The organism is Burkholderia mycopellens, from assembly GCF_964265025.1.
GTDB lineage: Bacteria > Pseudomonadota > Gammaproteobacteria > Burkholderiales > Burkholderiaceae > Burkholderia.
Genome location: NZ_OZ183802.1, coordinates 565,125 through 622,795 on the forward strand (window position 1 = coordinate 565,125; position 57,671 = coordinate 622,795).

Below are 57,671 nucleotides of genomic sequence, written 5' to 3' on the forward strand. Positions count from 1 at the left end.
TTCACGACAAGTCTGGCACCCGATGCTCCGCAATTAGACGGGAGCTACGTTATCCGAGGCGGCGGGGCCTACTTCTGGCCTTGGCAGGACGAGGAGTGGGTGTGGTGTGTTTCGGCGATGCGTTCACCGTCATCCGGGCTTGAGGAAGGGGCGGCCTGTCTCCGGCTGGTGCTCAACGTGCGGGCGAGCCAGTTGCATGCTGAGATCCGCGTTGCTGGATTTGATTTGCCTGCTGATAGTCGCGAGGACAATGGTAGCCGTGACGAATTGAATGGCGAGTCGAATTGATACCAGCGCGTTTATGTTCAGTTGGTTGGTGCGCTGCGTGCACGGTCGTTTATATAGCTACCCAACAGGCAAATGCGCGCCGTGAGTAAGGTCGAGCTCAATGCGCTGGTTATGGTGAGGGAGATTGGGTGAGGAAAAATGATATGAACGCCTCCCACCCGTGAGTGGCGTAGCTTGCAGGAAGGCTGAGCTTACGGGCCAATGGCATCAAAGTGCCCAGATGGAAGACCATAGGGGTTTTCCTGGCAAACCGGAGGCTCCGAAATGAAGCACACGACAGTGGGTGTGGACATTGCAAAGAACGTGATGCAGCTCCATTACATCGACGCAGAGACGGGCGAGATCGTAAATAAGCCGGTAAAGCGAGCCGCGTTTCTGGAGCATTTCGCAAATTTGACTCCCCGCCTCATCGGCATGGAAGCCTGCGGTGGTTCCCAACACTGGGTGTCAGCGTCGGATAGATACTCCCCACTTTCGTCGAAGTAATTTTCCCCAGTTTTTTATCTGATGGCGCCGCGGTAGCGGCGCCGTCCTGTCGATCGCCGACCATATCGCCCTGGAGATCCGTCGTGGGGGTGTCGGTGGTCGAGCTGGAGGAAGTGATGACGATTCTGGAATTGCATCGGCAAGGGCTGAGTATTTCGGCCATCGCTACTCGACTGGGTATGGACCGCAAGACCGTTCGTAAATACATCAGGAATGGCGTTCAGGCGCCGCGTTACGGTCCGCGCGCACCGCGACCGTGCGTGGTCGATCCGTTCGTCCACTACGTCACCGAACGTGTGCGCGAGTTTCCCGACCTGAGCGTCGAGCGACTGCTGCGCGAGATTCGGGCCATGGGGTACACCGGTGGCCGCACGGCACTGGGCGACCTGGTTCGGGAGGTCCGGCCGCCCCGCCAACGTGGCTTCGAGGTGCGCTTCGAGACGCCTGCCGGGCATCAAGCGCAGGTGGATTTCGCCCACTTCAATGTCGAGTTCGGCGACGCGCCTGGCCAGCGACGCTCGATCTGGCTATTCTCGATCGTGCTTGGGCACAGCCGCTATCTCTGGGGACGTTTCGTCGAGCATCAGGACCTGCAGACCGTCCTGCGCTGCCACATGGATGCGTTCGAGCACCTCGGCGGCGCTCCGCGCGAGATTCTGTACGACCGGATGAAGGCGGCCGTGCTGGGCGAAGTCGAGAAGCACATCGTCTACAACGCGAAGCTGGTCGCGTTTGCGCAGCACTACGGCTTCGCGCCGCGCGCCTGCAAGGCATATCGCGCCAAGACCAAGGGCAAGGTCGAGCGGCCGTACCGCTATATCCGGCAGGACTTCTTCCTGGCGCGTCGTTTCCAGAATCTCGCCGACTTGAACCGACAGTTGCGCGAGTGGCTCGACACGGTGGCCAATGTGCGCGTGCACGGCACGACGCACCGCGTCGTCGCCCAGCACTTCGGTGAGGAGCGTCCCGCACTGCAGGCGTTGCCGGCCGGCACCTTCAACGGCGTGATCCGGCTCGAGCGTCGCGTGAGTCACGAAGGCCTCGTCTCGGTCGGCGGCAACTACTACAGCGTGCCCGATCGAACACGCAAGCGCACGCTCGACGTCCACAGTCTGGCCCACGAGATCCGCATCTACGAAGACGGTGAACTGCTGGCGGTTCATCCCGTGCTCGAAGGCCGGCGACGAACCTCGCTGTTGCCCGGCCATCGGCGCGCAAATCAGCGCAAGCAGCCAGCACGACACCCATCACCATCGGTAACGGTAGCCGTAGCTCGCCGGCCTCTGTCGTTCTATGACCAGGTCGCAAGACGCCTCGCAGATGCTGGGAGGACCGCATGAGCGGCATGCCTGCCTCGACACTGGAACGCATCCGGCGCTATCTCGTCGGCTTGCGCATGCCGCGCGCGCTCGAAACGCTGGACGCCACCCTGAATCGCTTCGAGCAAGGCGACAGCTCGATGCTGGAAGTGTTGGAAACGCTGCTGGGCGAGGAGTTCACGACGCGCGAGACCCGCCGCATCCGGATGGCGCTGCAGACCGCGCGGCTCGGCACGATCAAGACGCTGGCCGGTTACGACTTCAGCTTCCAGCCGAGCCTCGACCGAGATCGCATCATGACGCTTGCGCAACTTGAGTTCATCGAACGACGGCAGACCGTGCACTTCCTTGGGCCGCCCGGCACGGGCAAATCGCACCTGTCCATTGCGCTGGGCGTGGAAGCCGTGCGCGCCGGCAAGAGCGTCTACTTCGGCTCGCTGGCCGAGATCGTGAACTCGATGGCCAAGGCCGAGCGGGAGGGCAACCTGGCGCAGCGCGTGCGCTTCCTTGCACGCAACAGCCTGCTCATCGTCGACGAGATCGGTTACCTGCCGATCGGCTCCAACGGCGGCAATCTGTTCTTCCAGCTCGTCAACGCCTGCTACGAGCGCTGCGCGATCATCCTGACGTCCAATCGCAGCTTCGGCGAATGGGGCGAAGTGTTCGGCGACAGCGTGGTCGCCGCGGCGCTGCTCGACCGGCTGCTGCACCACGCGATCGTCGTGCAGATTGAAGGCACATCGTACCGCCTACGAGAACACGCCGATCTGCTGCCCGACCATCTGCGCAACCGACCATCTTCCCTGAATCACCCGTCCGCTGAACCGGTTCGTCGGCGCCCGGGCCGTCCGCGAAGGAGCTCATCCGATCACATCGCCGGCTGATCACCGTCCGAACAGGGTGGGGAATTTTACTTCGACACTTCTGGGGAAATTACGTCCGACGTTGACACTGGGCCCGTAAGCTGATCGCGATGGGCCATCAGGTGAAGTTGATGCCGGGCAAGTTCGTCAAGGCGTTCGCAATGGGTAACAAGAACGATGCGACTGATGCGCGAGCCATCTGGCTTGCCGTACAGCATGCAGGCAAGGCCGTCGCGGTGAAGACTGAAACGCAGCAGGCCGTGCTGGGGCTGCACCGGATGCGAGAGCAACTGGTGAAGTTCCGCACGATGCAGGTCAATAGTCTGCGCGGCTTGCTAACCGAATACGGTGAAGTGATGGCCAAGGGACGGGCTGCGCTCGACAAGGCAATTCCAAGTGTCCTGGAGCGGCTGGTTGATCGTCTGCCCTCGATCCTGATCGACACACTGCGAGAGCAGTGGAGTGGATTGTCGGAACTGGACAGACAGATTGCCGAAATTGAGCGGCGTCTGCAGGCGTGGCAGAGAGAGGACAAGGCATGCAAGGCGATTGTTGCCATACCGGGCGTTGGTCTGCTGACGGCGACAGCGGCAGTAGCCACTATGGGCGATGCGAAGACGTTCCGGTCCGGGCGCGAGTTCGCAGCCTGGATCGGACTGGTGCCACGGCAGACCGGTACGGGTGGCAAGGTCCAGTTACTGGGGATCAGCAAACGAGGAGATACCTATCTGCGCAAGCTGTTGATCCACGGGGCCCGAAGCGTGCTGTGTCTCGCAAAGGAACCCGGATTATGGGCCGAAGGCATCAAGAAGCGGCGACCGTTGAATGTAGCAGTCGTGGCACAAGCGAACAGGATGGCTCGCACGATCTGGGCGATCTTGGCGCACGACAGGCAGTACGACAAGGACTATGTGAGCGTGAAACCGGTCTGACCGGCGCACGTCGCGTAGAAGGTAGATCAATTTTTACAGGATGACACGTCGAAAGGTTGCGCTGGCAATCGTATGTAATGACAAAACAGGTCGGACCGGGACTCGCCAAACCTGAATCGCTGAGTGAGCTTCTAGCTCGTCGGAAAAATGAGGCGCGGGTCAGCGGATTTCATGGTGGGCCGCAGCAAGTCAGGCTGCAACAAGCCCGGATATAAAGCTGCAACCCATCCTGTCGTAGTCAGCACACACGAAAAACCTTCGCAAACGGGAGGCGTTCATATAATCTGCGATGAGCAGAGGTAGTCGACCTGCATTGACGAAAGAGATGTTGTTGCCACTTTCGACTGAAAAAGTGCGGTCCCTTTCGCTTGAAAATCACATGGCGTTGGCAGTGGTTCGTTCGGGGAAGGGCGAGTGTGATCAGGTCATTTGCCTGTTACGCGTTGTCTACTTGGCGTTCTTCATGCGAAGTGAGACGGCTTCGGGCTCTGATGTTGATTTGTATCGGCGCGCGGAGGCGGTGCTAGATGCATGCATAGCACGTGCTGAACGTGGCGAGATGTGGGCGCTGGTCGACGATGAGGCAGCCGATGTCGAGCGCGTTTTGGTTGTACATGACGAGCAATTGGCTGTGATCCCAAGACACCGCTATCTGGTGTCTTGGGATCGATTGCAACGCTTTGTGAACGGGACCGGACGATCACCGATTCCGGTAAAAGGAGATCGCATAGCGGACGAGACGGATCGATCGCAAATCGATACCTTCAGCGAGGAGTGACTGACAGAGCGCTCCGGCTTGCCGGTGCGCACATCGTCAACTGCGACTTGGTGCTGCGGACGTATCAACCGTTGTTCTTCAACCGGGGGCTTCACGGTGACGACGCGCAAGCTGCGCGGCCGCTGCCCAAGACCGAAAGCATCTGCGGCGTTCGTGTGCTCGACCAGCCTGAAGGCCGGCTTTGACCGGTACGCGGCGGTGCGCGCGGACCTACGGCGAGGCAGTGGATGTGGAGGCATTGATTCCACGGATGTTGGAAGCGTTCATTGCCGGGGATCGGAGTTTTCGAGGAGGCAGGGGGAAGAGGGATTTTCCTAGCGCGAATATCCCGTCAGGTTAACGGGCAGCGTAAGTTTCGCGTCAGTACCGCCGGGGTTTGGGGCGTCACACTGTTATGCTTGGAAATTGGTAGGCAACCAGATCGGATAAGTGCCACCAATTACTTAGGGGATAACGCGCTTTCATGGCTCAGCCCATTGTAATCCAGCTCCAAGAGCTGGCATCGAATAGTGATCACGACATTAGTGACTCGCTCCGCAAGGCGTTGATGGTTGCAACTAAACTTGATCTTGCAGCATTTCGCGGATGGATTCTCGCTGAACTCAATGGTTACGCAGGCGCCAGCCGAGAGATGTTACCCGACTACCGTACTATCCACGGGGAGTTGCGGGTTCAAAATCCTTTCCATGGATTGCAGCCTTTCTTGGTGCCGCAGAATCTACATGACGCGGTCACGCAAGTTCATGTGACTGAATCAGTGGCATCCATCCAGCAGTTGATTGAAGGCTCGCAAACGGGGCATTTGGTTTTCTATTTTTCGCCTGAGCAAGAGCGCATCTTGATGTCAATGCAGGATGGCTTCGCGCCGCTACGACCATTGCGTGTGATCGGCGCCAACAAGCTGATGGCTATCCTCAATACTGTTCGCACACGTATTTTGGAGTGGTCGCTCTCGCTAGAGAGAGAGAATATCCTTGGTCACGGGCTTTCATTTTCCGCAAGCGAAAAGCAGGCAGCTATGCACAGTCAGAACATCCGTATTGAGAACTTTCAGGGCATCTTGGGCAATGTGGAGGGCAGTTCGGTAACCCAGACCAACTCGCAACACATCGCAGCTTCAGATTTTTCTTCGCTTGCGCGTTACCTCACCGAGCAAGGTGTTGGGGATGCAGAAATTCGTGAGCTGGAGCGGGCGGTGCGTGAAGATCCGGAACCCCGTTCGAGTAACGAATTCGGGCCGCGGGTCAGCGCTTGGGTCGGCAAGATGGTGGCGCATGCGGCATCTGGAGGTTGGGAAATTAGCGTAGCGACAGCCGGCGGCGTATTGGCTGCAGCATTGAGTAAGTTCTACGGGCTGAGCTAAACGCTGGCGCCTTGAACTGCTTGGTCAATCCGACTGAAATGGTGGATTGCACAAACGAAAAAAGCCGCTTCTACGAATAGAGGCGGCTTTCCGAGTTGGTGCTGAGGTCGGACTCGGGTCGACAAACCTTGCGGCGGAGGATTTTCTTCCCACTTCAGCTGTCGCTGGCGTCCTGTGCGGGGCAGGGCGCTTGTGGTCTGGAGCGCGCCTTCACCATGGCCTCGTGGCCGCAGGGTGCCCGCCGCCTATGCTACTAATCCGAGGTGAGAGAGGTAATCGGCGTAATGCTGCATCATTTCGCGCCTCTGTTTCAGGTACGCTGCTTTGTTATACGTTCCCGCCACCTTATTTTTCTGCACATGGGCAAGTTGTCGTTCGACGTGCTTCTCATGAAAGTCTTCCTCGTGAAGATAGGTTGAAGCAGTGCCGCGAGCACCGTGCGCGGTAAAACCAATACCGTTCGCTCCAGCGAAGCCCATGTATTCCAGCGCGCGATTGATTGTCGTTGCGCTCATGCAGCGCGTCTCATCTCGGCGGTTCGGAAACAACCACGTCGCGTTTCCCGTCAGCAGCCCTAGTTCCTTGAGCAACTTGACAGCCTGTGACGAGAGCGGAACGACATGGGGCAAGCGGCGCTTCATCCGCTCTGGCGGAATTGTCCAAACGGCGCTTTCCAAGTCGAACTCGCTCCATGCCGCTGCACGAAGCTCAATTGTTCGCACGAACGTCAGCAAGAGCAGACTGACGGCGATAACGGTGGTTCGGTTACCACGGTATCGATTGAGTTCTGACACAAGCCGACGAATTTCTTCCTCGTCGAGTACGCGATTGTTTTTCACCGGAGGTTTAGCAACGGCATCAGACAGTTTGAATCCCGCGGCCGGGTTACTGTCGCATCGGCCGCTGGCGATGCCAAGACGGAAGACTGCCGAACACCACTGCTTGAGAAGTACGGCGACCGATGGTGCGCCGCTGACTTTCCGCTCATTGTCGGACCTCTTGGTTCTCGATCCGACACCCCTAACCAAGGCGAAGATGTCCGCGCTCGTGATCGAACGAAGCGGGCGCTTACCGAGCTCTGCATCCCGGATATAGCGACCGGTAAATCGCTCGATTTGGTCGAGGTAGTACGGAGACCACTTGGAGCGGTTCAATGCGATCCATTCGGATGTGACGCCCCAAAACGTGGTCGCCTGCTCGACCTTAGTCTGCATGACTTGCTGTTCGTCGTGTGCCTTCGGATGAATCCCTGCTTTTACGAGCCTCTCGGCCATGGCTCTGCGTTCGCGTGCTTCCGCGAGCCCGATGTCCGGCCAACGGCCGATTTGGTAAGTGCAGTCTTTGTCATCGAGACGGTAGGCCCAAGACCAACTCTTGGTCCCTACCTTGCTGACGTTCAGCGAAAGACGATTCAGATCGGACAACTTGTACGGTCTGTCTTTGGGCTTCGCGCCATTGATCATCGAGGCCGTCAGAGCCTTTGAGGTTTTCATGGGGTGAACCGGGAAGAATTTCACCCCATTTTACCGGACATCGCTGGATGGCAACAGACTGCCTCAGCCACGAAAGCCTTGATGAATAAAGGTGCTGGACTTCCGTAGACTTCTTGAGATGCGAATGTTAGTTATCGATCATGAGCAGCATGGTCAGTCTCCGGTCAGAAGTCGCTATCGAGGCCGTCCTGGACCTGTTCGGCCGCGCGCAGCACCGCGCGCGCCTTGTTTTCGGTCTCTTGCCATTCGGATTCGGGCACCGAATCCGCGACGACGCCCGCCGCCGCTTGCACATACAGGTTGCCGTTGTGGATCAGGCCCGTGCGGATCGCGATCGCGAGATCCATCTCGCCCGAGAACGACAGGTAGCCGACCGCGCCGCCGTACAACCCGCGCTTGACCGGCTCGAGTTCGTCGATCAGTTCCATCGCACGTACCTTCGGCGCGCCGGACAGCGTGCCGGCCGGGAAGGTCGCGCGCAGCACGTCGTAGTTCGTCATGCCGGGCTTCAGCTTGCCTTCGACCGAGCTGACGATGTGCTGCACGTGCGAGTATTTCTCGATGACCATCTGGTCGGTCACGTTCACCGAGCCGATTTCCGCGATGCGGCCGACGTCGTTGCGCGCGAGGTCGATCAGCATCACGTGCTCGGCGATCTCCTTCGGATCGTTGAGCAGTTCGGTCGCGAGTTCCGCGTCGCGCTCGGGCGTGTTGCCGCGCGGGCGCGTGCCGGCGAGCGGGCGGATCGTGACGATCTGGTCGTCGCCGCGCTTTTCCTGGCGCACGAGGATTTCCGGCGATGCGCCGACCACGTGGAAATCACCGAAGTTGTAGTAGTACATGTACGGCGACGGGTTCAGCGAACGCAGCGCGCGATACAGCGACAGCGGATTGTCGCGGTACGGCTTCGTCAGACGCTGGCCGACCTGAATCTGCATCAGCTCGCCGGCCGCGATGTATTCCTTCGCCTGGCGCACGGCGGCCAGATAGTCGTCCTTCTTGAACTCGCGGAACGTCTCGGTACGCACGCTCGCCGACGTGACGGGCGGCTGCACGGTCGTGCGCAGGCGCTGCTTCAGCTCGCGCAGGCGGTGTTTCGCCTTCGCATACGCTTCGGGCTGGCCCGGATCCGCGTAGATGATCAGGTACAGCTTGCCGGCGAGGTTGTCGATCACCGCGACTTCCTCGGTCAGCAGCAACTGGATGTCGGGCAGGCCGAGATCGTCGCGCGGCGCCGTGTTCGCGAGCTTCTTCTCGATGTAGCGCACCGCGTCGTAGCCGAAATAGCCGGCGAGACCGCCGCAGAAGCGCGGCAGGCCCGGGCGCTGCGCCACCTTGAAGCGCGCCTGGAACGATTCGATGAACTGGAACGGGTCGCCGTCATGCGTTTCGACGACCTGGCCGTCGCGCACGACTTCCGACACGCCGTTGCGGGTACGCACGAGCGTACGGGCGGGCAGGCCGATGAACGAATAGCGGCCGAAGCGTTCGCCGCCGACCACCGATTCGAGCAGGAACGAGTTGGCGCCCGAGCGTTCGGGCTGGGCCAGCTTCAGGTAGAGGGACAGCGGCGTTTCGAGATCGGCGAGGGCTTCCGCGATCAGCGGAATGCGGTTGTAGCCTTCGTTCGCGAGCGATTGAAATTCGAGTTCGGTCATGTTCCGGTCCTGTTCGGGACGAGCGGCGCGGGCGCCAGGGATCACTTGACGCTGCGCGGGGTGCCGTCGGCGAAAGGGCGGTCGATCGAGAAGTGCCTGTTGCCGGCCGGCACTCCGGGCGTGAACGTCGCGAGCCTGCGGCCGGGCCTGAACGCAAGCGTTCGGACACGGTAGAACTCGAGGTGGTGCGACGATCGGCGCGCGGATGCGCAGCGAGATAAAAAACGGCGCTGAAGACGTACTTCAGCGTACCTCATCGAAGAGGTTAGCGCGACCAGCGACGCCAGGGCCAGGCTCCCCGGTCGATGCTGCTCAGACTCCGTTTTTTATTCAGAAACATGCAGATGGAAGAAATAATCAGAGGGTTGGCCGGCCGGCGTTGTGCGCGGAGATCGCGCGAGCTGCGACCAGCAACGAATCGACTATACCATCCGAATTTATCGTTTGTATAGCTTTGCCATGGTTGTAGCCGTACGGCACCGTCAGCGTCGCCATCCCGGCCGCGCGGCCTGCCAGCGCATCGTTTTCCGAGTCGCCGATCGCGACTGCCGCATCCGGTGCGACGCCGAGCGCGTTGCAGGCCGTCAGCATCGGCAGCGGATCGGGCTTCTTGCGCGCGACGCTGTCGCCGCCGAGCACGATGCCGAAGCGATCGGCCAGCCCGTACTGCTCGAGCAGCTCGACCGCGAAGCGGTGCGGCTTGTTCGTCACGCACGCGAGCCGCATGCCGGCTGCGCGCATCGCGTCGAGACCGGCGGCCACGTCCGGATAGAGACGCGTGTGGCGGCCGTTGATCTTCGCGTATTCGGTCTGGTAGATCGCCAGTGCGTCGTCGAAGCGCGCGTGCGCTTCGTCGGCCGGGAAGCGCGGCTTCAGCACGCTCTGGATCAGGTGTTCGGAGCCCTTGCCGACGTAGCCGATCACCTCGTCGCGCGACGTGGCCGGTGCGCCGAGCCGCGCGAGCATCCCGTTCAGGCCGGCCGTGAAATCGTCGGCCGTATCGACCATGGTGCCGTCGAGATCGATCAGCGCCGCATCGATGCGCGGCGTGGCGAAGCGGATCGGGGCGGGTTCCGTTGCGGCCCGGGCCGGCGCATGGCCGGCGAGCGACGATTCGGCCACGGCGTCAGCTCCGCTCGACGGTAGCGAGCGCGGCGCGCATCTCGTCGATCACCTTGCGGTAGTCCGGCTTGCCGAAGATCGCCGAACCCGCGACGAAGGTGTCGGCACCGGCCGCCGCGATTTCCGCGATGTTGTCGGTCTTCACGCCGCCGTCGACCTCGAGCAGGATCTCGCGGCCGGTGCGCTCGGTGTACGCGTCGATGCGCGCGCGTGCTTCGCGCAGCTTGTTCAGCGTTTCAGGAATGAACGACTGGCCGCCGAAGCCCGGGTTGACCGACATCAGCAGCACGAAGTCGAGGCGATCCATCACGTGGTCGAGGTAATTCAGCGGCGTGGCCGGGTTGAACACGAGGCCGGCCTTGCAGCCGTGGTCGCGGATCAGCGACAGCGTGCGGTCGATGTGATCGGAGCCTTCCGGGTGGAAGCTGATCAGGTTTGCACCGGCTTTCGCAAAATCGGGCACGATCCGGTCGACCGGGCGCACCATCAGGTGCACGTCGATCGGCACCTGCACGTGCGGGCGGATCGCTTCGCACACGAGCGGGCCGATGGTCAGGTTCGGCACGTAATGGTTGTCCATCACGTCGAAGTGGATCCAGTCGGCGCCGGCGGCGACCACGTTGCGGACTTCTTCGCCGAGCCGTGCGAAATCGGCCGACAGGATGCTGGGAGCGATGCGGAATTGGGTCATGGCAGGGGAGCGGGGACGTTGCGGCGCAAAACCGTCATTCTACCGTCCGGCGACCCGGTGCGCGGAGGCGGGCCGTGCGGCCGAGGCCCGATTGCGCATAGAATGCCGAACCAACGCGGCGCGCCCGCGGCCCCGTTGCCCATGCCGGCGCGGGCAGTCATCTTCCAGCGGAAACACCATGAGTCAGTATCAGTTCACCGTTTCGGTGAAAACCAGCTACTTGCCGGAACAATCCGACCCCGATCGCCGTCAATACGCATTCGCGTACACGCTGACGATCCGCAACACGGGGCAGGTCGCGGCGCAGTTGATCGCGCGTCACTGGATCATCACGGACAGCGAGAGCCACGTGCAGGAGGTGAAGGGGCTTGGTGTCGTCGGGCACCAGCCGCTGCTGCAGCCGGGCGAGCACTTCGAGTACACGAGCTGGGCCGTGATCGCGACGCCGGTCGGCAAGATGCGGGGCGCGTACTTCTGCGTGGCGGAGGACGGCGAGCGTTTCGAGGCGCCGGTCGACGAGTTTGCCCTGCACATGCCGCGCACGCTGCATTGAGCGTGCCGGGCGCGTCAGTGCGTTCGCGCGTTAGCGCGGCTGGCGGTCGTTGTTGCGGGCGTGCTTCTTTCTGCCCGACGACGTCCACACGACGATGAAGATCAGCAGGGCAAGCGCTACGAAGGCTTCGAGCGCGAAGATGAGCATCGGATATTGGTCGAGAAAATCTGACATGGCGGTTTCCATCAAGAACGGACATTGTATTGGGTTTGGGCCTCGGGTGGCCGGGTGGGTGGCGGCTGCGGCTGCGGCGGCGCTGCTTGCGGCGTGCGGTGGCGCGCCGACGCGGACATCGTCGCTGAAGCCACCGACCGGCGCGGCGGTCGTGCCGGGTCAGGTCGCCGCGAAGCGGCTCACGCCGGTCGCGTGGCAGCAGGTGCCGGGCTGGGAGGACGATTCGCTGATCGGCGCGACGGCCGCGCTGCGGCAGAACTGCGTGCGGCTCGCGCGCCAGCCGGCCTGGCAGCGTGCTTGCGCGGCTGCCGACCGGCTCGACGAGCTTGACGTCAGCAGTGCACGTACGTTCTTCGAAACGTATTTCACGCCGTTCCAGCTTGCGAATACCGACGGGACGCTCGACGGGCTCGTGACCGGCTACTACGAGCCGCTGCTGCACGGTTCGCGTGTGCGTCGCGGCCCGTATCAGTACGCGCTCTATCGCTGGCCGGCTGGTTATCGCGCGGGCGCCGCGCTGCCGGCACGTGCGCAACTCGAACGCGCAGGCATCCTGAACGGCAACGAACTCGTGTGGGTCGACGACCCGATCGAAGCGTTCTTCTTGCAGGTGCAGGGCTCGGGGCGCGTGCTGCTCGACGACGGTTCGGTGATGCGGGTCGGCTTCGGCGGCACCAACAACCAGCCGTACCGCTCGATCGGCAAGTGGCTGCTCGATCGCGGCGAGCTGACGCCCGCTCAGGCGACGATGCAGGGCATCAAGGCGTGGGCGAAGGCGAATCCGAACCGCGTTGACGCGTTGCTCGACACGAATCCGCGGTTCGTGTTCTTCCGCGACATGCCGACCAAGGAAGATGCACCGCACGGCGGCGCGGACGGCCCGATCGGCGCGCTGGGCGTGCCGCTGACGCCGGAGCGCTCGATCGCCGTCGATCCGTCGTCGATCCCGCTCGGCACACCGGTGTTCCTGCAGACCACGCGCCCGCTGACGAATACGCCGATGAACCGGCTCGTGTTTGCGCAGGATACGGGCTCAGCGATCAAGGGGGGCGTGCGGGCCGACTATTTCTGGGGGCTCGGTGACGACGCAGGCGATCAGGCCGGGCGGATGAAGCAGGTCGGCCGGATGTGGCTGCTGTTCCCGAATTCGTGATGTGAGGCGGCGCGGGGGGTGCCCCTATGTCTTTCGTCAAGCGTTAGGGGCTGACTTGGGTTGGTAAATGGTGCCGTCGCGCAGCATGGCGAACAGGACGTCGCAGCGTCGCCGTGCCAGCGCGATGAGTGCCTGGTTGTGGCGCTTACCTTGCTGGACCTTGCGCGAGTAGTAGGCCCGTGAGACTGGGTCTCGTAAGGCGGCGAAGGCGGAGAGGAACAAGGCGCGCTTGAGCACCTTGTTGCCGCGTCTGGATGGATGTTCGCCACGGATCGACGAGCCTGAGCGCCGGGTGACCGGCGCGAGGCCAGCATAGGCCGCCAGATGAGCAGCCGAAGCGAAGGCTTTATGGGCGACTTCGGTCAGGAGTCTGGCGGCGGTCCTGACGCCGACTCCCGGCATGCTGGTCAGGACCGGCCAAAGAGGGTGAGCATGCACCAGCCGCTCAACTTCGGCGGCGATTTCGCCACGCTGCTTGCGCAAGGCGGCGAGTTGCTGGGCCAAGCGGGGCATGACGATGGTGGCAGCCTGCGTGCCGGGTACGATCACGGCTTGCTCGCTCAGCGCTTGAACGATTTCGGCCGCTAAGTTCTTGCCCATGCGGGGCGCGAGCTTGGTCAGACGGTTGGCGAGCGTCTTCTCGCTGGTTGCGGCAAGCGCGGCGGGCGACGGATAGCGCTCAAGCAGATCGAGCACCGCCGGATGGTCGAGGCGCGGTCCGAGAACGCGCTCGAGCGCCGGATGAATCTGGGTAAGCAGGCCGCGAATGCGGTTGCTGGTCTGAGTGACCTGAGCGGCGAGATCATCGTCGAAGCCGCATAGCATGGTGAGCTCGGCGAGCTGCTCGTCGGCCAATCGAAGCGAGCGCAGCGTATGCGGCATCGAGCGGGCCGCTTCGGCAATGATCGCGGCGTCGCGGGCATCGGTCTTGGCTTCGCCGGCGTGCAGGTCAGCGATGCGGCGCATAGCCAGTCCCGGCAGATAGGCGACGAGTACACCTTCAGCGCGGGCGACGGCCACTGGGAGTGCGCCAATGGTGGAAGGCTGGTCGACGACGAACAGAAGTCGACCGTGAGTCTTGAGTTCAGCGATGAGGGCACGCAGCTTGGCCTCGTCGTTGGGTAGCGCTTTGTTGTACAGACGCTTGCCGTTTCGATCGAGTGCGACGGCGTGATGCTGGCCTTTACCGACATCGACGCCGACGAAGACATCGACGGCATCACGTTGTTGTGTGTCTTGCATCGCAGTTTGTGCAGAGTGAACGGATTGGCCCGCAACAACGGTGGCAAGTCTCGGCATCCACGTTACGGACGGCGTCGGGATATCCCGGCCAAACCCCTATCAGCGATCACCAGCCACCCACCAGGCCCGGTGACAACACCCCCCGGATCATGACTGCGACTGGGGGCGGGAATCATGCCGGGCCCGGCTGGCCAAAACCCCGATTATCGGGGCGTGAAGATAGTAACGGGGGCTGGGTGCGCTCGGGTCGCCGCCGATACATTGGACGCGGTATTCGTGGGCGCGGCGGTGTGCGAGGGGGCGTCGCCCTGATCGTGGGGGTGCCCGTGCGGTGTCAGCATTCGTGACGCGCGTGTTGCGTCGGCGGGTGTCCAACGGTGTCCCGGAATGAAACAGCCCGATCGGCGTTGGCCGATCGGGCTGTTTCATTTGCAGCTACGGATTCACCGCACGTAAATAACGCACTGCGATTGCCGTCAGCCCTTGCGCTTGTCGACGACGCGTCGTGCCTTGCCGACCGACCGCTCGATCCCGTTCACGGGCAGCACGTTTATCACGGCCGTCACGCCGATCAGCGACTTGATATCGTATGCGAGCGCCTGCTTTGCCGAATGGATCGCCGCCGTATCGGGTGCTGTCTCGGGGCAAGGCTCGACATTGAGCGTCAGCACGTCGAGCGGTCCTTCCTTCGTCAGCACGATCTGATAGTGCGGTGCGAGCGCGCGCTGCTTGAGCAACTGTTCCTCGATCTGCGTTGGGAACACGTTGACGCCGCGCACGATCATCATGTCGTCCGAGCGCCCCGTGATCTTCTCCATCCGGCGCATCGTGCGGGCAGTGCCGGGCAACAGCCGCGTGAGGTCGCGGGTCCGGTAGCGGACGATCGGTAGCGCCTCCTTCGTCAGCGACGTGAACACGAGTTCGCCGAGTTCGCCGTCCGGAAGCACTTCGCCGGTTTCAGGGTCGATGATTTCCGGATAGAAGTGGTCTTCCCAGATGGTCGGGCCGTCCTTGGTCTCGACGCATTCGGACGCGACGCCGGGGCCCATCACTTCGGACAGCCCATAAATGTCGACTGCATCGATGCCCATCCGCTGCTCGATCGCGACACGCATGTCATTGGTCCAGGGTTCCGCTCCGAAGATGCCGATGCGCAGCGAACTCTGCACGGGATCGAGACCCTGGCGCTCGATTTCGTCGGCGATCGACAGCATGTAGCTCGGCGTCACCATGATGATGTCGGGCCGGAAATCCTGGATCAGCTGCACCTGCTTCTCGGTCTGGCCGCCACCGAACGGGATTACGGTCAGCCCTGCGCGTTCGGCGCCGTAGTGCGCGCCGAGCCCGCCCGTGAACAAGCCGTAGCCGTAGCTGACGTGCACCTTGTCGCCGCGGCGCGCGCCGGCGGCGCGGATCGAGCGGGCGACGAGATTCGCCCATGTGTCGATGTCGCCTGCCGTATAGCCGACGACCGTCGGCTTGCCGGTCGTACCCGACGACGCATGAATGCGAGATATCCGGTCCTGCGGCACCGCGAACATCCCGAACGGGTAACTGTCGCGCAGATCGCTCTTCGTCGTGAATGGGAAGCGCGACAGGTCGGCGAGCGTCTTCAGGTCGTCCGGATGGACCCCCGCGTCGTCGAACTTGCGACGATAGACGGGGGAGTGGTCATACGCATGCCGGAGCGACCACTTGAGGCGTTCGAGCTGCAGCGCGGTCAGCTCGTCGCGTGAGGCGGTCTCGATCGGCTCGAGCGGTAGCGGGGTAGTCATGCATGTCTCCAGTGTTTGTTATGTGCGAGCCGTCGACGTCAGCGGTCTTCCGGGATGACCGTGCCCTTGATCTGGGCGGATTTGCCGCGAAACATCGCGACGGTTTCGCCGGCCTGGTTCGTGACGCGGATGTCGTAGATGCCTTGGCGGCCGGCGCGCGCCTGCTCGATCGCCTCGGCCGTCAGCACGTCATCGCCGTGCACGGGGCGCAGGAATTCGATCGAGCAGCCGGCCGCAACCGTATTCACGTTGTACGAGTTGCACGCGAATGCGAACGTCGAATCGGCCAGCGTGAAGATGATCCCGCCATGGCAGGTCTGATGCCCGTTCAGGAATTCGGGCCGCACGCGCATCTGTAGGCGCGCGTAGCCGGCGCGTACTTCGGCGATTTCCATCCCGAACGCGCGGCTGCATGCGTCGGCGTCGTACATGGCCCGCGCGGCGGCGCGGGCGAGCGAATCGGGGTCGAGCGTGGCAGTGGTGGTCGTCATGTCAACGCCCCTCGAAGCGCGGCGCGCGCTTCTCGATGAATGCCTTCACGCCTTCCGCATAGTCGTGCGATCCGCCGAGCATGCGCTGCAGGTCGCGTTCCATGTCGAGTTGCTGGTCGAGCGTGTTCGTGACGCTGGCACGCATCGATTGCTTGATCGATGCGATCGCGAGCGTCGGCTGCTGCGCGAGCTGGGTGGCAAGCTGGCGGGCTGATGCAGCGAGCGTGTCGTCGTCGACCGCGCGCCAGATCAAGCCCCATTGCTCGGCCTGCTCGGCCCCGAGCTTGTCGCCGGTCAGCGCGAGCCCCAGCGCGCGTGCCATGCCGACGCGTTGCGGCAGGAACCACGTACCGCCTGAATCGGGTACGAGCCCGATCTTGACGAAGGCCTGGATGAAACTGCTCGAGCGGGCGGCGAACACGAGATCGCATGCGAGCGCGAGATTCGCCCCGGCGCCGGCCGCCGTGCCGTTGACGGCAGCGATTACCGGAATCGGCAGACGCTGCAGGCGGCGGATCAGTGGATTGAAGTGCTCGTCGATCAGCGTGCCGAGGTCGGTAGACGCGCCCGGCGTGAAGTCGAGATCGGCCAGATCCTGGCCCGCGCAGAAGCCGCGCCCCGCACCAGTCAGGATCAGCGCGCGCGCGCCGGCCGCCTCGACGTCATCGAGTGCCGACTGCAGCTCGCGATGCATCGCCCGCGTAAAGCTGTTCAGCTTGTCGGGGCGGTTGAGGGTAATCGTCGCTACGTTCGAGGCCTGATCGATATCCAGCTGAATCGCCTGATAGGACATGCAGTGTCTCCTTCATGACTTCGTTATAGGCGCGCGATGCGTGGGTTACACGCGTTCGATCGCGAGTGCGATGCCCTGGCCGACGCCGATGCACATCGTACAGAGCGCAAAGCGGCCGCCCGTACGCTCGAGCTGGTGGAGCGCCGTGGTCACGAGCCGGGCGCCCGATGCGCCGAGCGGATGCCCCAGTGCGATGGCGCCACCGTTCGGGTTCACGCGCGGATCGTCATCGGCGATGCCGAGCATGCGCAGCACCGCGAGACCTTGGGACGCGAATGCCTCGTTCAACTCGATGACGTCGAACTGATCGATGGTCATGCCGAGTTGGCGCAGCAGTTTTTGCGTCGCCGGCGCGGGCCCGATGCCCATCACGCGCGGCGCGACGCCGGCTGTCGCCATGCCGATGACGCGTGCGCGGCGGCGCAGGCCGTACTGGTCGGCTGCCTGCGCATTGGCGAGCAGCAGCGCGCACGCACCGTCGTTGACGCCCGATGCGTTGCCGGCCGTCACCGAGCCGTCCGGGCGCACGACACCCTTCAGCTTCGCGAGTGCTTCGAGCGACGTCTCGCGCGGATGCTCGTCGCGCGAGACGACCACCGGATCGCCTTTCTTCTGCGGAATCGTGACAGCGACGATTTCGTCGGCGAGCGTGCCGTCCTGCTGCGCACGCGCGGCCTTTTGCTGGCTGCGCAGCGCGAACAGGTCCTGGTCGGCGCGGCTGATGTTGTAGTCGACCGCGACGTTCTCGGCCGTCTCGGGCATCGAATCGACGCCATACAGCTGTTTCATCAGCGGATTGATGAAGCGCCAGCCGATCGTCGTGTCGAAGATGTCGGCCTGGCGTGCGAACGCGCTCGCGGCCTTGCCCATCACGAACGGCGCGCGCGTCATGCTCTCGACGCCGCCTGCGATCATCAGGCGCGCCTCGCCCGCCTTGATCGCGCGCGCGGCTGTGCCGACCGCATCCATCCCGGAGCCGCACAGCCGGTTCAGCGTCGTGCCGGGCACGTCGGTCGGCAGCCCCGCGAGCAGCGCCGACATGCGCGCGACGTTGCGGTTGTCCTCGCCGGCCTGGTTAGCGCAGCCGTAGATCACGTCGTCGATCGCCGCCCAGTCGACGTCACGGTTGCGCTCGATGAGCGCCTTGAGCGGCACCGCACCGAGGTCGTCGGCGCGGACTTCTTTCAGGGCGCCGCCGTAGCGGCCGATGGGGGTGCGAATCGCGTCGCAGATATAGGCGTCTGTCATGGGCGTATCGATGAGCAACGAACCCGCCAGGCGGCGGATTCGTTCATGGTAGAGAACGTGGCGGCGTTTGCACGTCGGCCATTCGGGTTATGCCGGTTGGCCGGCTTCCGCGGGTGCCGCCTTCGGCGCAACATGGACGCGGCTTTGCACCACGCGGAACCGGTTGGCGACGAACGCCGGGTCGGCCAGCGCCGCATTGGCTGCCGGGTTCGCGCCCGTGCCGTGGAAATCCGAGAAAGCTGCTGACTGGTTCACGAACACACCGCCCGTCAGGTTGATCGACAGCGCGACGCCACCGCGCACCGCCGCGTCGTGGGCGGCGTCGACGATCGCGTCGTCGGTGCTGTAGACGGAGAGGGTCAGCGCGCCATGTTCCGCCGCGATTTCCCCGGCGAGGTCGAGCGACTGCGCGGTCGAGTCGGTCGCGATCACGAACGAGATCGGGCCGAACCATTCCTGCGTGAATTTCTCGCGATCGGCCACGTCGAGTTGCAACACGAGCGGCGTGCGCACGCGGGCATCGGGGAACGCAGGGTGCTGGAGGGTCAGGCTGTCGGCGAGCACGCGGCCGAGCTGGCGGGCGTCGTCGATGCGTGCGGTCACGCCTTCGTTCTGGATTGCGCCGATCAGTTCGACCGAGCGTGCCGGGTCGCCGGTGAGTTTTTGCACGGCAATGGCGATTGCCTGTGCGACCTCGTCAAAGCTTGCATGACCGTCCGCCGTCCGGATGCCGTCGCGCGGCACATAGATGTTCTGCGGTGCCGTGCACATCTGGCCGGAGTACAGCGCCAGCGAAAACGCGATGTTCTTGGCAACTGCCTTCAGGTCGTCGGTCGAGTCGATCACGATCTGGTTGACGCCAGCCTTCTCTGTATAGACCTGCGCCTGATGGGCGTGGCGTTCGAGCCACGTGCCGTTTTGCGTGCTGCCGGTGAAGTCGATCAGCTTGATCTCGGGGCGCAGCGCGAGCGCCTGAACGAGTGCGCCGTCGTTGGGTTCGGTCGCGAGGAGCGTGACGACGTTCGGATCGAAACCGGCTTCGCGCAGCACGTCGCGAGCGATCCGGACGGTGATGGCGAGCGGCAGGATCGCACCCGGATGCGGCTTGACGATCACGGTGTTGCCGGTTGCGAGATCGGCGAACAGGCCGGGATAGCCGTTCCAGGTCGGGAACGTGCAGCAGCCGAGCACGAGCCCGGTGCCGCGCGGGACGATCGTGTAGCGCTTGTGCATCGCGAGCGGCGGGTTCTTGCCTTGCGGCTTTTCCCAGTGCGCATCGGCCGGGATGCGGCGCAGTTCGTCCCATGCATAGGCGACTGCCTCGAGCGCGCGATCTTGCGCGTGCGGGCCGCCGGCCTGGAACGCCATCATGAATGCCTGCCCCGTGGTGTGCATCACGCTGTAGGCGATTTCGAAGCTGGCGCGATTCAGGCGCGCGAGGATTTCGAGGCTGACGCCGATCCATGCACTCGGGCCGGCTTCGCGCCACGAACGTTGCGCGGCCGCAGCGGCGGCGATCAGTTCGTCGGGCGTCGATTTCGGGTACCGGATGCCCAGTGAAATACCGTACGGCGACCGCTCTGAGCCGACCGTTTCTCCGGACGCCGGCTGGTCGAGCGCAAACGTCTTGTCGAGGTGCGACTTGAACGCGGCTTCGCCATCTGCGTTCGCGCTTTCCCCGTACACTTTGGGGCTCGGCATTTCGGCGAACGGGCTCCAGTACCCGCGGCTCTCGATGGCGGCGAGTGCGTGTTTCAGCGTGTCTTCGTGCTTCGTGAACAGTGCATGGGTCATGGCGGCAGCCTGATGGACATTGAGAGGGGTTGGATCGATTAATTAACCGACCGGTTGGTCGGAGAATGGTAGCATCAAACTATTCGCATGTGCGAGGCGTTTCTCATTTCATTGATCGAGGAGAAATAGATGGCTTACGAGAACATCCTGGTGGAGACCCGGGGGCGTGTCGGGTTGGTTACGCTGAACCGTCCGAAGGCCTTGAATGCGCTGAACGATGCCCTGATGGATGAATTGGGTGCCGCGCTGAAGGCGTTCGATGCGGACGATGGCATCGGCGCGATCGTCGTGACCGGGAGCGAGAAGGCGTTCGCGGCCGGCGCGGACATCGGCATGATGGCGACCTACTCCTATATGGATGTCTACCGGGGCGACTACATCACGCGCAACTGGGAGACGGTCCGCGAGATCCGCAAGCCGATCATTGCCGCGGTTTCGGGCTTTGCGCTGGGCGGTGGCTGTGAACTGGCCATGATGTGCGACATCGTCTTCGCGGCAGACACGGCCAAGTTCGGCCAGCCGGAAATCAAGCTGGGCGTCATGCCGGGTGCGGGCGGCACGCAGCGCCTGCCGCGCGCGGTGTCGAAAGCGAAGGCGATGGATATGTGCCTGACGGCCCGGTTCATGGATGCTGCCGAAGCGGAGCGCGCGGGGCTCGTCTCGCGCGTGCTGCCGGCCGCCACGCTGCTCGACGAGGCGCTTGCCGCCGCGGCGACGATCGCCGAGTTTTCGCTGCCGGCAGTCATGATGGTCAAGGAGTCGGTGAACCGCGCGTACGAGACGACGCTGGCTGAAGGCGTCCACTTCGAGCGTCGGCTGTTCCATTCGCTGTTCGCGACCGAAGACCAGAAGGAAGGGATGGCGGCATTCGTCGAAAAACGGAAGCCGGTGTTCAAGCACCGCTGATGGGGCTGCTTGGGTAGTTGGCCGGCGACAGGGCCGGTATCTGTCGCCGGCGTTCCGCGCCCGTCGAGCCCCCAGCCCCCGTGCGCGATAGCGCACGGGGGCTTTTTCAAAATATTTTCACAAAGGGGCTTGCGTGGTTGGGGGCGGGTGCTTAGAATCACGCCTCTTTCGCGCTAACGGAAACGCGGCGCGGAAGAGGGAAGCAGGGTCGGTGGTGTGCGGCAGTCTGGCGCGTACAACTGGCCTGGAAGTTGAGCCCCGCAGTCGCAACGATGTGTTAAAAAGTTGTTGACGAACTGCGAAACACGGTTCATAATCTCGCTTCTCTGCTGCTGAAAACGCAGCGCTGCCGGGAAACACGAAGTTCCTCGCAGAATGCTCTTTAAAAATTAACAGCCGATAAGTGTGGGCGCTTGATGGAAGCGAGCTGATCCTCGGATCAGATAGCAAAAGTATCAAGAGTCTCACACTAAAGTAAGTCAGGTTTATGAAGCAATTCATATTCCTGTCAGCTTTGAGTGAGCGACCGGTTCGAAAGAACCGAAAACAGTAACAGGTTTAAACTGAAGAGTTTGATCCTGGCTCAGATTGAACGCTGGCGGCATGCCTTACACATGCAAGTCGAACGGCAGCACGGGTGCTTGCACCTGGTGGCGAGTGGCGAACGGGTGAGTAATACATCGGAACATGTCCTGTAGTGGGGGATAGCCCGGCGAAAGCCGGATTAATACCGCATACGATCTACGGATGAAAGCGGGGGACCTTCGGGCCTCGCGCTATAGGGTTGGCCGATGGCTGATTAGCTAGTTGGTGGGGTAAAGGCCTACCAAGGCGACGATCAGTAGCTGGTCTGAGAGGACGACCAGCCACACTGGGACTGAGACACGGCCCAGACTCCTACGGGAGGCAGCAGTGGGGAATTTTGGACAATGGGCGAAAGCCTGATCCAGCAATGCCGCGTGTGTGAAGAAGGCCTTCGGGTTGTAAAGCACTTTTGTCCGGAAAGAAATCCTTGGCTCTAATACAGTCGGGGGATGACGGTACCGGAAGAATAAGCACCGGCTAACTACGTGCCAGCAGCCGCGGTAATACGTAGGGTGCAAGCGTTAATCGGAATTACTGGGCGTAAAGCGTGCGCAGGCGGTTTGCTAAGACCGATGTGAAATCCCCGGGCTCAACCTGGGAACTGCATTGGTGACTGGCAGGCTAGAGTATGGCAGAGGGGGGTAGAATTCCACGTGTAGCAGTGAAATGCGTAGAGATGTGGAGGAATACCGATGGCGAAGGCAGCCCCCTGGGCCAATACTGACGCTCATGCACGAAAGCGTGGGGAGCAAACAGGATTAGATACCCTGGTAGTCCACGCCCTAAACGATGTCAACTAGTTGTTGGGGATTCATTTCCTTAGTAACGTAGCTAACGCGTGAAGTTGACCGCCTGGGGAGTACGGTCGCAAGATTAAAACTCAAAGGAATTGACGGGGACCCGCACAAGCGGTGGATGATGTGGATTAATTCGATGCAACGCGAAAAACCTTACCTACCCTTGACATGGTCGGAATCCCGCTGAGAGGTGGGAGTGCTCGAAAGAGAACCGGCGCACAGGTGCTGCATGGCTGTCGTCAGCTCGTGTCGTGAGATGTTGGGTTAAGTCCCGCAACGAGCGCAACCCTTGTCCTTAGTTGCTACGCAAGAGCACTCTAAGGAGACTGCCGGTGACAAACCGGAGGAAGGTGGGGATGACGTCAAGTCCTCATGGCCCTTATGGGTAGGGCTTCACACGTCATACAATGGTCGGAACAGAGGGTTGCCAACCCGCGAGGGGGAGCTAATCCCAGAAAACCGATCGTAGTCCGGATTGCACTCTGCAACTCGAGTGCATGAAGCTGGAATCGCTAGTAATCGCGGATCAGCATGCCGCGGTGAATACGTTCCCGGGTCTTGTACACACCGCCCGTCACACCATGGGAGTGGGTTTTACCAGAAGTGGCTAGTCTAACCGCAAGGAGGACGGTCACCACGGTAGGATTCATGACTGGGGTGAAGTCGTAACAAGGTAGCCGTATCGGAAGGTGCGGCTGGATCACCTCCTTTCCAGAGCTATCTCGCGAAGTTGAGCGCTCACGCTTATCGGCTGTAAATTTAAAGACAGACTCAGGGGTCTGTAGCTCAGTCGGTTAGAGCACCGTCTTGATAAGGCGGGGGTCGTTGGTTCGAATCCAACCAGACCCACCATTGTCTGGCGGTAACACCTGAGGCAATCTGTACTCATGGGGGCATAGCTCAGCTGGGAGAGCACCTGCTTTGCAAGCAGGGGGTCGTCGGTTCGATCCCGTCTGCCTCCACCAATCTTCAATGGGAAGCGTTTGGATCACACGAAAGTGACGTGTGAGACGAGCATTTGCCATTGGCGATTGAGCCAGTCAGAGTGATATGAGTAAAACCATATCGGCTGTCGTTCTTTAACAATCTGGAAGAAGTAAGTAATTTGGATAGCGGAAGCGTCTTGAGATGGACGTGGAAGTTATCCGGGTTGTGATTGTATCGATGTATCTCAAGATGATTCGAACTCTATGTTTGACTCAATTGGAATACGGCACAACGCGAGAACTCAACCTGTAACGAGACAGACTCGTTATAGGGTCAAGCGAACAAGTGCATGTGGTGGATGCCTTGGCGATCACAGGCGATGAAGGACGCGGTAGCCTGCGAAAAGCTACGGGGAGCTGGCAAACGAGCTTTGATCCGTAGATGTCCGAATGGGGAAACCCGGCCCTTTTGGGTCATCCTAGACTGAATACATAGGTCTAGTGAAGCGAACGCGGTGAACTGAAACATCTAAGTAACCGCAGGAAAAGAAATCAACCGAGATTCCCAAAGTAGTGGCGAGCGAAATGGGATGAGCCTTGCACTCTTTATTTGTATTGTTAGCCGAACGCTCTGGAAAGTGCGGCCATAGCAGGTGATAGCCCTGTAGGCGAAAACAGTATGAAAGAACTAGGTGTGCGACAAGTAGGGCGGGACACGTGAAATCCTGTCTGAAGATGGGGGGACCATCCTCCAAGGCTAAATACTCGTGATCGACCGATAGTGAACCAGTACCGTGAGGGAAAGGCGAAAAGAACCCCGGGAGGGGAGTGAAATAGATCCTGAAACCGCATGCATACAAACAGTCGGAGCCTCGAAAGGGGTGACGGCGTACCTTTTGTATAATGGGTCAGCGACTTACGTTCAGTAGCAAGCTTAACCGTATAGGGCAGGCGTAGCGAAAGCGAGTCCGAATAGGGCGTTCAGTTGCTGGGCGTAGACCCGAAACCAAGTGATCTATCCATGGCCAGGATGAAGGTGCGGTAACACGTACTGGAGGTCCGAACCCACTAACGTTGAAAAGTTAGGGGATGAGCTGTGGATAGGGGTGAAAGGCTAAACAAACTTGGAAATAGCTGGTTCTCTCCGAAAACTATTTAGGTAGTGCCTCGTGTCTCACCTTCGGGGGTAGAGCACTGTCATGGTTGGGGGGTCTATTGCAGATTACCCCGCCATAGCAAACTCCGAATACCGAAGAGTGCAATCACGGGAGACAGACATCGGGTGCTAACGTCCGGTGTCAAGAGGGAAACAACCCAGACCGCCAGCTAAGGTCCCCAAATATAGCTAAGTGGGAAACGAAGTGGGAAGGCTAAAACAGTCAGGAGGTTGGCTTAGAAGCAGCCACCCTTTAAAGAAAGCGTAATAGCTCACTGATCGAGTCGTCCTGCGCGGAAGATGTAACGGGGCTAAGCTATATACCGAAGCTGCGGATGCGTGCTTAGCACGCATGGTAGGAGAGCGTTCCGTAAGCCTGCGAAGGTGCGTTGAAAAGCGTGCTGGAGGTATCGGAAGTGCGAATGCTGACATGAGTAGCGATAAAGGGGGTGAAAGGCCCCCTCGCCGTAAGCCCAAGGTTTCCTACGCAACGTTCATCGGCGTAGGGTGAGTCGGCCCCTAAGGCGAGGCAGAAATGCGTAGCTGATGGGAAGCAGGTCAATATTCCTGCACCATTGTTAGATGCGATGGGGGGACGGATCGCGGAAGGTTGTCCGGGTGTTGGAAGTCCCGGTCGCTGCATTGGAGAAGGCGCTTAGGCAAATCCGGGCGCGTAATTCAAGGGTGTGGCGCGAGCTCCTTAGGGAGCGAAGCAATTGGAAGTGGTTCCAAGAAAAGCCTCTAAGCTTCAGTCTAACGATGACCGTACCGCAAACCGACACAGGTGGGCGAGATGAGTATTCTAAGGCGCTTGAGAGAACTCGGGAGAAGGAACTCGGCAAATTGGTACCGTAACTTCGGGATAAGGTACGCCCTTGTAGCTTGATGCGCCTGCGCGCAAAGGGTGAAGGGGTTGCAATAAACTGGTGGCTGCGACTGTTTAATAAAAACACAGCACTCTGCAAACACGAAAGTGGACGTATAGGGTGTGACGCCTGCCCGGTGCCGGAAGATTAAATGATGGGGTGCAAGCTCTTGATTGAAGTCCCGGTAAACGGCGGCCGTAACTATAACGGTCCTAAGGTAGCGAAATTCCTTGTCGGGTAAGTTCCGACCTGCACGAATGGCGTAACGATGGCCACACTGTCTCCTCCCGAGACTCAGCGAAGTTGAAGTGTTTGTGATGATGCAATCTACCCGCGGCTAGACGGAAAGACCCCATGAACCTTTACTGTAGCTTTGCATTGGACTTTGAACCGATCTGTGTAGGATAGGTGGGAGGCTATGAAACCGGAACGCTAGTTTCGGTGGAGCCGTCCTTGAAATACCACCCTGGTTTGTTTGAGGTTCTAACCTTGGCCCGTGATCCGGGTCGGGGACAGTGCATGGTAGGCAGTTTGACTGGGGCGGTCTCCTCCCAAAGCGTAACGGAGGAGTACGAAGGTACGCTAGGTACGGTCGGAAATCGTGCTGATAGTGCAATGGCATAAGCGTGCTTAACTGCGAGACCGACAAGTCGAGCAGGTGCGAAAGCAGGTCATAGTGATCCGGTGGTTCTGTATGGAAGGGCCATCGCTCAACGGATAAAAGGTACTCTGGGGATAACAGGCTGATACCGCCCAAGAGTTCATATCGACGGCGGTGTTTGGCACCTCGATGTCGGCTCATCTCATCCTGGGGCTGTAGCCGGTCCCAAGGGTATGGCTGTTCGCCATTTAAAGAGGTACGTGAGCTGGGTTTAAAACGTCGTGAGACAGTTTGGTCCCTATCTGCCGTGGGCGTTGGATATTTGAAGGGGGCTGCTCCTAGTACGAGAGGACCGGAGTGGACGAACCTCTGGTGTACCGGTTGTCACGCCAGTGGCATCGCCGGGTAGCTATGTTCGGAAGAGATAACCGCTGAAAGCATCTAAGCGGGAAACTCGCCTTAAGATGAGATATCCCTGGGGACTAGATCCCCTTGAAGGGTCGTTCGAGACCAGGACGTTGATAGGTCAGGTGTGTAAGCGCAGTAATGCGTTCAGCTAACTGATACTAATTGCCCGTAAGGCTTGATCCTATAACAAGTCTGTTTCGCGCTGATTACAGCGCGTCGGACTGGTTGGATTCTCGTGTGTGATACACACAACCTCAATTACTGCTTCTTCCCAGATTGGTTGTGCTGCGAAGCCAGCACAACAACCCCCTTTGCCTGATGACCATAGCGAGTCGGTCCCACCCCTTCCCATCCCGAACAGGACCGTGAAACGACTCTACGCCGATGATAGTGCGGATTCCCGTGTGAAAGTAGGTAATCGTCAGGCTCCCTTAGCCAGAAACCCCCGCCCGAAAGGCGGGGGTTTTTGCATTTCAGCGGCGGAAATGCACGGCGATCGGGATAGACGGCCTGGCTGGAGCTGGGGCGACGAATGCGCTGATTGAGGCCCCCGCCGTTCTCGAGCAATCCGCAGCGCTGCGCGCCCGGATCCCGGTTCGCTAAATGGCCCGTATCATTCGCGTTCATGTGGTTTATTGATCGTATCTCCGATCAAAAGCTTCCATTTCCCTCCCCAAGGTGTCGATTGCCGCGCGTCGCGCGAGATCCGCTTTCCATCGCCGACAATGAATGTCCGGTCGGCCATGCAAGTCCCTGCAGGCGACGCACCGAACCACCGCCCCCCAATTCCTCCCATCGCCTTTCAGCCAAATACCTCAGAACCCGTACGAAATGAACGCTTTATTCGGCGTGTCCACGTAAAATTTGCGAATCCCCATCTCGGCACTTAAAACGATGAACGCCGCCATTCAGGTAGCCCGGGCCGTTTGCCCGCACGATTGTCCGGACACGTGCGCAATGCGCGTGACTGTCGAAAACGGCAAGGCGATCAAGGTCACGGGCGATCCCGACCATCCGCCGACACAAGGCGTGTTGTGCACGAAAGTCAGCCGATACGCCGATCGCGTTCATCACCCCGACCGCCTCACCGTCCCGCTCAAGCGCATCGGCGCGAAAGGGGAAGGGCATTTCGTACCGATCAGCTGGGACGAGGCATTCGACGAGATCGGCCTTCGTCTCGGTGAAATCGCTGCGCGCGCACCCGAAGCGATCGTGCCGTACAGCTATGCGGGGACGATGGGGCTTGTGCAGGGGGAGGGCATCGCCCAGCGGTTCTTTCACAAGCTCGGCGCCTCGCGGCTCGAGCGCACGATTTGTGCAGCGGCCGGTGCAGCGGGGTTGCGTTACACCTATGGCGGTAGTCTCGGCATGCACCTCGAGTATTTCGAGGAAAGCGAGCTGATTCTGATTTGGGGAGCAAACCCGATCGCATCGAGCCTGCACTTCTGGACGCGCGCGCAGGAAGCGAAGCGCCGAGGCGCACGCCTTGTCGCCATCGACCCGTACCGTTCGCTGACAGCGGAGAAGTGTCACCAACACATCGCGTTGAAACCAGGCACCGACGGCGCATTCGCACTCGGCATGATGCATGTGCTGATTACCGAAGACCTGCTCGATCACGAGTACATCGCCAGCCATACGCTCGGCTTCGACGCGCTCAAGGAACGGGCGATGTCCTATCCGCCGGCACGCGTTGCGCAGATCTGCGGCATCGACGTGTCGGAACTGATCGACCTTGCGCGTCGCTACGGTGCTACCCGCAAGGCATCGATCCGCCTCAACTACGGCATGCAGCGCGTCCGCGGCGGCGGCAACGCCGTCCGCGCGATCGCAAGCCTGCCGGCGTTGACGGGCGCGTGGCGGGATCGGGCCGGCGGGCTGCTGCTGTCGTCGTCGGAATTCGCACCGGTCAACCAGGCGGCGCTGCTGCGTCCGGATTTGATGCCGGGTTGGCCTCACAAGCTGCCGCGCATCATCAACATGAACGCAATCGGCGACGCGCTTTTGCACCCGGGCGATGCAACCTTCGGGCCGAAAGTCGAAGCGGTGATCGTGTACAACTCGAACCCGGTGGCGGTTGCGCCGGACTCCTCGAAGGTCGCGGCGGGGTTCGCGCGTGACGATCTGTTCACGGTCGTTCTTGAGCATTTCAAGACGGATACCGTCGATTTCGCCGACATTGTGTTGCCGGCAACCACGCAGCTCGAGCATCTGGACATCCACAAGTCGTACGGCCACACCTACGTGATGGCGAACCTGCCGTCGATTCCTCCGGTGGGAGAGGCGCGGCCGAATACGGAGATCTTCCGAGGCATCGCGCGCAGCATCGGGCTGGAAGAACCCGCGCTTTATCACAGCGACGAAGAGGTCGCGCGTGCGGCGCTCCGCTGGGACGATCCGGTGCTCGACAGCGACTGGGACACGCTGAAGCGCGCCGGCTGGCTGAAGCTCAAGCTGCCGGAGGCGCCGTTCGCGAACGGCGGTTTCCGTACGCCGTCCGGCAAGTGTGAGTTCGACAGCCCGCGGCTCGAGCAGATGGGCGTGGATCCCGTGCCCGACTACCTGCCGCCGTTCGAATCGGCCGAGGCCGCACCCGAGCTCGCCGCACGCTATCCGCTCGCGATGATTTCTCCGCCGGCGCGCCACTTCCTGAACAGTACGTTCGTGAACGTCGACAGCTTGCGGCATACCGAAGGTGAGCCGCATCTCGACATCCACCCGTCTGACGCCGATGCGCGCGGCATCGCTGAAGGTGACGTCGTTCGCATCTTCAACGACCGCGGATCGATGCAGGCGCGCGCGAGAATTACCGATCGCGCACGCGCAGGGCTCGTCGTCGGGCTATCGATCTGGTGGAAGAAGCTGTCACCGGACGGCAGAAACGCGAATGAAGTGACGAGCCAGGCGCTCACCGATCTTGGCAATTCGGCGACGTTCTACGATTGCCTTGTGGAAGTTGAACGCACTTGATCGGATATCGCCGTATGATCGGACGATTTTCCACGGAAGTTCGAAGTGGACATCTAACCCTGTTGTCTCGGGGCGAGCGAGCCGTTACGATGCGTTTTAGCACGACCATTCGAAAATCTGTGAGGAGACGGGCAGTATGGATAAAATTTGGCTGAAATCGTACCCGCCCGGCGTTCCAGCCGAAATTGACGCGTCTCCTTATCCCTCTGTCCCGGACCTGCTCGACGAAAGCTTCCGGCAGTACCGCGACCGCACGGCGTTCGTCTGCATGGGCAAGGGCATCACATACGGCGAACTCGACACGCTGTCGCGCCAGTTCGGTGCGTGGCTGCAATCGCGCGGGCTCGCGCGCGGGGCGCGCGTCGCGATCATGATGCCGAACGTGCTGCAATACCCCGTGGCGATCGCCGCGGTACTGCGCGCGGGCTACACCGTCGTCAACGTCAACCCGCTCTATACGCCGCGCGAGCTCGAGCATCAGCTGAAGGACAGCGGTGCGGAGGCGATCGTCATCCTCGAGAATTTCGCGTCGACGCTGCAGGCCGTCATCGCGAATACGGGTGTCAAGCACGTCGTCGTCGCATCGATGGGCGATCTGCTGGGCATCAAGGGATGGCTCGTCAACTACGTCGTGCGCAACGTCAAGAAGATGGTGCCTGCCTGGCAGCTGCCGTCGTTCACGCGCTTCAAGGCCGCGCTGTCGGAAGGTGCACGCCAGGCATTCAAGGCGCAGAAGATCGGCCCCGATGACGTCGCGTTCCTGCAGTACACGGGCGGTACGACCGGCGTGGCCAAGGGGGCGACGCTGCTGCACCGGAACATCGTGTCGAACGTGTTGCAGGCGGGTGCCTGGCATCATCCGGCTCACGAGAAGTTTCCGGAGGTGAAACAGTTCGTGACCGTTGTCGCGCTGCCGCTGTATCACGTGTTCGCGCTGACCGTCTGCGGTTTCCTGACGCTGCGTACCGGCGGCATGGGCATCCTGATCCCGAATCCGCGCGACATCACCGGCATGATCAAGGAACTGAAGGGCTACCAGATCTCGACGATCCCGGCGGTCAACACGCTGTACAACGCACTGCTGAACCACCCCGAATTCAATCAGCTCGACCTGTCGAAGCTCGTGATCGCCAACGGCGGTGGCATGGCGATCCAGGAAGGTGTCGCGAAACGCTGGTACGAAAAGACCCATACGGCGATTATCGAAGGCTACGGGCTGTCCGAAACGTCGCCGGTGGCGACTTGCAACCCGGTGACGGCGACCGAGTACAGCGGGACGATCGGCTTGCCGCTGCCGTCGACCGAAGTGGCGATTCGCGACGATGCGGGCAACGATGCCGCGCTCGGCGAACCCGGCGAAATCTGCATCCGCGGGCCGCAGGTGATGGCCGGCTACTGGAACCGGCCGGACGAGACCGAGAAGGTCATGTTCGCGGACGGCTTCTTCAAGACGGGCGACGTCGGCGTGATGGATGCGCGAGGTTACGTGAAGATCGTCGACCGGAAGAAGGACATGATCCTCGTATCGGGCTTCAACGTGTATCCGAACGAAGTCGAGGACGTGGTCGCGTCGCATCCGGGCGTGTTCGAGGTGGCGGCGGTCGGCGTGCCCGACGAGCATTCCGGCGAAGCCGTGAAGCTGTTCATCGTGAAGAAGGACCCGGCGCTCACCGACAAGGACATCCTCGCCTACTGCAAGGAGCGGCTCACCGGCTACAAGCGGCCGAAGCTGGTCGAGTTCCGTACGGAACTGCCGAAAACGAACGTCGGCAAGATCCTGCGGCGCGAACTGCGCGACGGACGCGCATAACGGCGGTCGATCGGAACGAAAAGCCCGGCTTGTGCCGGGCTTTTCGTTTGCGGTGCGGCCCGGACGAGGCTGTTTCCGAACGAGTTCGCGTCCGGAATGGCCTTGTGGCGGTGGCAGTGCGTTTCGACGCAGCAGAGACGGCACGGTGCCCCGCGAACAGCGGGTCGCAGCCGGTACGATTCGCCGCGCGCCAGATTTGCAACGGCATCGACCGGAAAAGAAAAAGGCGCCCGAAGGCGCCTTCAATATGCAGCGGCTTGTCAGGCAAGCTGATTAGAACTTGTGACGGATGCCGACGCGTGCGGCGACCTGGTTGGCGGAGCTCGAACCCGCGAGACCGTTGATCGCTGCCGTTGCCTTCAGGACGTCGCCGTCCGAGTCGAGCACGTTGCCCGATGCATGCTGGTACACGCCGATCGCGTAGACGTCGGTGCGCTTCGACAGGAAGTAGTCGACACCCACCGAGCCTTGATGGTACTTGGCTGCCGAGTTGCCGTCGATCTTGCTGCCTTGCGTGTAGTCGTACGCTGCGCCCAGAATCAACGCCGGGGTCAACTGATACTTGAAGTTGATTTCGCCGTTGTTGAACGTCGCCGTCTGGTTCACGAACGGGCCTGCCGAGAAGCCCTTGAACTTGACGTTCGAGTACGTCGCGCCGATCGTCGCTGCGCCGAACGTGTAGGCGCCGCCTGCACCGATGACCTGGTACGTGTTCGCGTTGTTCGCGTACGCGCCGTAGACCGGCGACGAGACCGACGAAGACGTGGAACCGTTGTTGAACATGCCGCCGAACTGGTTCGGCGTACGTGCGTTCAAGTAACCGACGCCCAAGACCAGCGGGCCGTTGTTGTAGCCTGCGCCGAGCGACCAGACCTGGTTCTTCGAGAACTGGCCTGCCTGACCGCCGAAGCTGTACAAGCCGCCGAACGTGAAGCCGCCGTAGCTCTGGCTCGTGAACTTGACCGCATTGTTCACGCGATAGGCGTTGTTGAAGTTGTCGAGGTCACCCGGGTGAGCGGCGATGTAGCCACCCCACTGGTCACCTGCCTCGAGCGGGCCGACGAAGTCGACGACGGAGTCGTACTGGCGACCCAGCGTGACGGTACCGTACTGACTCGACAGGCCGACGTAAGCCTGGCGACCGAACATCAGGCCGCCCTGACCGAGCTTGCCGCTGTTCACGTCGAAACCGTTTTCGAGGGTGAAGATCGCCTTCAGGCCGCCACCGAGGTCTTCGGTGCCGCGCATGCCGAAGCGGCTGCCTTGCATCACGCCGCTGGCCATGCTGTAGAGGTGCTTGCCGCCTGCGTTGTTGTTGAAGAGCAGGCCTTCATCGATGATGCCGTAAAGCGTCACGCTGCTTTGCGCATGGGCAGCGCCAGCGAACGCGCCCAGCGCGACGAGCGCGAGAAGCGACTTTTTCATTAACGGATCTCCAAAATTCACTGAATTTTTCTGGCGGGGCGGATAGTTATGTTCTGTCGACGGGCCCCAGCAACTTCGCAAGAAGTCGCACGTAATGTAGCAAAACCGTTTTTTGCCACAAAGCGAAATGCCGCAGCTCAAGGTCGCCATGTTTCCTTTATGCAACAATGGTTAAAATCACGGGTTAACCGCAATTTCCGCTGAATAATCAAGTCGGTTACGCAGCGGACTCGTGCCCTTGCCGCTCGCGGCAGCACCTGCAGCCAGGAGAACAGGATGGTGTTTGATGAACTGATCAGCGAATTCGATCGCGGCCTGCGATCGCTGACCGGCATTAGCCGGATGAGCCGGCCGGTGCCTGCGCCGGCAGAGGCGCCGACCGTCGAGCTGACGCCGGCGGAGCGTACGCATGCCGCCGGGCTGATGCGCGTGAACCACGTCGGCGAGGTGTGCGCGCAGGCGCTCTACCAGGCGCAGAAGCTCACTGCGCGCACGGCGTCGGCGAAGGCAATGTTCGAAGAGGCCGCGCGCGAGGAGGAGGACCACCTCGCGTGGACCGCACACCGCCTGAAGGAGCTCGACTCGCGCCCGAGCCTGCTGAACCCGCTCTGGTATGCAGGTTCGCTCGCGATCGGCGTGGCGGCCGGCGCGCTCGGCGACAAAGTCAGCCTCGGCTTCATGGCCGAGACCGAGCGGCAGGTCGAGAGTCATCTCGAAGGCCACATGTCCGAGTTGCCGGCGGCCGATACCGCGTCGCGTGCGATCGTCGACCAGATGCGTATCGACGAAGTGAAACACGGCAAGGCCGCGGCCGACGCTGGCGGGATCGAACTGCCGCTGCCCGCGCGAATGCTGATGCGCGCCGCGTCGAAAGTCATGACGAGCACTGCGTACTATCTGTAAGATTCGCACCGGGGCGATGCGTGACGTCGCCCCGGTTCCCCGCCGCTGATACCGCCCGTTTATTCCGCGTTTTCCCGCCCCCGAAAGCCCCGTCCGCACACCCGTCTGGCCCGTCTTTCTCACGTATCACCTTCACAAGTTGCACTAGCTCATTCATTTATAACGGTTTTTGGAATGAGGGGGCGTATGAGCATGTGCGCGTAAGTCCTTGTTCTAACTAACAAAATTCGTCAAAAAAGCGGGCCGCTCCCTTGACCGTGCCACACCCTTCCTCTAAAGTGGGAAGCAGTGTGAGAAAGTGTATTTTTGTGTGATTTGGCGGGCTATTCCGGCTAAATTCTCAGCATGGAGCGGGTGCTTCGGTGCCCTGAACGGGAGAGCGGAAAGTGTTCCAAGGGGCGTCGGCGCTGACGCTCGATGCGAAAGGGCGGATGTCGGTGCCGGCTCGCTATCGCGAAGCGCTGCAAGGACAGGCAGAAGGACGGGTGACTGTGACCAAGCACCCGGACGGCTGCCTGTTGCTGTTTCCGCGCCCCGAATGGGAAGTATTCCGCGCCAAGATCGCCGCGCTGCCGATGGACGCGCACTGGTGGCGGCGCATTTTTCTCGGCAATGCGATGGATGTCGATCTCGACAGCGCGGGCCGGATTCTCGTATCGCCCGAGCTGCGCATGGCAGCCGGACTGGAAAAGGAAGTCATGTTGTTGGGAATGGGTAGTCACTTCGAGCTGTGGGATTCGCAGACCTACAACGCGAAGGAGCAGGCAGCGATGGCGCAGGGCATGCCCGATGCGCTGAAGAATTTCACGTTCTGATTGCGGTGACGGAGACGCCCGCGATGGGAAACGAATTGCAGCATCGGACCGTGTTGCTGGACGAAGCGGTCGAGTCGCTCGTGACGCGACCGGACGGCATCTATGTCGACGGCACGTTCGGGCGCGGCGGCCATAGTCGTGCGGTGCTCGCGCGGCTGGCGTCGGCCGGGCGGCTGATCGCGTTCGACAAGGATCCGAGGGCGATCGAGACGGCGCAGGGCATCGAGGATGCGCGCTTCTCGATCGTGCATGACAGCTTTGCATCGATGCGCGACGCGCTTGCGGCGCGCGGCGTCGAGAAGGTGTCGGGTGTGTTGCTTGACCTGGGCGTGTCCTCGCCGCAGGTGGACGATCCGGCGCGCGGCTTCAGCTTCCGCGCCGATGGTCCGCTGGACATGCGGATGGATCCGACGCGCGGCGAGTCGGCGGCGGAATGGCTCGCACGGGCTTCGGTGCAGGAATTGACGGAGGTGATACGGGATTATGGGGAAGAACGGTTTGCTTTTCAGATTGCAAAGGCGCTTGTTGCTCGCCGGGCAGAGTCCGACCGTCTTGGGCCTCTCGACACCACGGGCGAGCTTGCCCAAATCGTGGGTCACGTCGTCAAAACCCGTGAGAAGGGCAAGGATCCGGCAACCCGCACCTTTCAGGCTATACGGATTCACGTCAATCAAGAGCTTGCGGACCTGCAAGTCGTACTAGACGCGGCACTGTCGTTGCTGGAGCAAGGGGGGCGGCTGGTGGTCATCAGCTTTCATTCACTCGAGGACCGGATCGTCAAGCGATTCATGCAGGCGCACGCGAGTGCGCCCGCGGTCGATCGTCGCCTGCCGATCCGTGCCGTCGACCTCCCGAGCCCGCCGCTCAAGATCATCAGCCGCCAGTTTCCGAGTGAAGCGGAAGTTGCCGCGAATCCGCGCGCCCGCTCGGCCGTGATGCGCATTGCGGAGCGCGTCACGCCATGAGCCGCTTCAATATCTTCCTGCTGATCATCGTGATGGGTTGCGCGTTGTCGGTCGTCAATTCGACGAACCAGCAGCGCCAGATCTTCATCCAGCTGCAGCGTGCGCAGTCGCAGGAGCGTCAGCTCCAGCAGGACTACGCGCAGCTTCAATATCAGCAGAGCGCGCTGTCGAAGACGTCGCGCATCGAGCAGCTTGCGAACGATTCGCTGAAGATGCAGCCGATCACGACCGGCCGCACGCAATACCTGACGCTGCCGCCGGGCGCCGCGAAGGCGATCGATGCACCGATCCCGGCTTCGGCGGACACGGCTGGCAAGGGCAAGGGGGGCGCGCGATGAAACCGTCCCAGAAGCGCCAGAACGTGAAGTTCTCGTCGAGCCCCGTGCTGGGCGTCCATCTGCCGATGTGGCGCTCGAAGCTCGTCGTGTTCCTGCTGTTCATGGCGTTCGTCGCGCTGGCCGCGCGCGCGTTCTGGATCCAGGGGCCCGGCAACGCGTTCTACCAGAAGCAGGGCGAAAGCCGCTACCAGCGCACGCTCGAGCTGCCGGCGACGCGCGGCAAGATTCTCGACCGTAACGGGCTCGTACTCGCGACGAGCCTGCCCGTGCGCGCGATCTGGGCGATTCCCGACGCAGTGCCGGACGATCTCGACGCCGACAAGGTCAACCAGCTCGGCAAGCTCCTCGGCATGACGCCGAAGGAACTGCGCGTCAAGCTGTCAGAAGACAAGGGCTTCGTCTACGTCAAGCGCCAGGTGCCGATCGACGTCGCGGACAAGGTCGCCGCGCTCGACATTCCCGGCATTTATCAGCGCAACGAATACAAGCGGTTCTATCCGGAAGGCGAGATCACCGCTCACCTGATCGGCTTCACGAACGTCGAGGACGAAGGGCAGGAGGGCGTCGAGCTGGGCGACCAGAAGATGCTGTCCGGCACGTCGGGCGTGCGTCGCGTGATCAAGGACCGGATGGGGCACATCGTCGAGGACGTCGCCGAGCAGATTCCGCCGCACAACGGCACGGACGTCGACCTGTCGATCGACAGCAAGATCCAGTACATCGCGTACGCGAACCTGAAGGCCGCCGTCGAGAAGTTCAAGGCGAAGGCCGGCGCGGCGATGGTCGTCGACGTGCGCACCGGCGAGGTGCTCGCACTCGTCAACTACCCGACGTACAACCCGAACGACCGCTCGCGCATGACGGGCGAACAGTTGCGCAACCGGATCATGACCGACGTGTTCGAGCCGGGCTCGATCATGAAGCCGTTCACGGTGTCGCTCGCACTCGACCTGCACCGCGTGACGCCGAACACGCTCGTCGAGACGGGCAACGGGCATTTCGTGCTCGACGGCGCACCGATCACCGACGACGCGGGCTTCGGCACGTTGACGGTCGGCGGCGTGATCCAGAAGTCGAGCAACATCGGCGCGACGAAGATCGCGATGACGATGCGGCCTGAGGAAATGTGGAATATGTATACGAGCATCGGCCTCGGCCAGGCGCCGAAGGTCGGGTTCCCGGGCGCGGTGGCCGGCCGCCTGCGTCCGTGGAAGAGCTGGCGCCGCATCGAGCAGGCGACGATGTCGTACGGCTACGGCCTGTCGGTGTCGCTGTTCCAGCTCGCGCGCGCCTATACGGCGATCGCGCACGACGGCGAGCTCATGCCGGTGACCATTTTCAAGACCGACCCCAACCAGCCGGTCGTGGGTACGCAGGTGTTCAACCCGACCACCGCGCGCGAAGTGCGCGCGATGCTCGAAACGGTGGTGGCGCCGGGCGGCACGTCGCCCGATGCGGCCGTGCCGGGCTATCGCGTCGGCGGCAAGAGCGGTACCGCGTACAAGCATGAAGGTCACGGCTACACGCGCAAGTACCGTGCGTCGTTCGTCGGGATGGCGCCGATGCCGAATCCGCGCATCGTTGTCGCGGTGTCGGTCGACGAGCCGACCGCCGGCAGCCACTTCGGCGGCCAGGTGTCGGGCCCCGTATTCTCGGCGATCGCCGGCGACACGATGCGTGCGCTGAACGTGCCGCCGAACATGCCGATCAAGCAGCTCGTCGTGTCTGACGATTCGCCGGCAGCACCTTCCGCGACGGGGCCGCAAAAGCTGGCCGCGGGTGGCGGTGCAAAGCATATGATCGTGTCCAGCACGACGCGTAATTCACCAGGAGTTGTTCGATGAGCGCCGCTCGCAGTTCCCATCCGGCGCATCAGCAGATCGCAGCCGCGCTTGCGTGGCTGCGTCAGCATGTGGCCCCTGCAGCGCAACTGCATGCCGACACGCGCAGCCTCGAGGCTGGCGACGTGTTTGTCGCGTATGCAGTCGACGGGGCAGACAATCGTGCCTTCATGGCCGACGCCGTCGCGCGCGGTGCGGCCGCCGTGCTGTATCAGCCGGAAGGGCTGGCCGCTGCGCCGGCCGTTCCTGTCGCGCTTGCGGTGCCTGCGCTTGACCAGCTCGCCGGCGAGATCGCCAGCGGCTGGTATGGTGATCCGAGCGACAGCCTGCTCACGGTGGGTGTGACCGGGACGAACGGCAAGACCTCGTGCACGCAATGGGTCGCTACCGCGCTGACGGCGCTGCATCAGCCGTGTGCAGTGATCGGCACGCTCGGCACCGGGATGCCCGGCCAGCTCGTGCCGACCGGCTTCACGACCCCCGATGCGCCGCAATTGCAGCGCAGCCTTGCGCAATTGCGCGACGCGGGCGCGAAGGCCGTGGCGATGGAGGTGTCGTCGCACGCGCTGCATCAGGGGCGCGTGAACGGTACGGCCTTCGACGTCGCAGTGTTTACGAACCTCACGCAGGATCACCTCGACTATCACGGCACGTTCGATGCGTACGAGGCCGCGAAGGCGAAGCTGTTCGCGTGGCGCGGCCTGCGTGCGGCGGTCGTCAACCGCGACGATGCAGCCGGACAGCGCCTGCTCGAGAAACTGGCTGGCCGCGTGCGCACGATCGCATACGGGATCGGCGACGCGCCGGCGCCGGACGCCGATCGCGAGCTGGTCGCGCTCGACGTGCGCGCCACCGCGACCGGCACGGCGTTCCGCCTGCGTTCGTCGTGGGGCGACGCGGACGTCGAGGTCGGCACGCTCGGCACGTTCAACGTCAGCAACCTGCTCGCGGTGCTCGGCTCGCTGCTCGCGGCCGACGTGCCGTTCGACGCGGCGCTCGCCGAGATCGCACGGCTCGAGTCCGTCAACGGCCGGATGCAGCGGCTCGGCGGCCGGCTGCAGAACGACGAACCGCTCGTCGTGATCGACTACGCACACACGCCCGACGCGCTCGAAAAGACGCTCGACGCGCTGCGCCCGATCGCCACGGCACGCGGCGGCCGGCTCGTCTGCATGTTCGGCTGCGGCGGCGACCGCGATGCGACGAAGCGTCCGCTGATGGGCGCGATCGCGGAGCGGCTCGCCGATGAAACCGTCGTCACGAGCGACAACCCGCGCAGCGAGGATCCGCAGCGCATCATCGACCAGATCGTCGCGGGCATGACCGCGCCCGATCACGCACGCCGTATCGAGGATCGCGCGAGCGCGATCCTGCAGGCCGTGCGCGGCGCCGCACGCGAGGATGTCGTCGTGCTGGCCGGCAAGGGCCACGAGGCCACGCAGGAAATCATGGGCAAGAAGCGCACGTTCTCCGACCAGGATCACGCGCGGCTCGCGCTGGCAGCGCGCGCGACGCACGGCAAGGGAGGCGCCGAATGACGATGCTCAGTCTCGGCGAAGCCGCCCGCCTGATCCCCGGCGCAACCGTCCACGGCGACGCGGCCATCACGTTCGACCGCGTGTCGACGGACAGCCGCACGGCCGGCCCCGGCGACCTGTTCGTCGCACTGAAAGGCGAGCGCTTCGATGCGCACGACTTCCTCGGCGACGTCGCTGCGCGCGGTGCCGCCGCGGCGCTGGTCGCGCACGTGCCGGCGGGCGTCGCCATGCCGGCGATCGAAGGCGGCGAGACGCGTGCCGCACTTGGCGCGCTCGCACACGGCTGGCGCAAACGATTCGCGCTGCCGCTCGTCGCGGTGACGGGCAGCAACGGCAAGACGACCGTCAAGGAAATGATCGCGTCGATTTTCGCGGCGGCGGTCGGCGCCGACGCGCGGCTCGCGACGGCCGGCAACCTGAACAACGATGTCGGCCTGCCGCTGACGCTGCTGCGCCTGTCGGCCGCGCATCGTCTCGCGGTGATCGAGATCGGGATGAACCATCCGGGCGAAACCGAAGTCCTCGCGCGCCTTACCGCGCCGACGGTCGCGCTCGTCAACAACGCGCAACGCGAGCACCAGGAATTCATGGCGACGGTCGAAGCCGTCGCGCTCGAACACGCGGCCGTGATTCACGCGCTGCCGCCGGACGGCGTTGCGGTGTTCCCGGCCGACGATGCATACGCGGGCATCTGGCGCGTCGCGGCGACCGGCAACCGGATCCTCGATTTCGCGCTGCACGATGCCGAACGGCAGAACGGCGCGCAGGTCACGGGCCGCCTGCACGGCGGCGAACTCGCGATCGACACGCCCGCGGGCACCGTCACGGTGCGGTTGCGCGCGCTCGGCGAGCACAACGCGCGCAACGCGCTGGCCGCGACGGCCGCGGCGCTGGGCGCCGGCGTTGCGCTGTCGGCGATCAAGCAGGGCCTCGAATCGTTCGAGCCGGTCAAGGGCCGGCTGCAGGTGAAGCAGGCGATTGCAGGCAGCCTCGCGGGTGCAACGGTCGTCGACGATACGTACAACGCGAATCCCGATTCGATGCGTGCCGCGATCGACGTGCTCGCCGTGCAACCGGCACCGCGCGTGCTGGTGATCGGCGACATGGGCGAGGTCGGCGACGAAGGGCCGGCCTTTCATCGCGAGGTCGGCGCCTACGCGCGCGAGCGCGGGATCGACGCGCTGTTCGCGCTCGGCGACGCGTCGCGCGATGCCTGCACGGCATACGGCGACACGGCCCGCCATTTCGGCGACGTCGGCACGCTGGTCGAAGCCCTGCTCGCGGCGGGCTACGGTGCGCAGGCGACGCTGCTCGTGAAGGGCTCGCGGTACATGAAGATGGAGCGCGTGGTCGACGCGCTGACGAACCAACCCGCGGCGGGCACGGCGCCCGCTGCACACTGAGTAGAAGGAAGGAAGCATGCTGCTGGCGCTGGCGCAATGGCTGCAAGGAGACGCAAGCTTTTTGCGCTTGTTCACGTACCTCACGTTCCGGGCGGTGATGGCCACCATCACCGCGCTGGGGATCGGGCTCGTGTGCGGACCGTGGGTGATCCGCAAGCTGACGCAAATGAAGGTCGGTCAGGCCGTGCGCAAGGACGGTCCGCAGACGCACCTGGTCAAGTCCGGCACGCCGACGATGGGCGGCGTGCTGATCCTGATCGGCATCGCGGTCGCGACGCTGCTGTGGGGCGACCTGACGAACCGTTTCATCTGGATCGTGATGCTCGTCACGTTCGGTTTCGGCGTGATCGGCTGGGTCGACGATTACCGCAAGGTCGTCCACAAGGACCCGCGCGGGATGTCGTCGCGCGAGAAGTATTTCTGGCAGTCGGTGATCGGGCTGTTCGCGGCCGTCTACCTCGCCTTCAGCGTGTCCGAGGCGAACAACGTGCGCGTGTTCGACCTGTTCATGGCGTGGGTGCGCAGCGGCCTGTCGATGGGACTGCCGGCACGCGCCGACCTGATGCTGCCGTTCCTGAAGTCGATCAGCTACCCGCTCGGCGTGTGGGGCTTCATCGTGCTGACGTACTTCGTGATCGTCGGCGCGAGCAACGCGGTGAACCTGACCGACGGCCTCGACGGCCTCGTGATCATGCCGGTCGTGCTGGTCGGTGCGTCGCTGGGTGTGTTCGCGTACGTGATGGGCAGCGCGGTCTATTCAAAATACCTGCTGTTCCCGCACATTCCCGGCGCGGGCGAACTGCTGATCTTCTGTTCCGCGATGGGTGGGGCAGGGCTCGCGTTCCTCTGGTACAACACGCACCCCGCGCAGGTGTTCATGGGTGACGTCGGCGCGCTGGCGCTCGGCGGCGCGCTCGGCACGGTCGCGGTGATCGTGCGCCAGGAAATCGTGCTGTTCATCATGGGCGGCATCTTCGTCGCGGAAACGCTGTCGGTGATGCTGCAGGTTTCGTGGTTCAAGTACACGAAGAAGCGCTACGGCGAAGGGCGGCGTCTGCTGAAGATGGCGCCGCTGCATCACCATTTCGAATTGTCCGGCTGGAAGGAAACGCAGGTGGTCGTGCGTTTCTGGATCATCACGCTGATGCTGTGCCTGTTCGGTCTGACCACCCTCAAGCTGCGGTAAAGGAAAGGTAACAAGGATGTCTGGCGAGATGTTTGGAGATCGGCAACGGCCGATGGTGCTCGTACTGGGGCTCGGGGAATCGGGTCTCGCGATCGCGCGATGGTGCGCGAGGCACGGGTGCCGGCTGCGCATTGCCGATACCCGCGAGGCGCCGCCGAACCTTGCCGCGCTGCAGGCCGAAGGCATCGATGCGGAATTCGTCGGCGGCGCGTTCACGCCCGCGTTGCTCGACGGCGGCGTCGAGCTCGTCGGGCTGAGCCCCGGACTGTCGCCGCTCGAACCGGCACTCGCGGCGCTGGTCGCGGCCGCGAACGAGCGCGGCGTCGCGGTGTGGGGCGAGCTGGAATTCTTCGCGCAGGCGCTGCGTGCGCTCGGCACGAGCGGTTACCAGCCGAAGGTGCTCGCGATCACGGGCACCAACGGCAAGACCACGACGACGAGCCTTACCGGCCTGCTGTGCCAGCGCTCAGGCAAGAAGGTTGCCGTCGCGGGCAACATCAGCCCCGCGATGCTCGACCGGCTCGCCGGCGCGATCGATGAAACCGCATTGCCCGACGTGTGGGTGCTCGAACTGTCGAGCTTCCAGCTCGAGACCGCGCGCACGTTCGCGCCCGATGCGGCCACGATCCTCAACATCACGCAGGACCACCTCGACTGGCACGGCAGCTTCGATGCATATGCGCAGGCAAAGGGCCGGATCTTCGGCGCAACGACCACGCGCGTACTGAACCGCGACGATGCGGCCGTGATGAAGTTCGCGCCGGCAGCCGGCGCGGCCGATGCGCCGCGCACGGTCACGTTCGGCCTGAACGAACCGGTGCAGGACGGCGACTACGGGCTGTCGCGCGACAACGGCATCGCGTGGCTGGTCGAAGCCGTCGATCGCGATGCGCCGGATGAAGCTGCGACGACGACCCGCCGGCGCAAGCGCGATGCCGCGCATACGCCCGACATCGTGCAAAAGCGCCTGATGCCGGCCGACGCGCTGCGCATCCGCGGCCTGCACAACGCGGCGAACGCGCTGGCCGCATTCGCGCTCGCACGCGCGATCGACCTGCCGGCCGCACCGCTGCTGCACGCGCTGCGCGAGTACCGCGGCGAGGCGCATCGCGTCGAAGTGATCGCGACGATCGACGACGTGGACTACGTCGACGACAGCAAGGGCACGAACGTCGGCGCGACGGTTGCCGCGCTCGACGGTCTTGCGCAGAAGATCGTGCTGATCGCGGGCGGCGATGGCAAGGGTCAGGATTTCGCACCGCTGGTTGCGCCGGTCGCGCGCTGGTGCCGCGCGGTGATGCTGATCGGTCGCGATGCGCCGGCCATCCGCAACACGCTCGCCGAAACGGGCGTGCCGCTCGCCGACCACGCGACGCTCGAAGGCGCGGTGCACGCGGCGGCCGACCTCGCGGAGCCGGGCGATGCGGTGCTGCTGTCGCCCGCCTGCGCGAGCCTCGACATGTTCAGGAACTACGCCCATCGCGCGGATGTGTTCCGCGCGGCGGTCGACGAAATCGCCATCGACAAAGGAGCGACGCCATGAGCTGGTCAGATCGCATCGTCTCCCGTTTCAACGATCGTCGCGACACCGGCGGCAATGCCGCGGGCGGCCGCGTCGCGTCGGCCACGCGCGCTGCGACCGGCGGCCTCGCGAGCGTCGTCAATGGCGTGCGCCCGAGTCGCTCGCGGATGCTCGACTTCGACTACTCGCTGCTGTGGGTCGCGATCGCGCTGCTCGGGCTCGGCGTCGTGATGGTGTATTCGGCGTCGATCGCGATGCCCGATTCGCCGAAATACGCGTCGTATCACGATTACGCGTTCCTGATGCGCCACTGCATCTCGCTCGTCGTCGCGTTCATCGCGGCGGTGATCGCGTTCCGCGTGCCGGTGTCGACGTGGGACAAATACGCGCCGCAGCTCTTCCTGATCGCGCTCGTCGGCCTCGTGATCGTGCTGATCCCGCACGTCGGCAAGGGCGTGAACGGTGCGCGCCGCTGGATTCCGCTCGGCATCACGAACATGCAGCCGTCGGAAATCATGAAGCTCGCGGTGACGATCTACGCGGCGAACTACACGGTGCGCAAGCAGGAATACATGCAGAGCTTCGCCAAGGGCTTTCTGCCGATGGCGTTCGCGGTCGGCCTGGTCGGCGCGCTGCTGCTGCTCGAGCCGGACATGGGCGCGTTCATGGTGGTCGCGGCGATCGCGATGGGCGTGCTGTTCCTCGGCGGCGTGAACGGCAAGCTGTTCGGCGGCCTCGTTGCGACCGCGATCGGCACCTTCACGATGCTGGTGTGGCTGTCGCCGTGGCGTCGCGAGCGGATCTTCGCGTACCTCGATCCGTGGGACGAGCGCTACGCGCAGGGCAAGGCGTACCAGCTCACGCACTCGCTGATCGCGTTCGGCCGTGGCGAGTGGTTCGGCGTCGGCCTGGGCGGCAGCGTCGAGAAGCTGAACTACCTGCCGGAAGCGCATACCGACTTCATCCTCGCGGTGATCGGCGAGGAGCTCGGTTTCGTCGGCGTGCTGGTCGTGATCCTGCTGTTCTACTGGATCGTGCGCCGCGCGTTCGAGATCGGCCGCCAGGCGCTCGCGCTCGATCGCACGTTCGCGGGCCTGATGGCGAAGGGTATCGGTATCTGGTTCGGTGCGCAGACCTTCATCAACATGGGCGTGAACCTCGGGCTGCTGCCGACCAAGGGCCTGACGCTGCCGCTCGTGAGCTACGGTGGCTCGGGCATTCTGCTGAACTGCGTCGCGCTCGCGGTGCTGCTGCGGGTCGACTACGAAAACCGGGTGCTGATGCGCGGAGGGAAGGTATGACCGCGTCGCAACGCACACTGATGGTGATGGCAGGCGGCACCGGGGGCCACGTGTTCCCCGGGCTCGCAGTCGCGCACCGGATGGAAGCGGCGGGCTGGCGCGTGGTGTGGCTCGGCAATCCGGCCGGGATGGAAGCGACGCTCGTGCCGAAGCACGGTATTCCGATGGAATACGTCCGGTTCGGCGGGCTGCGCGGCAAGGGCCTGAAGACCAAGCTGACGCTGCCGTTCAACCTGCTGCGCGCATGCGGGCAGAGCCTCGCCGCGCTGCGGCGTGTGCGGCCCGACGTCGTGCTCGGGATGGGCGGCTACATCACGTTCCCGGCGGGCGTGATGACCGCGCTGTCGGGGCGTCCGCTCGTGCTGCATGAACAGAATTCGATCGCGGGCCTGACGAACAAGGTACTCGCGAAATTCGCGAAACGCGTGCTCGTCGCGTTCCCCGGCGCGCTGCCGCACGCGGAATGGACGGGTAATCCGATTCGCGCGGAACTTGCCGGCACGGAAGCGCCCAAAGCACGCTATGCATCGCGCAGCGGCCCGCTGAACGTGCTGGTCGTCGGCGGCAGCCTCGGCGCGGCCGCGCTGAATGAAGTCGTGCCGCGCGCGCTGGCGATGCTGACGCCGGGCGAACGCCCGCGCGTCGTGCACCAGGCCGGCGCGAAGCACATCGACGCGCTGAAGGCGAATTACGAAGCGGCCGGTTTCGCGGCCGGCGAAGACGTGCGGCTCGTGCCGTTCATCGACGACATGGCGGCCGCCTATGCGGCGGCGGATCTCGTGATCTGCCGGTCGGGTGCGATGACGGTGTCGGAGATCGCGGCGGTGGGCGTGGCGGCGCTGTTCGTGCCGTTCCCGTACGCGGTCGACGATCACCAGACGAGCAACGCCGCGTTCCTCGCCGATGCGGGCGCGGCCGTGCTGGTGCAACAACGCGACCTGTCGGCGGAACTGCTTGCCGACTGGCTGCGCGGCCAGTCGCGGGCATCGCTCGCGGACATGGCGGAACGTTCGCGCTCGCTGGCGAAGCCCGAGGCCACCGACGAAGTCGCGCGCGTGTGCGCGAAGGCGGCCGGCGCGAACCTGGAAGAACTGCAATGAAACACATCGTCAAACACATTCATTTCGTCGGGATCGGCGGCGCGGGCATGAGCGGCATCGCCGAAGTGCTCGTCAACCTCGGCTACGAGGTCAGCGGCTCGGACCTGTCGCGCAACGCGGTGACGGATCGTCTCCAGGCGCTCGGCGCACGGATCGCGATCGGCCACGACGCGGCGAACATCGAGGGCGCGAACGCGGTCGTCGTGTCGACGGCCGTGCGCTCGGACAACCCGGAAGTGCTGGCCGCGCGCGCGAAGCGCGTGCCGATCGTGCAGCGCGCGGTGATGCTGGCGGAGCTGATGCGCCTGAAGCAGGGCATCGCGATCGCCGGCACGCACGGCAAGACCACGACGACGAGCCTCGTCGCGAGCGTGCTCGCGGCGGGCGGGCTCGATCCGACCTTCGTGATCGGCGGGCGCCTGATCAGCGCCGGCGCGAACGCGCGGCTCGGCACGGGCGACTTCATCGTCGCCGAGGCCGACGAGTCGGACGCATCGTTCCTGAACCTGTATCCGGTGATCGAAGTCATCACGAACATCGACGCCGACCACATGGACACCTACGGCCACGATTTCGCGCGGCTCAAGCAGGCGTTCATCGAATTCACGCAGCGCCTGCCGTTCTACGGCAGCGCGGTCGTGTGCGTCGACGATCCGAACGTGCGGCAGATCATCCCGTTCATCTCGAAGCCGGTCGTGCGCTACGGGCTGTCGCCGGACGCACAGGTACGCGCGGAAGACATCGATGCGCGCGACGGCCGCATGCATTTCACGGTGATCCGTGAAGGGCGCGCGCCGCTCGCGATCGTGCTGAACCTGCCGGGCCTGCATAACGTGCAGAACGCGCTCGCGGCGATCGCGATTGCGACGGATCTCGGCGTGGCGGACGACGCGATCCAGCAGGCGCTGGCGGAATTCAACGGCGTCGGCCGGCGCTTCCAGCGCTACGGCGAGGTGCCGACCGCGGACGGCGGCCAGTACACGCTGATCGACGACTACGGCCATCACCCGGTCGAGATGGCCGCGACGATCGCCGCCGCGCGCGGTGCGTTTCCGGGCCGCCGCCTCGTGCTGGCGTTCCAGCCGCACCGCTACACGCGCACGCGCGACTGCTTCGACGATTTCGTCAACGTGCTGTCGACGGTCGACGCGCTGGTGCTGACGGAAGTCTACGCGGCGGGCGAGGCAGCGATCTCGACCGCGAACGGCGACGCGCTGTCGCGTGCGCTGCGCGAGGTGGGGAAGGTCGACCCGGTGTTCGTCGCGACGGTCGACGACGTGCCGGACGCATTGGCGAAGGTCGCGCAGAACGGCGACGTGGTGATCACGATGGGCGCGGGTTCGATCGGCGGCGTGCCGGCGAAGGTTGCGCAGCACACTCAACAGAAGGCATGACATGAGCGGGATTGATCCGAAACGTTTCGGCAAGGTGGCGGTGTTGTTCGGCGGCGAGTCCTCGGAGCGCGAGGTGTCGCTCACGTCGGGCAAGCTCGTGCTGCAGGGCCTGCGCGACGCGGGCATCGACGCGCACCCGTTCGACCCGGCCGAGCGCCCGCTGGCGGCGCTGAAGGATGAAGGGTTCGTGCGCGCGTTCAACGCACTGCACGGTGGCTACGGCGAGAACGGCCAGATCCAGGGCGCGCTCGATTTCTACGGCATTCGCTACACGGGCAGCGGCGTGCTCGGATCGGCGCTCGGCCTCGACAAGTTCCGCACGAAGCTCGTGTGGCAGCAGACGGGCGTGCCGACGCCGCCGTTCGAGACGGTGCTGCGCGGCGACGACCTCGCGGCGCGCGCGACGGACATCGTCGCGAAGCTCGGCCTGCCGCTGTTCGTGAAGCCGGCGAGCGAAGGCTCGAGCGTCGCGGTGCTGAAGGTGAAGACGGCCGACGCGCTGCCGGCCGCGCTCGCGGAAGCCGCGACGCATGACCCGATCGTGATCGTCGAGAAGAGCATCGAAGGCGGCGGCGAGTACACCGCATGCATCGCCGGCGATCTCGACCTGCCGGTGATCAAGATCGTGCCGGCCGGCGAGTTCTACGACTATCACGCGAAGTACATCGCCGACGATACGCAATACCTGATTCCTTGCGGGCTGCCCGCCGACAAGGAAGCAGAGCTCAAGCGCGTCGCGCGCCGGGCGTTCGACGTGCTCGGCTGCACCGACTGGGGCCGCGCGGATTTCATGCTCGACGCCGACGGCAACGCGTACTTCCTGGAAGTGAACACCGCACCGGGCATGACCGACCACTCGCTGCCGCCGAAGGCCGCGCGCGCGGTCGGCATCAGCTATTCGGAGCTGGTCGTGAAGGTGCTGTCGCTCACGCTCAACGACTGACGCAGGAACGGAACGACGTATGTGGAACAACGTTCGCCAACTCAACCTTGCCGCCAGCGCGCTGTACGCGCTGTTGCTGCTCGTGTTGGCGGCGGCCGGTTGCTACTGGCTGATCCAGCGCCCGACGTTCGCGCTGCGGGAAATCCGGATCGACGGCGACACCGAGCACATCAATTCGCCGACGGTGCGCGCGGGCGTGGTCGGCCGGCTGAAGGGCAATTTCTTCACGGTCGATCTCGACGCTGCGCGCACCGCGTTCGAGCAGATGCCCTGGGTGCGCCATGCGAGCGTGCGCCGGGTGTGGCCGAATGCGCTGGCTGTCACGCTCGAGGAGTACAAACCGCTCGGGACCTGGGGCAGCGACCAGCTCGTGAGCGTCGACGGCGAGCTGTTTACCGCGAACCAGGGCGAACTGGACAAGGAACTGCCGGCGTTCGATGGCCCGGAGGGCAGTGCGAAGGAAGTCGTCACGCGGTATCGCGACTTCGGGAAATGGTTTGCGCCGCTGAAGGCGGCGCCGGAAGAAGTGACGCTGTCGGCGCGGTACGCGTGGACGGTGAAGCTGTCGAACGGCATGCAGGTCGAGCTGGGCAAGGAACGCAACAGCGAATCGCTGCATGACCGGAGCCAGCGCCTGGTCGCCGCATGGCCGGCCGTCACGGAGCGTTGGGGCAACGACATCGAGTACGCGGACCTGCGCTATCCGAACGGATTCGCGATTCGCGCGGCAGGCATGCGGTTCCTGACCGATACCGACAAGCGCAAGAAGTAACGAGAGATCACACGCAAGAGCACTTTATGAGCAAAGACTACAAGGATCTGCTGGTTTCCCTCGACATCGGCACGTCGAAGGTGGTGGCCATCGTCGCCGAGCTGAAAGGCGAGGGCCACTACGAGGTGATCGGTCTCGGCCAGAGCGAGTCGAAGGGTCTGAAGAAAGGTGTGGTGGTCAACATCGAGGCCACCGTGCAGTCGATCCAGCGCGCGCTCGAGGAAGCCGAGCTGATGGCCGACTGCAAGATCACCAACGTGTTCACGGGGATCGCGGGCAGCCACATCCGCAGCTTCAACTCGAGCGGGATGGTTGCGATCAAGGACAAGGAAGTCACGCAGACCGACGTCGCGCGCGTGATCGAGACCGCGAAGGCGATCAACATCCCGACCGACCAGCAGGTGCTGCACATCCTCACGCAGGAATTCATCATCGACGGCCAGGAAGACGTGCGCGAGCCGATCGGCATGAGCGGCATCCGGCTGGAAGTGAAGGTGCACATCGTGACGGGCGCGGTGAGTGCCGCGCAGAACATCGTCAAGTGCGTGCGCCGCTGCGGGCTCGAAGTGAACGACTTGATCCTGCAGCCGCTCGCGTCGTCGCTGGCGGTGCTGACGGAAGACGAGAAGGATCTCGGCGTGGTGCTGGTCGACATTGGCGGCGGCACGACGGACATCGCGATCTTCGCCGAAGGCGCGATCCGTCACACCGCGGTGATTCCGATCGCCGGCGACCAGATCACGAGCGACATCGCGATGGCGCTGCGCACGCCGACGCCGGACGCGGAAGACATCAAGGTCGGCTACGGGATCGCGAAGCAGGCGCTCGCCGATCCGGACGAGATGGTGGAAGTACCGGGCCTCGGCGAACGCGGCCCGCGCACGCTGTCGCGCCAGGCGCTCGCAGCCGTGATCGAGCCACGCGTCGAGGAACTGTTCTCGCTCGTGCAGCAGGTCGTGCGCGAATCTGGTTACGAAGAACTGCTGAGCTCCGGGGTGGTCATTACCGGCGGGGCCTCGATGATGCCCGGCATGGTCGAGCTCGGCGAAGACATTTTCCTGAAGCCGGTGCGCATCGGCGCGCCGGAGTATGCAGGCGGCCTTTCCGACGTCGTGCGCAACCCGCGCTACTCGACGGCGATGGGGCTGCTCGTCGAAGGCAGTGCCCAGCGCATGCGCGGCCGCAAGGTCGCCGTGCAGTCCGGCAACGCGGGACAGGTGTTCTCGCGGATGAAGGAATGGTTCCTGAGCAATTTTTGAGTATTTCCACGGCTCGGCATGCCGAGCCTGCCCCCGAGGGGGCCAAGAAAACCTGGGGCGGCCCGGCGTTTTCTCGAGGACGAACCGAATCGAAATTCGCGCTGGTGCCGGCGGCTGGCGCGCGACAGGGGGTTGCCCGATCTCCTGCCGAATAACGGCCGAGTAGCAGTCATTCTCTTGACGGAGGCAACATGGAATTCGAAATGCTGGAAACCGAGACCAACGGCACCATCATCAAGGTGGTCGGCGTTGGCGGCGCTGGCGGCAATGCCGTCCAGCACATGATCAACCGCGGCGTGCAGGGCGTCGACTTCATCGTGATGAACACGGATGCGCAGGCGCTGTCGCGTTCGCGTGCATCGTCGGTGATCCAGCTCGGCAACACGGGTCTGGGCGCTGGCGCGAAGCCGGAAATGGGCCGTGCGGCAGCGGAAGAAGCGCGTGAGCGCATCGCCGACGCACTGCGCGGCGCGCACATGGTGTTCATCACGGCCGGCATGGGCGGCGGTACGGGCACGGGCGCGGCACCGGTGGTCGCGCAGATCGCGAAGGAGATGGGCATCCTGACGGTGGGTGTCGTCAGCAAGCCGTTCGAATTCGAAGGCGGCAAGCGCATGCGCGTCGCTGAAGCCGGTTCGCAGCAACTGGAGGATCACGTCGACTCGCTGATCGTCGTCCTGAACGACAAGCTGTTCGACGTGATGGGCGACGACGCCGAGATGGACAAGTGCTTCCAGTGCGCGGACGACGTGTTGAACAACGCGGTCGCGGGCATCGCTGAAATCATCAATGTCGATGGCCTCGTGAACGTCGACTTCGAAGACGTGAAGACGGTGATGGGCGAGCAGGGCAAGGCGATGATGGGCACGGCGACGGTCGCCGGCGTCGATCGCGCGCGCCTCGCGGCGGAACAGGCCGTGGCGAGCCCGCTGCTCGAAGGCGTCGATCTGTCGGGCGCGCGCGGCGTGCTGGTCAACATCACGTCGAGCCGTTCGCTGCGCCTGTCGGAAACGCGCGAAGTGATGAACACGATCAAGAGCTACGCGGCGGAAGATGCGACGGTGATCTTCGGTGCGGTGTACGACGATGCGATGGGCGATGCACTGCGCGTGACGGTCGTGGCGACGGGTCTGGGCCGTGCGGCGAAGAAGCAGCAGTCGGCACCGATGACGCTGCTGCGTACGGGTACGGACAACCAGCCGGTCAGCGCGGTTTCGCACGGCTATGCACCGACGCATCACGTCAGCACGGCAGACTACGGCGCGCTCGATACGCCGGCGGTGTGGCGCAATTCGCGCGAAACCGCGGCATCGCACGTGCAGGCGCTGCAGGAGAAGGGGGTCGACACGTACGACATCCCGGCTTTCCTGCGCAAGCAGGCTGACTGACGCAAACACAGGCGAAGCCGCGGCGAATCTGCCGCGGTATCGCCGGCGTGACGGATGCTACGGACCATGACAGGCCGCGTCGGCTGCGACGCCGGGCCGGGAAACGTGCCCTCTCCGCACAAGCGGGGCGGGATGGGCCATGCTGTCCGCAACACGCTGAAAAACCGTATCGCTATGAGGGACCAGCCATGATTCAAGTGGGCGACGCGCTGCCCGACGCGCAACTGTTCGAGTACATCGACGACGCGCGCGAAGGGTGCACGCTGGGGCCGAACGCCTGCAGCGTGCGCGACCAGGTTGCGGGAAAGCGGGTGGTGATCTTCGGATTGCCGGGCGCTTTCACGCCGACCTGCTCGGCGCAGCATGTGCCGGGCTATGTCGAACACGCCGAGCAATTGCGCGCGGCGGGCATCGACGAGATCTGGTGCGTGTCCGTCAACGACGCATTCGTGATGGGCGCATGGGGACGTGATCTGCACACCGCGGGCAAGGTGCGCATGATGGCGGACGGTAGCGCGGCTTTCACTCATGCGCTGGGGCTGACGCAGGATTTGTCCGCGCGTGGCATGGGAATTCGTTCCCTGCGCTACGCGATGGTGATTGACGGCGGTGTGGTCAAGACGCTGGCCGTCGAGGCGCCGGGCAAATTCGAAGTGAGCGATGCGGCGAGTGTTCTCGCGACGTTGACGCCCTGACCGTGCGGTGCGCCGTTGCCTTCCGGCAACGCTGCTCACCGGCCTCAGGGCAGTTGTAACACGGGCTGATGACCGGAAACGCCTCCGTTCCGGGCATCGGCCCGCCCCGTATCGGCGCGGGTAAACAGGCGAAACAGATTGATACGCAGTTTCAAACGACGCTGAATAGGGAATTACGCTATAATCTGGCCTATCGAATATAACTCCTGATTGATATCTTCAATCACGACGAAGAACATCATGTTGAAGCAGCGCACCATCAAATCCATCGTGAAGACCGTGGGTATCGGTGTCCACTCGGGCCGCAAGATCGAGCTGACGCTCCGTCCTGCCGCGCCGGGCACGGGCATCGTGTTCTCGCGTGTCGACCTTCCCACGCCCGTCGACATCCCCGCTGCGGCGACGTCGATCGGCGATACGCGGCTCGCGTCGGTGCTGCAGAAGGATGGCGTGCGCGTGTCGACCGTCGAGCACCTGATGTCGGCGTGTGCCGGCCTCGGCATCGACAACCTCTATGTCGACGTGACAGCCGAGGAAATCCCGATCATGGACGGCAGCGCGGCGACCTTCGTGTTCCTGATCCAGTCCGCCGGGATCGAGGAGCAGAACGCGCCGAAGCGCTTCGTCAAGGTGAAGAAGACGGTCGAAATCCGCGACGGCGACAAGTTCGCGCGTCTCGACCCGTACTTCGGCTTCAAGCTGAAATTCTCGATCGACTTCCGTCACCCGGCCGTCGACAAGACCGGCCAGGAACTCGAGGTCGATTTCGCGAATACGTCGTATGTGCGTGAGATCGCGCGTGCACGTACGTTCGGCTTCGCACACGAGGCTGAGATGCTGCGCGAGATGGGCCTCGCCCGGGGCGGCAGCATGGAAAACGCAATCGTGCTCGACGAGTACCGCATCCTGAACAACGATGGGCTGCGCTACGACGACGAGTTCGTGAAGCACAAGATGCTCGACGCGATCGGCGACCTGTACGTGATCGGCCATCCGCTGCTGGCGTCGTACACGGCGTACAAGTCGGGCCACGGGCTGAACAACGCGCTGCTGCGCGAACTGCTCGCGAACGAGGATGCGTACGAGATCGTCACGTTCGATGATCCGCAAGCCGCGCCGAAGGGTTTCGCGTTCGACATGCAGACGGCCTTCGCCTGACCTGCGTTCCGCGCAAATAACAAAAAAGCAGCCTTCGGGCTGCTTTTTTGTTGGCCGGGCACTTGCGCGGCTGGTAGCACATGCCGTTAGCGCGGCTTAGCACCGTGCCGGGCCGCCATCCGCGCGAGCGCGGCCTGAAGCGGTGACGGTTCGAGATGGTCGGCCAGGTCGCGCAACGCCGACGCGCCGACCGACGTCATCCGCGCCTGCTTCACGTGCGGCGGCTCCGGCGCATCCTTCGGGCGCACGCGCACGCGCAGCGTCGAGACCGGCCAGCCGCGCTTTTGCAGATCGCCGAGCAGCCGCGGCTCGACCTGCCGCAGCCGCGCGGCCAGTGCGTTGTGCGCAGCAAAGAGGGTCAGGGTCCCGTCCTTCACGAAGCCGGGCTCGACGTGGTTCGCCAGGTAGTCGGGCAGGAGCGCGGCAAGATCGCGCTGCAGCGACGCGATTTGCTCGACGCCGGCGCGCAGCGCCGCGAATGCGTCGGTACGGCCGAGCACTTCGGATACGGGTTGCGGGCGATATGCGGCGGACGGGCCGAAACGCTTGGAAAATCGATTCATCGAGGCATTCTTCGGGCGCGCACGCGCGCGGACGTTGACGCCGATTGTACCCGCGCGGGCCCGGGCACGGGCGGCTTTCGCCCCGTGGGCCCGGCCATTGGCGCATAGTGTCCGTCCGGCCGAGACACGGGCGCACGCGTCCCCGCGTGCTAAAATTCGACGTTTGAGTCCACTAATTCGCTAAGCCGCCGAGGCTCGGGCGTCGGGGCGCGCAATTCGCGCCGGGCGCCGGTGCTGCGACGCAGGATCCGATCCGATGACAACCGGTTTTCTCCAGAAAATTTTTGGCAGCCGCAACCAGCGGCTCGTCAAGCAATACCAAAAGACCGTCACGACGATCAATGCGCTCGAAACGCAGATCGAGAAGCTGACGGACGACCAGTTGCGCGGCAAGACGGACGAATTCCGCCAGCGGATCACGGCCGGCGAGTCGCTCGACAAGCTGCTGCCCGAGGCATTCGCGGTCTGTCGCGAGGCCAGCCGTCGCGTGCTGAAGATGCGGCACTTCGACGTGCAGATGATCGGCGGCATGGTGCTGCACTACGGCAAGATCGCGGAAATGCGCACTGGCGAGGGCAAGACGCTCGTCGCGACGCTGCCCGTGTACCTGAATGCGCTGGCAGGCCGCGGCGTGCACGTGGTGACCGTCAACGATTACCTCGCGCAGCGCGACGCCGAATGGATGGCGCGCCTCTACAACTTCCTCGGTCTGTCGGTCGGCATCAACCTGTCCGGCATGGAGCACGACCAGAAGCAGCAGGCCTACGCGGCGGACATCACGTACGGCACGAACAACGAGTTCGGCTTCGACTACCTGCGCGACAACATGGTCTACGAGACCGACGCGCGCGTGCAGCGGGCACTGAACTTCGCGGTCGTCGACGAAGTGGACTCGATCCTGATCGACGAGGCACGTACGCCGCTGATCATTTCGGGTCAGGCCGAGGATCACACCGAGCTGTACGTGCGGATGAACGCACTGCCGCCGCTGCTCGAGCGCCAGATCGGTGAAGAGAAGGCCGACGGCACGGGCGTCGAGAAGCCGGGCGACTACACGCTCGATGAGAAGGCGCGTCAGGTGTTCCTGACTGAATCGGGCCACGAGAAGGCGGAGCGCTTGCTCGCCGAATGGGGCCTGATCGGCGAGGGCGAGAGCCTGTACGCACCGCAGAACATCACGCTAATGCACCACGTGTACGCGGCGCTGCGCGCCCACACGCTGTTCCACAAGGATCAGCACTACGTCGTACAGAACGGCGAAGTGGTCATCGTCGACGAATTCACGGGCCGCCTGATGGCCGGCCGCCGCTGGTCCGACGGCCTGCACCAGGCCGTCGAGGCGAAGGAACACGTGAAGATCCAGAGCGAGAACCAGACACTCGCCTCGATCACGTTCCAGAATTACTTCCGGATGTACGCGAAGCTGGCCGGCATGACCGGTACCGCCGACACCGAAGCGTACGAATTCAACGAGATCTACGGTCTCGAGACGGTCGTGATCCCGACCAACCGTCCGCCGAAGCGGATCGACAAGCAGGACCAGATCTACAAGACCGCCAAGGAGCGCTATGACGCGGTGATCCGCGACATCCGCGACTGCTACGAGCGCGGCCAGCCGGTGCTGGTCGGCACGACGTCGATCGAGAATTCCGAGCTGCTGTCGCACCTGCTGAAGCAGGCAGGGCTGCCGCACGAGGTGCTGAACGCGAAGCAGCACGAGCGTGAAGCGGCGATCGTCGCGGAAGCGGGCCGTCCGCGTGCGATCACGATCGCGACCAACATGGCCGGCCGCGGCACCGACATCGTGCTCGGCGGCAACGTCGAGAAGCAGGCCGGCTTCATCGAGGCCGACGAAGCGATCCCGGCCGACGAAAAGGCGCGCCGGATCCAGAAGCTGCACGACGAGTGGGAAACGCTGCACGAGCAGGTGAAGGCAGCGGGCGGCCTGCACATCATCGGCACCGAGCGCCACGAATCGCGCCGGATCGACAACCAGCTGCGCGGCCGTGCGGGCCGCCAGGGCGATCCGGGCTCGTCGCGCTTCTACCTGTCGCTCGACGATCCGCTGCTGCGCATCTTCGCGGGCGACCGCGTGCGCTCGATCATGGATCGCCTGAAGATGCCGGAAGGTGAGGCGATCGAGGCAGGCATCGTCACGCGCTCGATCGAATCCGCGCAGCGCAAGGTCGAAGCGCGCAACTTCGACATCCGCAAGCAGCTGCTCGAATACGACGACGTGTCGAACGACCAGCGCAAGGTGATCTACCAGCAGCGTAACGAGCTGCTCGAAGCGCACGACATCACCGAGACGATCTCCGCGATGCGTCATGGCGTGATTACCGAAGTCGTCCGCCAGTTCGTGCCGGAAGGCAGCATCGAGGAGCAGTGGGACGTGCCCGAGCTCGAGGAAGCGCTGCGCAACGACTGGCAGCTCGACCTCGCGATCCAGGAAATGGTGAACGAGTCGTCGTCGATCACGGCCGAGGAGATCCTCGACGCGGTGATGACGGCCGCCGACGAGCAGTACGAGGCGAAGGTCGCGATGGTTGGCCGCGAATCGTTCAGCGCGTTCGAGCGCTCGGTGATGCTGCAGACGGTCGACCGCCTGTGGCGCGAGCACCTCGCGGCGCTCGACCACCTGCGCCAGGGCATCCACCTGCGCGGCTATGCGCAGAAGAACCCGAAGCAGGAATACAAGCGCGAAGCGTTCGAGCTGTTCGCCGCGATGCTCGAGGCGATCAAGCAGGAAGTCACGCGCATCGTGATGAACGTGCAGATCCAGTCGCCGGAACAGCTCGAGCAAGCCGCCGAGCAGATCGAGGAGCGCGGTGGTCATCTCGAGAACGTCGAGTACCAGCACGCCGATTACGCGGAAGCCGGTGCGCCGGTGGCGAACGTCGCGGCTGCCGCGGCGGCCACCGCGACGGCCGACATGGTCGGCAGCGCGATGACGCACAGCGGCCCAGGCGGCGAGATGCCGAAGGTCGGCCGCAACGACCCGTGCCCGTGCGGTAGCGGCAAGAAGTACAAGCAATGTCACGGGAAGCTGTCATGATCGACGGCGGCGCGCGTCACGCGTGCCGCTTCGTTCGCAGCTTCGAGTGAGTGATGTGAGTTGCGGCGGCCAGCGCGTGCGGCCGCCGGTTCTTCCAATCGATGCCGGCGTATGCCGGCATTTTCCATCCGGCAGGTGTGCCCCATGGCTGTCAATTTTCCGTCGATCGATCCCGCCCAACTGCATCCCGTCGCCGGCGTCACGCTCGGCTGGGCGGAAGCGAACATCCGCAAGCCGAATCGCAAGGACGTGCTGGTCATTTCCGTCGACGAAGGCGCGACGGTCGCGGGCGTATTCACCGAAAACCGTTTCTGCGCAGCGCCGGTCACCGTTTGCCGCGAGCACCTGGCGAAGGTGCGTGCAGGCGGCGCGGGCATTCGCGCGCTCGTCGTGAATACGGGCAATGCGAACGCGGGCACCGGCGAGCCAGGCCTCGTGAACGCGCGCGCAACCTGCACGGAACTCGCGCGCCTCGCGGGCATCGAGCCGGCGCAGGTGCTGCCATTCTCGACCGGCGTGATCCTCGAGCCGCTGCCGATCGATCGCCTGAAGGCCGGGCTGCCGGCTGCGCTCGCGAACCGCAAGGCCGCGAACTGGTTTGACGCCGCGCAGGCGATCATGACGACGGACACGCTGCCGAAGGCCACGTCGCGCCAGGTGACGATCGACGGCCACACGGTCACGCTGACGGGCATCAGCAAGGGCGCGGGCATGATCAAGCCGAACATGGCGACGATGCTCGGTTTCCTCGCATTCGACGCGAACGTCTCGCAGCCGGTGCTCGACACGCTCGTGAAGGAAGTGGCCGACCGCTCGTTCAACTGCATCACGATCGACGGCGATACATCGACGAACGACTCGTTCAT

At 63.5% G+C, this 57,671-nt stretch carries 42 protein-coding genes, 2 tRNA genes, 3 rRNA genes and 3 pseudogenes (2 of these 50 cut by a window edge); 38 read left to right on the plus strand and 12 right to left on the minus strand.

Translation table 11 applies throughout. The features are described from left to right. The 8 genes and pseudogenes from ACPTTC_RS02735 to ACPTTC_RS02770 all read left to right on the plus strand — a co-directional run. Positions 1-288: the 3' end of a formylglycine-generating enzyme family protein gene (locus ACPTTC_RS02735; RefSeq protein WP_423391488.1), read on the plus strand. Its footprint begins 465 nt before the window's first position; the window shows 288 of its 753 coding nt (coding positions 466-753); its start codon lies off the left edge, out of view; its stop codon occupies positions 286-288. A 264-nt stretch (positions 289-552) separates the two neighbouring features. After that, positions 553-732 (plus strand): annotated as a pseudogene (locus ACPTTC_RS02740) (IS110 family transposase); the annotation flags it as partial. Between the two features lie 125 nt (positions 733-857). Further along, the gene (istA, locus tag ACPTTC_RS02745; protein WP_423391356.1) at positions 858-2,114 is read left to right on the plus strand and encodes an IS21-like element ISBcen28 family transposase; all 1,257 of its coding nucleotides are present in this window, start codon (positions 858-860) and stop codon (positions 2,112-2,114) included. Beyond that, entirely contained in the window at positions 2,111-2,977 is an 867-nt protein-coding gene (istB, locus tag ACPTTC_RS02750; RefSeq protein WP_124681121.1) for an IS21-like element ISBcen28 family helper ATPase IstB, read from the plus strand. The genes istA and istB overlap by 4 nt, the downstream gene beginning before the upstream one ends. 65 nt (positions 2,978-3,042) lie before the next feature. Continuing rightward, a pseudogene (locus tag ACPTTC_RS02755) lies at positions 3,043-3,888 on the plus strand (IS110 family transposase); the annotation flags it as partial. 325 nt (positions 3,889-4,213) lie between these two features. After that, a complete protein-coding gene (locus ACPTTC_RS02760) occupies positions 4,214-4,666 on the plus strand; it encodes a hypothetical protein (protein WP_423393308.1) in 453 nt (150 codons plus the stop codon). A 96-nt stretch (positions 4,667-4,762) separates the two neighbouring features. Next, positions 4,763-5,006 (plus strand): annotated as a pseudogene (locus ACPTTC_RS02765) (DUF2274 domain-containing protein). 123 nt (positions 5,007-5,129) lie between these two features. Next, positions 5,130-6,029, plus strand: coding sequence for a hypothetical protein (locus ACPTTC_RS02770; RefSeq protein ID WP_423391489.1), 900 nt, complete (start codon positions 5,130-5,132; stop codon positions 6,027-6,029). A 245-nt stretch (positions 6,030-6,274) separates the two neighbouring features. Here the strand turns inward: ACPTTC_RS02770 and ACPTTC_RS02775 are convergent, their stop codons facing one another. The 4 genes from ACPTTC_RS02775 to rpe form a co-directional block, all read right to left on the minus strand. Next, complete coding sequence (locus ACPTTC_RS02775; protein WP_423391490.1) at positions 6,275-7,522, minus strand: tyrosine-type recombinase/integrase; 1,248 nt, start codon at positions 7,520-7,522, stop codon at positions 6,275-6,277. Positions 7,523-7,686: 164 nt separating this feature from the next. Further along, on the minus strand, positions 7,687-9,180 hold the full coding sequence (trpE, locus tag ACPTTC_RS02780) for an anthranilate synthase component I (protein WP_423391491.1): 1,494 nt from the start codon (positions 9,178-9,180) through the stop codon (positions 7,687-7,689). A gap of 357 nt (positions 9,181-9,537) precedes the next feature. After that, positions 9,538-10,302: a phosphoglycolate phosphatase gene (locus tag ACPTTC_RS02785; protein ID WP_423391492.1), complete on the minus strand. Its 765-nt coding sequence runs from the start codon at positions 10,300-10,302 to the stop codon at positions 9,538-9,540. Between the two features lie 4 nt (positions 10,303-10,306). After that, positions 10,307-10,993: a ribulose-phosphate 3-epimerase gene (gene rpe, locus ACPTTC_RS02790; protein ID WP_011883156.1), complete on the minus strand. Its 687-nt coding sequence runs from the start codon at positions 10,991-10,993 to the stop codon at positions 10,307-10,309. Between the two features lie 178 nt (positions 10,994-11,171). Between rpe and apaG the strand changes: the two genes are divergently transcribed. Together apaG and ACPTTC_RS02800 are read left to right on the plus strand one after the other, a co-directional pair. Continuing rightward, the gene (gene apaG / locus ACPTTC_RS02795; protein ID WP_423391493.1) at positions 11,172-11,546 is read left to right on the plus strand and encodes a Co2+/Mg2+ efflux protein ApaG; all 375 of its coding nucleotides are present in this window, start codon (positions 11,172-11,174) and stop codon (positions 11,544-11,546) included. 94 nt (positions 11,547-11,640) lie between these two features. Beyond that, positions 11,641-12,873: a murein transglycosylase A gene (locus tag ACPTTC_RS02800; RefSeq protein WP_423391494.1), complete on the plus strand. Its 1,233-nt coding sequence runs from the start codon at positions 11,641-11,643 to the stop codon at positions 12,871-12,873. Positions 12,874-12,909: 36 nt separating this feature from the next. On the opposite strand, the gene ACPTTC_RS02805 is transcribed toward ACPTTC_RS02800, so the two are convergent. The 6 genes from ACPTTC_RS02805 to paaN form a co-directional block, all read right to left on the minus strand. Beyond that, a complete protein-coding gene (locus ACPTTC_RS02805; RefSeq protein ID WP_423391287.1) occupies positions 12,910-14,115 on the minus strand; it encodes an IS110 family transposase in 1,206 nt (401 codons plus the stop codon). 476 nt (positions 14,116-14,591) lie between these two features. Beyond that, positions 14,592-15,890, minus strand: a complete 1,299-nt coding sequence (gene paaK / locus ACPTTC_RS02810) for a phenylacetate--CoA ligase PaaK (RefSeq protein ID WP_423391495.1) — start codon at positions 15,888-15,890, stop codon at positions 14,592-14,594. A gap of 38 nt (positions 15,891-15,928) precedes the next feature. Beyond that, positions 15,929-16,381, minus strand: coding sequence for a hydroxyphenylacetyl-CoA thioesterase PaaI (gene paaI / locus ACPTTC_RS02815; protein ID WP_423391496.1), 453 nt, complete (start codon positions 16,379-16,381; stop codon positions 15,929-15,931). A gap of 1 nt (position 16,382) precedes the next feature. Beyond that, positions 16,383-17,174, minus strand: a complete 792-nt coding sequence (gene paaG / locus ACPTTC_RS02820) for a 2-(1,2-epoxy-1,2-dihydrophenyl)acetyl-CoA isomerase PaaG (RefSeq protein ID WP_175971698.1) — start codon at positions 17,172-17,174, stop codon at positions 16,383-16,385. A gap of 45 nt (positions 17,175-17,219) precedes the next feature. Then, positions 17,220-18,422 (minus strand): 3-oxoadipyl-CoA thiolase, encoded by a 1,203-nt coding sequence (pcaF, locus tag ACPTTC_RS02825; RefSeq protein ID WP_423391497.1) that lies wholly within the window; start codon positions 18,420-18,422, stop codon positions 17,220-17,222. An 87-nt stretch (positions 18,423-18,509) separates the two neighbouring features. Continuing rightward, positions 18,510-20,216 (minus strand): phenylacetic acid degradation protein PaaN, encoded by a 1,707-nt coding sequence (paaN, locus tag ACPTTC_RS02830; protein WP_423391498.1) that lies wholly within the window; start codon positions 20,214-20,216, stop codon positions 18,510-18,512. Between the two features lie 129 nt (positions 20,217-20,345). Between paaN and ACPTTC_RS02835 the strand changes: the two genes are divergently transcribed. From ACPTTC_RS02835 to ACPTTC_RS02870, 8 genes are all read left to right on the plus strand, one after another. Next, complete coding sequence (locus ACPTTC_RS02835) at positions 20,346-21,122, plus strand: enoyl-CoA hydratase (protein ID WP_039362373.1); 777 nt, start codon at positions 20,346-20,348, stop codon at positions 21,120-21,122. 560 nt (positions 21,123-21,682) lie between these two features. Next, a 16S ribosomal RNA gene (locus tag ACPTTC_RS02840) occupies positions 21,683-23,215 on the plus strand. A gap of 64 nt (positions 23,216-23,279) precedes the next feature. Then, a tRNA-Ile gene (locus ACPTTC_RS02845) sits at positions 23,280-23,356 on the plus strand. Between the two features lie 37 nt (positions 23,357-23,393). Next, positions 23,394-23,469, plus strand: a tRNA-Ala gene (locus tag ACPTTC_RS02850). Between the two features lie 293 nt (positions 23,470-23,762). Further along, positions 23,763-26,644, plus strand: a 23S ribosomal RNA gene (locus ACPTTC_RS02855). A 131-nt stretch (positions 26,645-26,775) separates the two neighbouring features. Continuing rightward, positions 26,776-26,888 (plus strand): 5S ribosomal RNA (gene rrf, locus ACPTTC_RS02860). Together the 16S, 23S and 5S rRNA genes with 2 tRNA genes alongside form the textbook arrangement of a ribosomal RNA operon. Before the next feature lie 467 nt (positions 26,889-27,355). Further along, on the plus strand, positions 27,356-29,431 hold the full coding sequence (locus tag ACPTTC_RS02865; protein ID WP_423391499.1) for a molybdopterin-containing oxidoreductase family protein: 2,076 nt from the start codon (positions 27,356-27,358) through the stop codon (positions 29,429-29,431). 136 nt (positions 29,432-29,567) lie between these two features. Then, entirely contained in the window at positions 29,568-31,241 is a 1,674-nt protein-coding gene (locus ACPTTC_RS02870; protein ID WP_423391500.1) for a long-chain fatty acid--CoA ligase, read from the plus strand. Positions 31,242-31,514: 273 nt separating this feature from the next. On the opposite strand, the gene ACPTTC_RS02875 is transcribed toward ACPTTC_RS02870, so the two are convergent. Further along, the gene (locus ACPTTC_RS02875) at positions 31,515-32,666 is read right to left on the minus strand and encodes a porin (protein WP_226195291.1); all 1,152 of its coding nucleotides are present in this window, start codon (positions 32,664-32,666) and stop codon (positions 31,515-31,517) included. Positions 32,667-32,942: 276 nt separating this feature from the next. Between ACPTTC_RS02875 and coq7 the strand changes: the two genes are divergently transcribed. The 18 genes from coq7 to lpxC all read left to right on the plus strand — a co-directional run bounded on the left by coq7 (position 32,943) and on the right by lpxC (position 53,187). Then, positions 32,943-33,569, plus strand: a complete 627-nt coding sequence (gene coq7 / locus ACPTTC_RS02880) for a 2-polyprenyl-3-methyl-6-methoxy-1,4-benzoquinone monooxygenase (protein WP_175955514.1) — start codon at positions 32,943-32,945, stop codon at positions 33,567-33,569. Positions 33,570-33,955: 386 nt separating this feature from the next. Then, positions 33,956-34,384 (plus strand): division/cell wall cluster transcriptional repressor MraZ, encoded by a 429-nt coding sequence (mraZ, locus tag ACPTTC_RS02885; protein ID WP_006487094.1) that lies wholly within the window; start codon positions 33,956-33,958, stop codon positions 34,382-34,384. Positions 34,385-34,407: 23 nt separating this feature from the next. Continuing rightward, positions 34,408-35,349, plus strand: coding sequence for a 16S rRNA (cytosine(1402)-N(4))-methyltransferase RsmH (rsmH, locus tag ACPTTC_RS02890; protein ID WP_226195293.1), 942 nt, complete (start codon positions 34,408-34,410; stop codon positions 35,347-35,349). Then, positions 35,346-35,687, plus strand: a complete 342-nt coding sequence (gene ftsL, locus ACPTTC_RS02895) for a cell division protein FtsL (RefSeq protein WP_009694564.1) — start codon at positions 35,346-35,348, stop codon at positions 35,685-35,687. The genes rsmH and ftsL overlap by 4 nt, the downstream gene beginning before the upstream one ends. Next, a complete protein-coding gene (locus ACPTTC_RS02900) occupies positions 35,684-37,531 on the plus strand; it encodes a peptidoglycan D,D-transpeptidase FtsI family protein (protein WP_175971420.1) in 1,848 nt (615 codons plus the stop codon). Before ftsL ends, ACPTTC_RS02900 begins: the two co-directional genes overlap by 4 nt. Further along, positions 37,528-39,066: a UDP-N-acetylmuramoyl-L-alanyl-D-glutamate--2,6-diaminopimelate ligase gene (locus ACPTTC_RS02905; protein WP_423391501.1), complete on the plus strand. Its 1,539-nt coding sequence runs from the start codon at positions 37,528-37,530 to the stop codon at positions 39,064-39,066. Before ACPTTC_RS02900 ends, ACPTTC_RS02905 begins: the two co-directional genes overlap by 4 nt. Beyond that, positions 39,063-40,469 (plus strand): UDP-N-acetylmuramoyl-tripeptide--D-alanyl-D-alanine ligase, encoded by a 1,407-nt coding sequence (locus ACPTTC_RS02910; protein WP_423391502.1) that lies wholly within the window; start codon positions 39,063-39,065, stop codon positions 40,467-40,469. The genes ACPTTC_RS02905 and ACPTTC_RS02910 overlap by 4 nt, the downstream gene beginning before the upstream one ends. A gap of 16 nt (positions 40,470-40,485) precedes the next feature. Then, entirely contained in the window at positions 40,486-41,655 is a 1,170-nt protein-coding gene (mraY, locus tag ACPTTC_RS02915; RefSeq protein ID WP_006477019.1) for a phospho-N-acetylmuramoyl-pentapeptide-transferase, read from the plus strand. Positions 41,656-41,683: 28 nt separating this feature from the next. Continuing rightward, on the plus strand, positions 41,684-43,198 hold the full coding sequence (gene murD, locus ACPTTC_RS02920) for a UDP-N-acetylmuramoyl-L-alanine--D-glutamate ligase (RefSeq protein WP_423391503.1): 1,515 nt from the start codon (positions 41,684-41,686) through the stop codon (positions 43,196-43,198). Further along, on the plus strand, positions 43,195-44,478 hold the full coding sequence (ftsW, locus tag ACPTTC_RS02925) for a putative lipid II flippase FtsW (protein WP_175955527.1): 1,284 nt from the start codon (positions 43,195-43,197) through the stop codon (positions 44,476-44,478). Before murD ends, ftsW begins: the two co-directional genes overlap by 4 nt. Then, positions 44,475-45,578 carry an undecaprenyldiphospho-muramoylpentapeptide beta-N-acetylglucosaminyltransferase gene (gene murG, locus ACPTTC_RS02930; RefSeq protein WP_423391504.1) on the plus strand — a complete coding sequence of 368 codons (1,104 nt, stop codon included), beginning with the start codon at positions 44,475-44,477 and terminating at the stop codon, positions 45,576-45,578. The genes ftsW and murG overlap by 4 nt, the downstream gene beginning before the upstream one ends. Then, entirely contained in the window at positions 45,575-46,972 is a 1,398-nt protein-coding gene (gene murC, locus ACPTTC_RS02935; RefSeq protein WP_423391505.1) for a UDP-N-acetylmuramate--L-alanine ligase, read from the plus strand. Before murG ends, murC begins: the two co-directional genes overlap by 4 nt. Before the next feature lies 1 nt (position 46,973). Then, the gene (locus ACPTTC_RS02940; RefSeq protein ID WP_011350841.1) at positions 46,974-47,915 is read left to right on the plus strand and encodes a D-alanine--D-alanine ligase; all 942 of its coding nucleotides are present in this window, start codon (positions 46,974-46,976) and stop codon (positions 47,913-47,915) included. Between the two features lie 19 nt (positions 47,916-47,934). Beyond that, positions 47,935-48,687 carry a cell division protein FtsQ/DivIB gene (locus ACPTTC_RS02945; RefSeq protein WP_226195301.1) on the plus strand — a complete coding sequence of 251 codons (753 nt, stop codon included), beginning with the start codon at positions 47,935-47,937 and terminating at the stop codon, positions 48,685-48,687. A gap of 26 nt (positions 48,688-48,713) precedes the next feature. Then, positions 48,714-49,946 (plus strand): cell division protein FtsA, encoded by a 1,233-nt coding sequence (gene ftsA, locus ACPTTC_RS02950; RefSeq protein WP_006487138.1) that lies wholly within the window; start codon positions 48,714-48,716, stop codon positions 49,944-49,946. Positions 49,947-50,137: 191 nt separating this feature from the next. Further along, positions 50,138-51,334 carry a cell division protein FtsZ gene (ftsZ, locus tag ACPTTC_RS02955; protein ID WP_011350843.1) on the plus strand — a complete coding sequence of 399 codons (1,197 nt, stop codon included), beginning with the start codon at positions 50,138-50,140 and terminating at the stop codon, positions 51,332-51,334. A 188-nt stretch (positions 51,335-51,522) separates the two neighbouring features. After that, positions 51,523-52,029 (plus strand): peroxiredoxin, encoded by a 507-nt coding sequence (locus ACPTTC_RS02960; protein WP_175955803.1) that lies wholly within the window; start codon positions 51,523-51,525, stop codon positions 52,027-52,029. 240 nt (positions 52,030-52,269) lie between these two features. After that, complete coding sequence (gene lpxC / locus ACPTTC_RS02965; protein WP_011350845.1) at positions 52,270-53,187, plus strand: UDP-3-O-acyl-N-acetylglucosamine deacetylase; 918 nt, start codon at positions 52,270-52,272, stop codon at positions 53,185-53,187. Between the two features lie 86 nt (positions 53,188-53,273). Here lpxC and ACPTTC_RS02970 read toward each other — a convergent pair whose 3' ends face one another. Continuing rightward, entirely contained in the window at positions 53,274-53,750 is a 477-nt protein-coding gene (locus ACPTTC_RS02970; protein ID WP_175955535.1) for a DUF721 domain-containing protein, read from the minus strand. A 256-nt stretch (positions 53,751-54,006) separates the two neighbouring features. Between ACPTTC_RS02970 and secA the strand changes: the two genes are divergently transcribed. Further along, positions 54,007-56,805: a preprotein translocase subunit SecA gene (gene secA, locus ACPTTC_RS02975; protein ID WP_423391506.1), complete on the plus strand. Its 2,799-nt coding sequence runs from the start codon at positions 54,007-54,009 to the stop codon at positions 56,803-56,805. A gap of 144 nt (positions 56,806-56,949) precedes the next feature. Beyond that, a protein-coding gene (gene argJ / locus ACPTTC_RS02980) for a bifunctional glutamate N-acetyltransferase/amino-acid acetyltransferase ArgJ (RefSeq protein WP_423391507.1) crosses the window boundary here: on the plus strand, positions 56,950-57,671 show its 5' portion. The gene runs 520 nt beyond the window's last position; the window shows 722 of its 1,242 coding nt (coding positions 1-722); its start codon is at positions 56,950-56,952; its stop codon lies off the right edge, out of view.

Bases quoted from the DNA above. Each gene is read 5' to 3' on its own strand.
- istB (WP_124681121.1), top strand. From the start codon at position 2,111: ATGAGCGGCATGCCTGCCTCGACACTGGAACGCATCCGGCGCTATCTC.
- ACPTTC_RS02760 (WP_423393308.1), top strand. From the start codon at position 4,214: ATGTTGTTGCCACTTTCGACTGAAAAAGTGCGGTCCCTTTCGCTTGAA.
- ACPTTC_RS02770 (WP_423391489.1), top strand. From the start codon at position 5,130: ATGGCTCAGCCCATTGTAATCCAGCTCCAAGAGCTGGCATCGAATAGT.
- ACPTTC_RS02775 (WP_423391490.1), bottom strand. From the start codon at position 7,522: ATGAAAACCTCAAAGGCTCTGACGGCCTCGATGATCAATGGCGCGAAG.
- trpE (WP_423391491.1), bottom strand. From the start codon at position 9,180: ATGACCGAACTCGAATTTCAATCGCTCGCGAACGAAGGCTACAACCGC.
- rpe (WP_011883156.1), bottom strand. From the start codon at position 10,993: ATGACCCAATTCCGCATCGCTCCCAGCATCCTGTCGGCCGATTTCGCA.
- apaG (WP_423391493.1), top strand. From the start codon at position 11,172: ATGAGTCAGTATCAGTTCACCGTTTCGGTGAAAACCAGCTACTTGCCG.
- ACPTTC_RS02800 (WP_423391494.1), top strand. From the start codon at position 11,641: ATGAAGATCAGCAGGGCAAGCGCTACGAAGGCTTCGAGCGCGAAGATG.
- ACPTTC_RS02805 (WP_423391287.1), bottom strand. From the start codon at position 14,115: ATGCAAGACACACAACAACGTGATGCCGTCGATGTCTTCGTCGGCGTC.
- paaK (WP_423391495.1), bottom strand. From the start codon at position 15,890: ATGACTACCCCGCTACCGCTCGAGCCGATCGAGACCGCCTCACGCGAC.
- paaI (WP_423391496.1), bottom strand. From the start codon at position 16,381: ATGACGACCACCACTGCCACGCTCGACCCCGATTCGCTCGCCCGCGCC.
- paaG (WP_175971698.1), bottom strand. From the start codon at position 17,174: ATGTCCTATCAGGCGATTCAGCTGGATATCGATCAGGCCTCGAACGTA.
- pcaF (WP_423391497.1), bottom strand. From the start codon at position 18,422: ATGACAGACGCCTATATCTGCGACGCGATTCGCACCCCCATCGGCCGC.
- paaN (WP_423391498.1), bottom strand. From the start codon at position 20,216: ATGACCCATGCACTGTTCACGAAGCACGAAGACACGCTGAAACACGCA.
- ACPTTC_RS02835 (WP_039362373.1), top strand. From the start codon at position 20,346: ATGGCTTACGAGAACATCCTGGTGGAGACCCGGGGGCGTGTCGGGTTG.
- ACPTTC_RS02865 (WP_423391499.1), top strand. From the start codon at position 27,356: ATGAACGCCGCCATTCAGGTAGCCCGGGCCGTTTGCCCGCACGATTGT.
- ACPTTC_RS02870 (WP_423391500.1), top strand. From the start codon at position 29,568: ATGGATAAAATTTGGCTGAAATCGTACCCGCCCGGCGTTCCAGCCGAA.
- ACPTTC_RS02875 (WP_226195291.1), bottom strand. From the start codon at position 32,666: ATGAAAAAGTCGCTTCTCGCGCTCGTCGCGCTGGGCGCGTTCGCTGGC.
- coq7 (WP_175955514.1), top strand. From the start codon at position 32,943: ATGGTGTTTGATGAACTGATCAGCGAATTCGATCGCGGCCTGCGATCG.
- rsmH (WP_226195293.1), top strand. From the start codon at position 34,408: ATGGGAAACGAATTGCAGCATCGGACCGTGTTGCTGGACGAAGCGGTC.
- ftsL (WP_009694564.1), top strand. From the start codon at position 35,346: ATGAGCCGCTTCAATATCTTCCTGCTGATCATCGTGATGGGTTGCGCG.
- ACPTTC_RS02900 (WP_175971420.1), top strand. From the start codon at position 35,684: ATGAAACCGTCCCAGAAGCGCCAGAACGTGAAGTTCTCGTCGAGCCCC.
- ACPTTC_RS02905 (WP_423391501.1), top strand. From the start codon at position 37,528: ATGAGCGCCGCTCGCAGTTCCCATCCGGCGCATCAGCAGATCGCAGCC.
- ACPTTC_RS02910 (WP_423391502.1), top strand. From the start codon at position 39,063: ATGACGATGCTCAGTCTCGGCGAAGCCGCCCGCCTGATCCCCGGCGCA.
- mraY (WP_006477019.1), top strand. From the start codon at position 40,486: ATGCTGCTGGCGCTGGCGCAATGGCTGCAAGGAGACGCAAGCTTTTTG.
- murD (WP_423391503.1), top strand. From the start codon at position 41,684: ATGTTTGGAGATCGGCAACGGCCGATGGTGCTCGTACTGGGGCTCGGG.
- ftsW (WP_175955527.1), top strand. From the start codon at position 43,195: ATGAGCTGGTCAGATCGCATCGTCTCCCGTTTCAACGATCGTCGCGAC.
- murG (WP_423391504.1), top strand. From the start codon at position 44,475: ATGACCGCGTCGCAACGCACACTGATGGTGATGGCAGGCGGCACCGGG.
- murC (WP_423391505.1), top strand. From the start codon at position 45,575: ATGAAACACATCGTCAAACACATTCATTTCGTCGGGATCGGCGGCGCG.
- ACPTTC_RS02940 (WP_011350841.1), top strand. From the start codon at position 46,974: ATGAGCGGGATTGATCCGAAACGTTTCGGCAAGGTGGCGGTGTTGTTC.
- ACPTTC_RS02945 (WP_226195301.1), top strand. From the start codon at position 47,935: ATGTGGAACAACGTTCGCCAACTCAACCTTGCCGCCAGCGCGCTGTAC.
- ftsA (WP_006487138.1), top strand. From the start codon at position 48,714: ATGAGCAAAGACTACAAGGATCTGCTGGTTTCCCTCGACATCGGCACG.
- ftsZ (WP_011350843.1), top strand. From the start codon at position 50,138: ATGGAATTCGAAATGCTGGAAACCGAGACCAACGGCACCATCATCAAG.
- ACPTTC_RS02960 (WP_175955803.1), top strand. From the start codon at position 51,523: ATGATTCAAGTGGGCGACGCGCTGCCCGACGCGCAACTGTTCGAGTAC.
- lpxC (WP_011350845.1), top strand. From the start codon at position 52,270: ATGTTGAAGCAGCGCACCATCAAATCCATCGTGAAGACCGTGGGTATC.
- ACPTTC_RS02970 (WP_175955535.1), bottom strand. From the start codon at position 53,750: ATGAATCGATTTTCCAAGCGTTTCGGCCCGTCCGCCGCATATCGCCCG.
- secA (WP_423391506.1), top strand. From the start codon at position 54,007: ATGACAACCGGTTTTCTCCAGAAAATTTTTGGCAGCCGCAACCAGCGG.